The organism is Mucilaginibacter lutimaris (assembly GCF_042676625.1).
Lineage (GTDB): Bacteria > Bacteroidota > Bacteroidia > Sphingobacteriales > Sphingobacteriaceae > Mucilaginibacter > Mucilaginibacter lutimaris.
Window position 1 is genome coordinate 54,888 of sequence record NZ_JBHTIA010000005.1, and the last position, 55,311, is coordinate 110,198.

The 55,311-nt window shown below is 44.2% G+C and carries 60 protein-coding genes and 3 tRNA genes (2 of these 63 running past the window's edge); 30 read left to right on the forward strand and 33 right to left on the reverse strand.

What is annotated here, in order from left to right; all coding sequences use genetic code 11:
• From ACFQZI_RS09945 to ACFQZI_RS09985, 9 genes are all read left to right on the forward strand, one after another.
• Positions 1-132: the end of a PfkB family carbohydrate kinase gene (locus tag ACFQZI_RS09945; protein WP_377141940.1), read on the forward strand. 909 nt of this gene lie to the left of the window's left edge; only the last 132 of its 1,041 coding nucleotides appear in the window; the start codon falls outside the window, past its left edge; its stop codon occupies positions 130-132.
• Positions 122-772 carry a bifunctional 4-hydroxy-2-oxoglutarate aldolase/2-dehydro-3-deoxy-phosphogluconate aldolase gene (locus ACFQZI_RS09950; RefSeq protein ID WP_377141943.1) on the forward strand — a complete coding sequence of 217 codons (651 nt, stop codon included), beginning with the start codon at positions 122-124 and terminating at the stop codon, positions 770-772. The genes ACFQZI_RS09945 and ACFQZI_RS09950 overlap by 11 nt, the downstream gene beginning before the upstream one ends.
• A gap of 13 nt (positions 773-785) precedes the next feature.
• Entirely contained in the window at positions 786-2,078 is a 1,293-nt protein-coding gene (locus ACFQZI_RS09955) for an MFS transporter (RefSeq protein ID WP_377141946.1), read from the forward strand.
• 90 nt (positions 2,079-2,168) lie between these two features.
• Positions 2,169-3,206, forward strand: coding sequence for a LacI family DNA-binding transcriptional regulator (locus ACFQZI_RS09960; RefSeq protein ID WP_377141949.1), 1,038 nt, complete (start codon positions 2,169-2,171; stop codon positions 3,204-3,206).
• A 214-nt stretch (positions 3,207-3,420) separates the two neighbouring features.
• Positions 3,421-4,266 carry a hypothetical protein gene (locus ACFQZI_RS09965; protein ID WP_377141951.1) on the forward strand — a complete coding sequence of 282 codons (846 nt, stop codon included), beginning with the start codon at positions 3,421-3,423 and terminating at the stop codon, positions 4,264-4,266.
• Between the two features lie 143 nt (positions 4,267-4,409).
• Positions 4,410-7,655, forward strand: a complete 3,246-nt coding sequence (locus tag ACFQZI_RS09970; protein ID WP_377141953.1) for a SusC/RagA family TonB-linked outer membrane protein — start codon at positions 4,410-4,412, stop codon at positions 7,653-7,655.
• 20 nt (positions 7,656-7,675) lie between these two features.
• Complete coding sequence (locus tag ACFQZI_RS09975) at positions 7,676-9,547, forward strand: RagB/SusD family nutrient uptake outer membrane protein (protein WP_377141957.1); 1,872 nt, start codon at positions 7,676-7,678, stop codon at positions 9,545-9,547.
• 80 nt (positions 9,548-9,627) lie between these two features.
• Entirely contained in the window at positions 9,628-10,797 is a 1,170-nt protein-coding gene (locus tag ACFQZI_RS09980; RefSeq protein ID WP_377141963.1) for a polysaccharide lyase 6 family protein, read from the forward strand.
• A 71-nt stretch (positions 10,798-10,868) separates the two neighbouring features.
• Positions 10,869-13,367 (forward strand): hypothetical protein, encoded by a 2,499-nt coding sequence (locus ACFQZI_RS09985; RefSeq protein WP_377141965.1) that lies wholly within the window; start codon positions 10,869-10,871, stop codon positions 13,365-13,367.
• 3 nt (positions 13,368-13,370) lie between these two features.
• Here ACFQZI_RS09985 and ACFQZI_RS09990 read toward each other — a convergent pair whose 3' ends face one another.
• Positions 13,371-13,733, reverse strand: a complete 363-nt coding sequence (locus ACFQZI_RS09990; protein ID WP_377141967.1) for a hypothetical protein — start codon at positions 13,731-13,733, stop codon at positions 13,371-13,373.
• A gap of 83 nt (positions 13,734-13,816) precedes the next feature.
• Between ACFQZI_RS09990 and ACFQZI_RS09995 the strand changes: the two genes are divergently transcribed.
• A complete protein-coding gene (locus ACFQZI_RS09995; protein WP_377141970.1) occupies positions 13,817-13,993 on the forward strand; it encodes a hypothetical protein in 177 nt (58 codons plus the stop codon).
• 83 nt (positions 13,994-14,076) lie between these two features.
• Here ACFQZI_RS09995 and ACFQZI_RS10000 read toward each other — a convergent pair whose 3' ends face one another.
• Positions 14,077-15,321, reverse strand: a complete 1,245-nt coding sequence (locus ACFQZI_RS10000) for a cystathionine gamma-synthase family protein (RefSeq protein WP_377141972.1) — start codon at positions 15,319-15,321, stop codon at positions 14,077-14,079.
• Between the two features lie 90 nt (positions 15,322-15,411).
• Positions 15,412-17,775: a TonB-dependent receptor gene (locus tag ACFQZI_RS10005; protein WP_377141975.1), complete on the reverse strand. Its 2,364-nt coding sequence runs from the start codon at positions 17,773-17,775 to the stop codon at positions 15,412-15,414.
• Positions 17,776-17,919: 144 nt separating this feature from the next.
• On the opposite strand from ACFQZI_RS10005, the gene ACFQZI_RS10010 reads away from it, so the two are divergent.
• The gene (locus ACFQZI_RS10010) at positions 17,920-19,230 is read left to right on the forward strand and encodes a hypothetical protein (protein ID WP_377141978.1); all 1,311 of its coding nucleotides are present in this window, start codon (positions 17,920-17,922) and stop codon (positions 19,228-19,230) included.
• A gap of 6 nt (positions 19,231-19,236) precedes the next feature.
• Here ACFQZI_RS10010 and ACFQZI_RS10015 read toward each other — a convergent pair whose 3' ends face one another.
• The 3 genes from ACFQZI_RS10015 to ACFQZI_RS10025 all read right to left on the reverse strand — a co-directional run bounded on the left by ACFQZI_RS10015 (position 19,237) and on the right by ACFQZI_RS10025 (position 22,038).
• Positions 19,237-20,418, reverse strand: a complete 1,182-nt coding sequence (locus ACFQZI_RS10015) for a hypothetical protein (RefSeq protein WP_377141981.1) — start codon at positions 20,416-20,418, stop codon at positions 19,237-19,239.
• The gene (locus ACFQZI_RS10020) at positions 20,405-21,397 is read right to left on the reverse strand and encodes a DUF2157 domain-containing protein (RefSeq protein ID WP_377141984.1); all 993 of its coding nucleotides are present in this window, start codon (positions 21,395-21,397) and stop codon (positions 20,405-20,407) included. The genes ACFQZI_RS10015 and ACFQZI_RS10020 overlap by 14 nt, the downstream gene beginning before the upstream one ends.
• A gap of 116 nt (positions 21,398-21,513) precedes the next feature.
• Positions 21,514-22,038, reverse strand: coding sequence for an OmpA family protein (locus ACFQZI_RS10025; protein WP_377141987.1), 525 nt, complete (start codon positions 22,036-22,038; stop codon positions 21,514-21,516).
• Positions 22,039-22,312: 274 nt separating this feature from the next.
• On the opposite strand from ACFQZI_RS10025, the gene ACFQZI_RS10030 reads away from it, so the two are divergent.
• On the forward strand, positions 22,313-22,582 hold the full coding sequence (locus ACFQZI_RS10030; protein ID WP_377141990.1) for a hypothetical protein: 270 nt from the start codon (positions 22,313-22,315) through the stop codon (positions 22,580-22,582).
• Here ACFQZI_RS10030 and ACFQZI_RS10035 read toward each other — a convergent pair.
• On the reverse strand, positions 22,572-23,183 hold the full coding sequence (locus ACFQZI_RS10035; RefSeq protein ID WP_377141992.1) for a DUF2238 domain-containing protein: 612 nt from the start codon (positions 23,181-23,183) through the stop codon (positions 22,572-22,574). The two genes, ACFQZI_RS10030 and ACFQZI_RS10035, sit on opposite strands and share 11 nt — an antisense overlap.
• Positions 23,184-23,251: 68 nt before the next feature.
• On the opposite strand from ACFQZI_RS10035, the gene ACFQZI_RS10040 reads away from it, so the two are divergent.
• Positions 23,252-23,950, forward strand: a complete 699-nt coding sequence (locus ACFQZI_RS10040) for a hypothetical protein (protein ID WP_377141995.1) — start codon at positions 23,252-23,254, stop codon at positions 23,948-23,950.
• A gap of 65 nt (positions 23,951-24,015) precedes the next feature.
• Here the strand turns inward: ACFQZI_RS10040 and ACFQZI_RS10045 are convergent.
• Positions 24,016-24,099, reverse strand: a tRNA-Leu gene (locus ACFQZI_RS10045).
• A gap of 77 nt (positions 24,100-24,176) precedes the next feature.
• A tRNA-Leu gene (locus ACFQZI_RS10050) sits at positions 24,177-24,260 on the reverse strand.
• 135 nt (positions 24,261-24,395) lie between these two features.
• On the opposite strand from ACFQZI_RS10050, the gene ACFQZI_RS10055 reads away from it, so the two are divergent.
• Both ACFQZI_RS10055 and ACFQZI_RS10060 read left to right on the forward strand, forming a co-directional pair.
• On the forward strand, positions 24,396-25,403 hold the full coding sequence (locus ACFQZI_RS10055; RefSeq protein WP_377141998.1) for a WD40/YVTN/BNR-like repeat-containing protein: 1,008 nt from the start codon (positions 24,396-24,398) through the stop codon (positions 25,401-25,403).
• Positions 25,404-25,535: 132 nt separating this feature from the next.
• A tRNA-Lys gene (locus tag ACFQZI_RS10060) sits at positions 25,536-25,608 on the forward strand.
• Between the two features lie 79 nt (positions 25,609-25,687).
• On the opposite strand, the gene ACFQZI_RS10065 is transcribed toward ACFQZI_RS10060, so the two are convergent.
• The 4 genes from ACFQZI_RS10065 to ACFQZI_RS10080 are packed head-to-tail and all read right to left on the reverse strand — an operon-like array spanning position 25,688 to position 27,082.
• Positions 25,688-26,140 carry a hypothetical protein gene (locus ACFQZI_RS10065; protein ID WP_377142001.1) on the reverse strand — a complete coding sequence of 151 codons (453 nt, stop codon included), beginning with the start codon at positions 26,138-26,140 and terminating at the stop codon, positions 25,688-25,690.
• Positions 26,141-26,143: 3 nt separating this feature from the next.
• Positions 26,144-26,392: a hypothetical protein gene (locus ACFQZI_RS10070; protein WP_377142004.1), complete on the reverse strand. Its 249-nt coding sequence runs from the start codon at positions 26,390-26,392 to the stop codon at positions 26,144-26,146.
• Positions 26,389-26,856, reverse strand: a complete 468-nt coding sequence (locus tag ACFQZI_RS10075; protein ID WP_377142007.1) for a lysozyme — start codon at positions 26,854-26,856, stop codon at positions 26,389-26,391. The genes ACFQZI_RS10070 and ACFQZI_RS10075 overlap by 4 nt, the downstream gene beginning before the upstream one ends.
• A complete protein-coding gene (locus ACFQZI_RS10080) occupies positions 26,840-27,082 on the reverse strand; it encodes a hypothetical protein (RefSeq protein ID WP_377142010.1) in 243 nt (80 codons plus the stop codon). Before ACFQZI_RS10080 ends, ACFQZI_RS10075 begins: the two co-directional genes overlap by 17 nt.
• Positions 27,083-27,196: 114 nt before the next feature.
• Between ACFQZI_RS10080 and ACFQZI_RS10085 the strand changes: the two genes are divergently transcribed.
• Complete coding sequence (locus ACFQZI_RS10085) at positions 27,197-28,264, forward strand: acyltransferase family protein (protein ID WP_377142013.1); 1,068 nt, start codon at positions 27,197-27,199, stop codon at positions 28,262-28,264.
• Here ACFQZI_RS10085 and ACFQZI_RS10090 read toward each other — a convergent pair.
• From ACFQZI_RS10090 to ACFQZI_RS10125, 8 genes are all read right to left on the reverse strand, one after another.
• On the reverse strand, positions 28,261-29,028 hold the full coding sequence (locus ACFQZI_RS10090) for a hypothetical protein (protein ID WP_377142015.1): 768 nt from the start codon (positions 29,026-29,028) through the stop codon (positions 28,261-28,263). The two genes, ACFQZI_RS10085 and ACFQZI_RS10090, sit on opposite strands and share 4 nt — an antisense overlap.
• Position 29,029: 1 nt before the next feature.
• Complete coding sequence (locus tag ACFQZI_RS10095; RefSeq protein ID WP_377142018.1) at positions 29,030-29,464, reverse strand: hypothetical protein; 435 nt, start codon at positions 29,462-29,464, stop codon at positions 29,030-29,032.
• A 1-nt stretch (position 29,465) separates the two neighbouring features.
• Positions 29,466-30,620, reverse strand: a complete 1,155-nt coding sequence (locus tag ACFQZI_RS10100; protein ID WP_377142020.1) for a collagen-like triple helix repeat-containing protein — start codon at positions 30,618-30,620, stop codon at positions 29,466-29,468.
• Positions 30,621-30,845: 225 nt separating this feature from the next.
• Positions 30,846-31,034 (reverse strand): hypothetical protein, encoded by a 189-nt coding sequence (locus ACFQZI_RS10105; RefSeq protein ID WP_377142023.1) that lies wholly within the window; start codon positions 31,032-31,034, stop codon positions 30,846-30,848.
• Positions 30,977-31,678: a hypothetical protein gene (locus ACFQZI_RS10110; RefSeq protein WP_377142025.1), complete on the reverse strand. Its 702-nt coding sequence runs from the start codon at positions 31,676-31,678 to the stop codon at positions 30,977-30,979. Before ACFQZI_RS10110 ends, ACFQZI_RS10105 begins: the two co-directional genes overlap by 58 nt.
• Before the next feature lie 182 nt (positions 31,679-31,860).
• Positions 31,861-33,075 (reverse strand): PBSX family phage terminase large subunit, encoded by a 1,215-nt coding sequence (locus ACFQZI_RS10115; protein ID WP_377142028.1) that lies wholly within the window; start codon positions 33,073-33,075, stop codon positions 31,861-31,863.
• A gap of 43 nt (positions 33,076-33,118) precedes the next feature.
• Positions 33,119-33,580: a terminase small subunit gene (locus ACFQZI_RS10120; protein ID WP_377142031.1), complete on the reverse strand. Its 462-nt coding sequence runs from the start codon at positions 33,578-33,580 to the stop codon at positions 33,119-33,121.
• A 134-nt stretch (positions 33,581-33,714) separates the two neighbouring features.
• Entirely contained in the window at positions 33,715-34,881 is a 1,167-nt protein-coding gene (locus ACFQZI_RS10125) for a TlpA family protein disulfide reductase (RefSeq protein WP_377142035.1), read from the reverse strand.
• Between the two features lie 226 nt (positions 34,882-35,107).
• Between ACFQZI_RS10125 and ACFQZI_RS10130 the strand changes: the two genes are divergently transcribed.
• The 6 genes from ACFQZI_RS10130 (at position 35,108) to ACFQZI_RS10155 (ending at position 40,116) form a co-directional block, all read left to right on the forward strand.
• A complete protein-coding gene (locus ACFQZI_RS10130) occupies positions 35,108-36,352 on the forward strand; it encodes a BamA/TamA family outer membrane protein (RefSeq protein WP_377142038.1) in 1,245 nt (414 codons plus the stop codon).
• A gap of 195 nt (positions 36,353-36,547) precedes the next feature.
• Positions 36,548-37,138 carry a hypothetical protein gene (locus ACFQZI_RS10135; protein WP_377142041.1) on the forward strand — a complete coding sequence of 197 codons (591 nt, stop codon included), beginning with the start codon at positions 36,548-36,550 and terminating at the stop codon, positions 37,136-37,138.
• Positions 37,139-37,263: 125 nt separating this feature from the next.
• Complete coding sequence (locus ACFQZI_RS10140) at positions 37,264-37,557, forward strand: RNA recognition motif domain-containing protein (RefSeq protein WP_252758139.1); 294 nt, start codon at positions 37,264-37,266, stop codon at positions 37,555-37,557.
• Positions 37,558-37,715: 158 nt separating this feature from the next.
• Positions 37,716-39,047, forward strand: coding sequence for a sensor histidine kinase (locus ACFQZI_RS10145; protein ID WP_377142045.1), 1,332 nt, complete (start codon positions 37,716-37,718; stop codon positions 39,045-39,047).
• A gap of 146 nt (positions 39,048-39,193) precedes the next feature.
• Complete coding sequence (locus ACFQZI_RS10150; RefSeq protein ID WP_377142048.1) at positions 39,194-39,532, forward strand: hypothetical protein; 339 nt, start codon at positions 39,194-39,196, stop codon at positions 39,530-39,532.
• Between the two features lie 344 nt (positions 39,533-39,876).
• The gene (locus tag ACFQZI_RS10155; protein ID WP_377142051.1) at positions 39,877-40,116 is read left to right on the forward strand and encodes a hypothetical protein; all 240 of its coding nucleotides are present in this window, start codon (positions 39,877-39,879) and stop codon (positions 40,114-40,116) included.
• 48 nt (positions 40,117-40,164) lie between these two features.
• On the opposite strand, the gene ACFQZI_RS10160 is transcribed toward ACFQZI_RS10155, so the two are convergent.
• Entirely contained in the window at positions 40,165-40,581 is a 417-nt protein-coding gene (locus ACFQZI_RS10160) for a hypothetical protein (RefSeq protein ID WP_377142054.1), read from the reverse strand.
• Positions 40,582-40,646: 65 nt separating this feature from the next.
• The gene (locus ACFQZI_RS10165; protein WP_377142057.1) at positions 40,647-40,832 is read right to left on the reverse strand and encodes a hypothetical protein; all 186 of its coding nucleotides are present in this window, start codon (positions 40,830-40,832) and stop codon (positions 40,647-40,649) included.
• A 219-nt stretch (positions 40,833-41,051) separates the two neighbouring features.
• On the opposite strand from ACFQZI_RS10165, the gene ACFQZI_RS10170 reads away from it, so the two are divergent.
• The 4 genes from ACFQZI_RS10170 to ACFQZI_RS10185 are packed head-to-tail and all read left to right on the forward strand — an operon-like array spanning position 41,052 to position 42,957.
• Positions 41,052-41,750: a S24 family peptidase gene (locus ACFQZI_RS10170; RefSeq protein WP_377142060.1), complete on the forward strand. Its 699-nt coding sequence runs from the start codon at positions 41,052-41,054 to the stop codon at positions 41,748-41,750.
• On the forward strand, positions 41,750-42,052 hold the full coding sequence (locus tag ACFQZI_RS10175; protein WP_377142063.1) for a hypothetical protein: 303 nt from the start codon (positions 41,750-41,752) through the stop codon (positions 42,050-42,052). Before ACFQZI_RS10170 ends, ACFQZI_RS10175 begins: the two co-directional genes overlap by 1 nt.
• A gap of 28 nt (positions 42,053-42,080) precedes the next feature.
• Complete coding sequence (locus ACFQZI_RS10180) at positions 42,081-42,389, forward strand: hypothetical protein (RefSeq protein ID WP_377142066.1); 309 nt, start codon at positions 42,081-42,083, stop codon at positions 42,387-42,389.
• 43 nt (positions 42,390-42,432) lie between these two features.
• The gene (locus ACFQZI_RS10185; protein ID WP_377142067.1) at positions 42,433-42,957 is read left to right on the forward strand and encodes a GNAT family N-acetyltransferase; all 525 of its coding nucleotides are present in this window, start codon (positions 42,433-42,435) and stop codon (positions 42,955-42,957) included.
• On the opposite strand, the gene porT is transcribed toward ACFQZI_RS10185, so the two are convergent.
• The gene (porT, locus tag ACFQZI_RS10190) at positions 42,938-43,663 is read right to left on the reverse strand and encodes a type IX secretion/gliding motility protein PorT/SprT (protein WP_377142070.1); all 726 of its coding nucleotides are present in this window, start codon (positions 43,661-43,663) and stop codon (positions 42,938-42,940) included. The two genes, ACFQZI_RS10185 and porT, sit on opposite strands and share 20 nt — an antisense overlap.
• Positions 43,660-44,391: a bifunctional demethylmenaquinone methyltransferase/2-methoxy-6-polyprenyl-1,4-benzoquinol methylase UbiE gene (gene ubiE, locus ACFQZI_RS10195; protein ID WP_377142073.1), complete on the reverse strand. Its 732-nt coding sequence runs from the start codon at positions 44,389-44,391 to the stop codon at positions 43,660-43,662. The genes porT and ubiE overlap by 4 nt, the downstream gene beginning before the upstream one ends.
• 412 nt (positions 44,392-44,803) lie before the next feature.
• Between ubiE and ACFQZI_RS10200 the strand changes: the two genes are divergently transcribed.
• Together ACFQZI_RS10200 and ACFQZI_RS10205 are read left to right on the forward strand one after the other, a co-directional pair.
• Positions 44,804-46,171 (forward strand): Gfo/Idh/MocA family protein, encoded by a 1,368-nt coding sequence (locus ACFQZI_RS10200; RefSeq protein WP_377142076.1) that lies wholly within the window; start codon positions 44,804-44,806, stop codon positions 46,169-46,171.
• Positions 46,172-46,183: 12 nt separating this feature from the next.
• Entirely contained in the window at positions 46,184-46,888 is a 705-nt protein-coding gene (locus ACFQZI_RS10205; RefSeq protein ID WP_377142079.1) for a 3-keto-disaccharide hydrolase, read from the forward strand.
• Between the two features lie 106 nt (positions 46,889-46,994).
• Here the strand turns inward: ACFQZI_RS10205 and ACFQZI_RS10210 are convergent, their stop codons facing one another.
• Entirely contained in the window at positions 46,995-48,026 is a 1,032-nt protein-coding gene (locus ACFQZI_RS10210; RefSeq protein WP_377142081.1) for an aldo/keto reductase, read from the reverse strand.
• A gap of 128 nt (positions 48,027-48,154) precedes the next feature.
• Positions 48,155-49,042, reverse strand: coding sequence for a 1-aminocyclopropane-1-carboxylate deaminase/D-cysteine desulfhydrase (locus ACFQZI_RS10215; protein WP_377142084.1), 888 nt, complete (start codon positions 49,040-49,042; stop codon positions 48,155-48,157).
• A 356-nt stretch (positions 49,043-49,398) separates the two neighbouring features.
• On the opposite strand from ACFQZI_RS10215, the gene ACFQZI_RS10220 reads away from it, so the two are divergent.
• Positions 49,399-50,445 carry an RluA family pseudouridine synthase gene (locus ACFQZI_RS10220; RefSeq protein ID WP_377142087.1) on the forward strand — a complete coding sequence of 349 codons (1,047 nt, stop codon included), beginning with the start codon at positions 49,399-49,401 and terminating at the stop codon, positions 50,443-50,445.
• A gap of 94 nt (positions 50,446-50,539) precedes the next feature.
• Positions 50,540-51,376: an aminotransferase class IV gene (locus ACFQZI_RS10225; RefSeq protein ID WP_377142090.1), complete on the forward strand. Its 837-nt coding sequence runs from the start codon at positions 50,540-50,542 to the stop codon at positions 51,374-51,376.
• Between the two features lie 690 nt (positions 51,377-52,066).
• On the opposite strand, the gene tnpA is transcribed toward ACFQZI_RS10225, so the two are convergent.
• The 6 genes in view from tnpA to ACFQZI_RS10255 are tightly spaced (at most 49 nt apart) and all read right to left on the reverse strand, a layout consistent with a single transcriptional unit that may run on beyond the window.
• A complete protein-coding gene (tnpA, locus tag ACFQZI_RS10230; RefSeq protein ID WP_377142093.1) occupies positions 52,067-52,528 on the reverse strand; it encodes an IS200/IS605 family transposase in 462 nt (153 codons plus the stop codon).
• Between the two features lie 6 nt (positions 52,529-52,534).
• Complete coding sequence (locus ACFQZI_RS10235; protein WP_377142096.1) at positions 52,535-53,326, reverse strand: DUF3050 domain-containing protein; 792 nt, start codon at positions 53,324-53,326, stop codon at positions 52,535-52,537.
• Positions 53,327-53,336: 10 nt separating this feature from the next.
• Complete coding sequence (locus tag ACFQZI_RS10240; protein WP_377142099.1) at positions 53,337-53,639, reverse strand: type II toxin-antitoxin system RelE/ParE family toxin; 303 nt, start codon at positions 53,637-53,639, stop codon at positions 53,337-53,339.
• Positions 53,623-53,862 (reverse strand): hypothetical protein, encoded by a 240-nt coding sequence (locus tag ACFQZI_RS10245; protein ID WP_377142102.1) that lies wholly within the window; start codon positions 53,860-53,862, stop codon positions 53,623-53,625. Before ACFQZI_RS10245 ends, ACFQZI_RS10240 begins: the two co-directional genes overlap by 17 nt.
• 49 nt (positions 53,863-53,911) lie before the next feature.
• The gene (fmt, locus tag ACFQZI_RS10250) at positions 53,912-54,829 is read right to left on the reverse strand and encodes a methionyl-tRNA formyltransferase (protein ID WP_377142104.1); all 918 of its coding nucleotides are present in this window, start codon (positions 54,827-54,829) and stop codon (positions 53,912-53,914) included.
• Between the two features lie 35 nt (positions 54,830-54,864).
• Positions 54,865-55,311, reverse strand: partial view of an exo-beta-N-acetylmuramidase NamZ family protein gene (locus ACFQZI_RS10255; protein WP_377142107.1) — the end only. 798 nt of this gene lie beyond the right edge of the window; the window shows 447 of its 1,245 coding nt (coding positions 799-1,245); the start codon falls outside the window, past its right edge — the gene reads right to left on this strand; it ends in the stop codon at positions 54,865-54,867.

Genomic DNA, 55,311 nt, shown 5'->3' on the forward strand with positions numbered 1-55,311 from the left:
TATAAACAAATGCAACCACAAAACACACTCGATTTTGCCACGGCGGCGGCCTTCGAAAAGCTTTTTATTCATGGTGATGCCACAAAAAGCACTGTTGCGCAAATAAATAAAGCCATTAAGCATGACAGATAAAAAGTTTATTCAGGATAGCATTGTTAAGCAGGGGATACTACCGTTGTTTTATAACCAAAGTACAGAGGTAAGTATCGCCATAACCCAAAAACTTTACGAGGCGGGCATCCGCGTTATAGAATATACTAATCGGGGCGAAGCAGCTATCGCGAATTTTAGGGCTTTAAAAAAGCTGGACTTGCCGGGCTTAATGTTGGGGATAGGTACTATCAAATCCGCCGATGAGGCGGAGGCCTTTATAGATGCCGGGGCCGATTTCCTGATCTCGCCTTTGGTGAGCCATAAAGTTGCCGCCGTAGTACATAAACACAACCTGCTTTGGATACCCGGGTGTATGACACCGACCGAAATTCATGAGGCACAAGAACTTGGTGCAACATTTGTAAAGCTGTTCCCGGCTAATGTGCTGGGTCAGGGGTTTGTATCGGCAGTTAAAGAATTATTCCCCGGGCTTTTAATGATGCCTACCGGCGGGGTAGAGATGGACCAGGAAAACATTAGCGGTTGGTTCAAAGCCGGCGTATCATCTGTAGGAATGGGTAGCAAGTTGATCACGAAAGAGATCATTGACAATAAAGCATACGACCAATTATATACCGAAACCCTGCGAGCGCTGCAAATGGTAGCATCAGCAAGGTAAATGATAACCAATTATGAGCGATACCCAAAGAACCAACTACCGGTGGGTGGTAGTAGCCCTGCTGTTTTTTGCCACCACTATTAACTACCTCGACAGGCAGGTAATAGGCTTTTTAAAACCAACGCTGGAGAAAGAATTTAGCTGGACAGAAACCGATTACAGCCACATAGTTATGGCTTTTTCTGCCGCGTATGCGCTTGGGTTGCTTGCTTTTGGTGGTATAATAGATAAGATTGGGACAAAGCTGGGCTATACTATATCGCTTGTGGTTTGGAGTTTGGCGGCCATGCTGCATGCCATTGTAAAATCTACCATGGGTTTTGGGGCGGTTAGGGCCGCTTTGGGTTTGGGCGAGGCAGGAAATTTTCCCGCGGCGATAAAGGTTGTAGCCGAATGGTTCCCCAAAAAGGAGCGTGCTCTGGCTACGGGTATTTTTAATTCGGGCGCTAATATTGGCGCTGTGCTGGCGCCTGCTATGGTGCCGTGGATATTGGGTATTTACGGCTGGCAAATGGCGTTTATTATAACAGGCGCAATAGGTTTTGTATGGCTTTTTTTTTGGGTGATACTTTACGAGGTGCCATCAAGACATAAAAAAATAAACGCAGCAGAGTTTGAACACATCCATAGCGATATGGAAGAACCTGTAACACCAAACGCGCCCGAAGAAAAAGTAAAATGGGGCAGGCTTTTCGGCATCAGGCAAACATGGGTATTTGTGGTAGGCAAGTTACTTACCGACCCCATGTGGTATTTCTTCCTTTTCTGGCTGCCATCCTATTTTTCAAGCGCATTCAATCTCGATCTTAAAAAGCCAACGCTGCCGCTGATATTGATATATACAGCCACTACCATTGGCAGCATAGGTGGGGGGTATTTATCATCGTGGTTCATTAAAAGGGGCATGCCCATCTTTAAGGCGCGTAAAACCGCCATGTTTATTTTCGCGCTGTGCGTTGTGCCCATATTTACGGCAAGGTTTGCAACCAATATATGGCAGGCGGTTGGTTTAATTAGTTTAGCGGCAGCGGCACACCAGGCCTGGAGCGCCAATATCTTTACAACCGCTTCAGACATTTTTCCGAAACGCGCGGTAAGTTCGGTAGTAGGTATAGGTGGTATGGCAGGTTCTGTTGGTGGTATTGCCTTCCCGTTCTTTATCGGTTGGATCCTGGATTCGGCCAAAGCATCCGGCGATATTACCAAGGGGTATAACATCCTGTTCATTATTTGCGCATGCGCGTATTTGCTGGCCTGGCTTATCATGCACTTATTGGCGCCCAAACCCAAAGTTATAAAATTGTAATAGCCTAAATTTAGGCAAACAGGTAAAGATTTTCTATATTGGTACAATGTTAAGCCGGTGCAGTGATGTTTGCTTAACGTGTAACCTAATATGAATTTCAGCTCAATTACAATTAAGGATATTGCTTCGGCGCTAAACCTATCAGTCTCTACGGTTTCAAAGGCTTTGCGCGATAGCTATGAGATAAGCGAGAATACCAAAAAACTTGTAAACGAGTACGCCCGGGAACACAACTATCGCCCTAACCCTATAGCGCAAAGTTTAAAACAGGGGCGCAGCAAATCAATAGGGATTGTGGTATCTACCATCGAGAACCAGTTTTTCTCACAGGTAATAAACGGTATCGAGTCGGTTGCCTATGAGGCGGGTTTTAACGTCATTATTACCCAAACACATGAGTCGTTTGACCTGGAGGTAAAGAACGTAGGGCACTTAACCCACCGTTCTATAGATGGTTTACTGATCTCGCTATCTACCGAAACCTATAATTTTGAGCACCTGAAAACCCTGCACAGCCAGGGCCTGCCCATTGTGTTTTTCGACAGGATAACGGATGAGATAGACACCCATAAGGTAATTGCAGATAATTTTAAAGGTGGGTATGATGCAACCCGCCACCTGCTGGATGCCGGTTATAAACGCATAGCCCATATTACCAGCCCGCCAAATATTTCTATTACCAAAGAGCGTTTTGCCGGGTACGAGAAGGCGCTTGAAGAAGCCGGCATAGCAATAGATGAAAACATTATCAAATATTGCCCGCACGGCGGCCGTGATACCGGCGAAATAGAGAATGCCCTTGCCGAACTGCTTACGCTTGAAGATAAGCCCGATGCCATCTTTACCACATCAGACAGGATCACCACTACAACCTTATTTTTGATGAATAAGCTAAAGATCAGGATCCCGCAGGAAATTGCCCTGATAGGCTACACCAACACCACCCTGGCCGATGTGCTTAACCCTTCGCTAAGCTCGGTTTACCAGCCCGGTTTTGAGATGGGGCAAAAGGCTACCCAAAAGCTTTTAGAACTTATTTTGGCCAAGCGCCCCGTTTACGAATTTGAAACCCTTGTGCTGCCAACCCAACTGGTAACACGCGACTCTACCGCGCCAAAAAAACAGTAACCCTTAGTGTTTTTAATTGTATTTATGACAGCGCCTGCTTTTAAAAGTTTATAGCCTGCAAATATGTTGTAACTACCACGTAGCGAAAACGATGTAGTAAATAAATATGGTTAAATTATAGTAACCGTAAGCTAACAAAGGTATTTTTGGTAAGTATAGTTATGCCTATACCAATTATAAACGCTGTAAACATATTTATTACTTTTTAAATAAAATGAAACGCTGGTTCGTTGTTGTAATACTCTTCGTGTATTCAAATGTCGCCCGCACGGTTATGGCGCAAACCGTTACGCTCGATTATTACTACAATAGGGAAACGCGTGTTGACAAGGCGGGGCAGCCCATGCGTTTTCATTATTTATGGACAGATACCACCAATACCGGTTTCTCTAAATGGGGGGCTATATTTACATCTAAGGGTGCAACATTGGGGGCTTTAGAGGAAGCACCAACGCTTTCCAACCTTAGAAGCACCGCGGTATATATTATTGTTGACCCCGATAATAAAAAGGAAAACCCGGCACCAAATTACATAAGCGATACCGATGCAGATAACATTTCCCAATGGGTAAAGGCAGGCGGTAAACTGGTGCTAATGGCTAATGATAGCGCTAATGTAGAGTTGCCGAAATTTAATATCCTTGCCCATAAATTTGGCCTCCATTTTAATAACGACGTGCAAAACCATGTTGTTGACGACACGCATTTTGATGATGGAACGGTATTCATCAGCAACAACCCGGTTTTTAAAACAGCTAAGAAAGCGTTCATGAAAGATGTGTGCAGTATTGCACTAACCGGTAATGCAAAGCCTGTATTAAAGGCAGATAATGGCGCCACTATTGCCGCAATTGTAAGGTACGGCAGGGGCTTGGTTTTTGCCGTTGGCGACCCCTGGTTGTACAACGAATACGTAAACGGACGGCTGCCCGCGGGCTTTGATAATGATAAGGCCGCTGCAGACCTTACAACATACATTTTATCTCACAAACAAACCAATAAACCAGTGTTAACTAAACCCCAAAAAACAATGATAAAGAAAAGCCAAAAAAGCCGGTGACATAAGTCGCTGTTGATGCCATACCCCGGCAGCCTGTAAAAAAATCAGATAATATCTTATTGCGAGCAAAAATTTGCGGTGAAATACCCGCAGGGGAATCCTTTTGCCAAAATTTTTGAAAACTTAATTCTTAGCATATAAATATGAAGAATAGACCTCTACAAAACACACTAAAAAAGTGCGCTGTTTTCACCACCATGTCCTTATTGGCAGTGGCCGGGAATACTTACGCGTACAGTAGCAAGGCCGGACCCACCTGGAAAGACCGGATGGCAAAGACAGCTGTAAAAAGCACACGCTTAGCCCAGGCGAAAATAACAGGTGCCGTTACCGACGAGCGTAACCTGCCATTGCCGGGCGTAAGCGTACGTATAAAAGGCACAACCATAGGCATTACAACAGATGCTAATGGTAAATATACCATTGAGGCAAATGAGGGTGCGGTGCTGGTATTTACGTTTATTGGTTACAACCCTAAAGAAGTAACAGTAGGCGCCGCTACCGAATATAACGTACAATTGTTACCAAACTCACGCGATTTAAGCGAGGTGGTTGTGATTGGCTACGGTACACGCGCTCAAAAAGATGTAACCGGGGCTATTACGAGTGTAAAGGCCGATAAATTTGAGAACGATAACCCAACCAGTGTTAACGATGTGTTGCGCGGCGCGGTCCCCGGCATCTCTGTAGGGCTAAATACATCTGCCAAAGGCGGCGGCGCGGGCGACCTGCAAATAAGGGGTAAGGCCAGCCTGTCGGGTAACGTATCGCCTTTAATTGTATTGGACGGGGTGATATTTTTTGGCGACCTTGCCGACATCAACCCAAATGATATTGACAGGGTAGATGTACTGCGCGACCCAAGCGCATTGGCCGTTTACGGTGCCCAGTCTGCAGGTGGTGTAGTTGCCATTACAACCAAAAAAGGTAAAACAGGCGGCCCTGTGGTTAGCTTAAACGCTAATACAGGTATTGCCCAGCTATTGCAAAACCAAAAATTTTACCAGGGCGAAGATTTTCTTCACTGGCGTTCTGATGTGCAGCGCAGCGCCAACTCAAGCAAGCCAGCCTATTTCTACAGCGATCCGCGTAACCTGCCCGCAGGTGTAACGTTAGACCAGTTTTTATCTGGCGCTACCGGCGACCCGGTTGATATTTACCTGCAACGCCTTGGCTTGTTCCCTAACGAGATAGCCAACTACAAGGCCGGTAAAGTTACCGATTGGTCTAAACTCATCTTCAGGAATGGCGTGCGCCAGGATTACACCGCCAGTTTATCAGGCAAAACGGATAGGGTTAGCTATTACTTTTCGGGTAACTTCACTAAAAACCAAAACCTTATACAAGGCGGCGACTACAATAACACGCGTTTCCGTGTAAACCTTGAAGGCAAGGCAGCCAAATTTTTAACCGTGGGCGTTAACGCCAACTATGCGGTGCGCGATGAAAGCCACTCCAGCAACCCGTTCAACCTGTCCGGCTTTGATTTAAACGAGGCCGACTGGGGGCAGATCATCAACTCATCGCCTTATGGTGATGTTTACAAACCCGATGGAACCCTAACCCGCATTGCTACAGATGATAGTGGTTTGAACCAGCGTAACCCATTTCTTGGTAACCGGTACAACAGTAACCTTTATACACAAAACGTGTTGTTTACAACGCTGTTTACCAGGGTCGATCTTCCGTTTGGGTTTAAATATACCTTGAACTTCTCGCCCCAATTCGAGTCGTACAAAAACTTCTTTGCCAGGCCGGGGGCAAACCCCAACGAGATACCTGTGAACGGACTTACAGGTACTGCCTACCGCTCTATGGAACAGCGTTACCGCTACAACCTGGATAACATATTAACCTGGAACAAAACCTTCGGTATCCACACATTCGACGCAACATTCCTGCTGAATAAAGAGAAATATCAAACATGGTATACCCGTACCAACAATTCGCAGTTTAGCCCAAGCGATGCCCTGGGTTACCATAACATTGGCGCGGGTACACTGCCCATTGTAAGCAGCGATGACCGCGTTTACAATGCCGACGCGTTAATGGGCCGTATCAATTACAACCTGTTGGGTAAGTATAACTTTACATTTACAGCCCGCAGGGATGGTTTCTCGCCGTTCGGTTTACAAAGGCCCCGCCAGAGCTATCAGGATGCCGCAGTAGCCTGGACATTCAGTGAGGAAAGTTTCTTTAAAACGGATTTCTTTAAATGGTTAAACTATGGTAAACTACGCTTTGGCTACGGCACCAACGGTAACCGCCTGGCGAGCGGCACGGCCGATCCAAGCCTTGCACTTGCTGTTATCAACGCCAACAAATACCCAACCGTTGGTCCGGATGGTACAGTGGTAAATAACAACACCATTTTCATAACATCGTTACAAAACAACGACCTTACCTGGGAGCGCACTACAGGCCCTAACTTAGGTTTAGATTTCGCTTTCCTTAATAACCGTATTAACGGTTCGATAGATGTTTACAACCGTAAAACAACCGGCCTTATTGTAAAACGCGAACTGCTGCAATTACAGGGCCTTGCAACATCAAACCTTTACACCAACATTGGCGAGGTTAATAACAAAGGTATTGAGGTTTTAATTGAAGGGAAGATCATCCAGAACCGTAACTTCAACTGGAGCGCTACGGGTACCTTTTACCTGAACCGTAACAAGATTAAACACCTTTACGGCGAGTACCAGACCAAAGATGCCAATGGTAACACAATCACCAGAGAGAATGACGACCGCGGTAACGGCTGGTTTGTAGGCCATGATATTGACGCCGTTTGGGATTACAAGATTCTGGGTGTATGGCAAACGCCGGAAGTTGACGAAGCCAAAAAGTATGGCGCAGTACCGGGCGATTTTAAATTGCAGGACATGAATGGCGACTTTAAGTTTACTAACGACGACAAAGTTTTCCTTGGCTCTACGGCGCCGCGCTTCAACTGGTCGTTACGTAACGATTTTAACTTCTTTAAGCATTTCGATTTTTCGTTCATGCTGGTATCAAGCATAGGCCAGTTAAAACAGTTTAACCAGGCAACCAATAACGCGGGCAGCGTGGGCTACGGCCGCATGAACTCGTACGTGTTGCCTTACTGGACTGCTGATAACCCCATAAATGATTATGCCCGATTAAATTCAGGCTCATCGGGTACTACCATTAACGTTTGGCGTAAAGCATCATTTTTAAGGTTGCAAACCGTATCGTTAGGTTACACGTTTGCCCCTGCTTTGATCAAACGTGTGGGAATGAGCAGTGCTAAAATATTTGTGAACGCCACCAACGCTGCCGTAATATCTGACTGGCCACTGTGGGACCCGCAAAACAACGGCCCAACCCCAAGATTTTTGGCCGCTGGTGTTAACGTCACTTTTTAAAGTATAAAGGAAAACAGAACATGAAAAAGATAAGTAGAAATATAATTACCGTATTTGCCGCTACTGCCATGCTTGCAGCCGGTGGATGTACCAAACGGAGCGACCTGTTCCCCGAGGCGCCGTCTAAATTTACACCGGGTAATACATTAACTAACCCGGGGGCATTCCGCGCCGCGCTGCTAAATTTAAACCTGAGTGTAAGGTTCGAATACTTTGGCGATTCGGCACCGATGCTTACCGAATCCATATTTACAGATGCTGCCGTAGAGGGTACAACAGATAAAACTACCCCCGCGCAGGACCTTAACATCCGCATAACCCCAACTGCTAACCTTAACAGCGACGACTTTAACAAGATTGGCCGCTACTGGCAGGTTTGGTGGCAGGGTGTGCACGATGCAAACGTTATCATCAGCAGGATAAATGATGTTACCTGGGCATCTGAGGATGACAAGAACAAAGTTTTGGCCGGGGCATACTTTCACCGTGCCTACAGGTATTACCGCCTTGTGCACGAGTTTGGTGATGTGCCTTTGATCCTGAAAGAAGAAACAACGGTAAACACCGCTTTTCAAAGTACACAGCGCATGGTTATCCTTAAAAAGATGAAGGCCGACCTCGATTTCGCGGTAACAAAGCTGGTTGATAACGGTAATAAAGGAGAACCATCAAAAGGTGCCGCTGCCCACTTGTTAACTAAAATTAACCTGGCCTTAGGTTTATTTGATGATGCCATTGCCTCGGCAAACATCGCCATAAACGGGCCGTATGCGTTAATGACTAACCGCTTTGGTATTGTAGCAAGCGATGCCAGCAAAAACGTGGTTTGGGATTTGCACCGCCCCGAGAATAAATCTATTGCCTCAAACACCGAGGCATTATACGTAGTGATAGACCGTGAGGCTTTGGAAGGTGCTACAAACCTTGGGTCGCAGGTTATGCGTAATTGTGTACCTATGTGGCATAATGGTACCATCTTAACCCCGGGCACGTTAAAGCCTGGCATATCAGATAAAATTACCGAGGAGTTCCCGCTTACCTTATGGTATGGCCGTGGTATTGGCCGCCTGCGTGGTACGCCTTATGCTACTAAATACATTTGGACAGATAATACCGATCTGCGACACGCCAAAGGTATGTGGGCCGATATGACCGACCTTGTTTATAACCAACCCGGCCTAAAAACAAGCGACCCTGCCTGGTACGGTAAAAACCTGCAACAATACACCGATGCAAACGTAAACCAGCGCTTCCTGAATGGCGCTAAGGATACCATACGCGCGTGGTTTGGCTGGCCGCATTACAAAGTGTTTATTGGCTCGGGCAAAACTGCCGTTGATAAATGGTGGAGCCCACCGCGCGGTACTAATACCGATTGGTACATTTTTCGCCTGGCCGAAACCTACTTATTACGTGCCGAAGCCTATTGGTGGAAAGGGCAAACAGCCTTGGCTATGGCCGATATTAATAAAGTACGTGCCCGTGCCAAAGCAGAGTTGCTTACAGATGACAGCAAGGTAAACATAGGCACTATACTTGACGAGCGCCAGCGTGAGCTTTATTGGGAAGAGCCACGTAAAACAGAGCTTACCCGTATCGCGTTCATCTTCGCGCAAACCGGCAAAGCGGCTTATAACGGTAAAACATACCAGGTGGGTACATTCTCTACAAATAACTTTTTTTACGACAGGATAATGGAGAAGAACGATTTCTACAAAAACCCGAACGTGGTAACCAACTCGGGCAACCATTACACTATTTCGCCTTACCACGTGTTGTGGCCTATACCGCAGTCGGAGATTGATTTGAATATCAACGGCCACATAAACCAAAACAAAGGTTACGCCGGGTCCGAAAATAACATACCGCCTTTAGATAAAATAGTTGAGTAAATAGTTAGTGTATTAATTTGAGTGGAACCGGGCCTGTAGTTATAGGCCCGGTTTAATTTTAACATCATATTGCCTGGGTTATGAATAAGATACTGATTGCTTTGCTAAGCCTGCTTGCAGTTCAATTAAGTTACGGTAAGGTTTATAAAGTAAAGTCGCCGGAAGAATTTAAAAGTGCCGCCGCTGCCGTTGCCCCTGGCGACGAGATAGTGATAGCGAACGGCAATTACAGTAATTGGGCGGTAACCATCAACTCCAATGGTACGGCAGACAAACCTATAATGATCCGGGCGGAGCGTAAGGACAAAGTAGTGTTTTCGGGCGAGGTACGCCAATCAGTATTTCATGTATCAGGAAGTTACATCCAACTCAAGGATCTGAAATTTGAGGACTGCCGGTTATTTAAGGGCCAGGGTAAAGATGTAGTGCTGATACAGCTGAACGCCAGTAAAAACTGCCGCGTTACCAATTGCTTTTTTACCAAAATTAGCGTTAACAGCCAGTTTATGCCAATAGTTGTTATCTCCGGCGATGGGGATAATAACAGGGTAGATCATAGCCGGTTCATCAGTAATAAAAACAATATGGATGTGCAGGTAAGGGTGGCAAAGGAAACTGTGCCGTTACACTCACTTGTAGACCATAATACCTTTATGGATAAGGACAGTGTTACCTGGAACGGCAACAATGGCGGCGAGTGCGTGCAAATAGGGCAGGATCCTATTTTGCTGGGCAACCGTTATGCTTATGCTACAGTGCGAGACAACCGTTTCATCCGCTGCAACGGCGAGCCGGAGGTGATCAGCAACAAGGCATCAGGTAATAAGTACACCAATAACTATTTTGAGGATTGCCACGGCGAACTGGTTATGCGCGGCGGCCACGAATGTATGGTTGATAGCAATCGGTTTAAAGGTGGTACGGGCGGCATCAGGGTAAACGGAACAGGGCATACCATTAGCAATAATAACTTTAAAAACCTGCCCATCGCCATCCGGCTGATGTATGGCATGGCTAAGGGTAAAACAGATACGGGTTTTTACATAGCAGCAAGTGATTGTGTTGTTAAAAACAACCACATAAACCATTGCGAAACCGGGATACTGTTGGGTGGAGCTAAAAATGCCGATTGGACAGGTAAATTTGATACTAAGCGTTACCCATCGCGCACGGTGCAGGATATTGCCCCACATAACAACGAGTTAATTAATAATGCCATAACCCATACTAAAAGCCCTGTTGTGCAGTAAATACCTGCAACAAATTGGCGTATATAATTTATTCAATAGCTGCTTTTTAAATAGAATAGCTATTTTTAACTATGGATAAATTTTGCCTGCGCTTATTCATTTGTATTTTATTTCTTTCTGTTTCGTCTTGTCCATCATGGGCACAAAGGCAGGCAGATCCATCCGAAAATATTATTAATAAAATTGACCTTTACGCGCTTAAAATGCAGGCGCCTGTATTATTTGTGCATTTTGACAAAGGCATTTACACCAATAACGAGGAGGCCTGGTTTACAGGCTACCTCATTAGCCAGGACACCGCGGAGGTAAGGAAGCACCGCATCATGTCGGTATCGCTTATCAATAACGATGATAGTAAGATAGCCGCGCAAGCCAATTTTATAATGGATGGCGGTGTAAGCTTCGGTAACATGTACATACCCGATACCGTTGCCGCGGGCAACTACCATTTTGTAGTTTATACCGACAGGCTTGCCAATGGCAAACCCGGGGCAATGTTTAAGCAATCTGTCACCATTAAAACTCTGCGCGAGCCGGCTTTCAACCTGTCGTTAAAATTGGTAGATAGCTCTCAAACCCCGCCGGGCAAGATCAATACTCTGCTTACGGCTAAGGCAAAGGATATTCCGCTGTTAGAGGCGCCTGTACGTTACAAAATTGGCAGGGCTAAAAAAGAAGTTGCCCTTTCAACAGGCAAAACGGGTGTAACCGGCGAACATCTGCTTTCTATAGACAAGCAGCTTGTGTCGCCCCAAAACAATGTATTAAGCGCCGAGGTTGGCTTGGGGAAGCAAAAGGAAACCATTAGCCTGGTGCTGCCTTCGCGTAAAGGCCGGTTATCGGTTAAGTTTTATCCCGAAGGCGGTAGCTTAATTGCGGGTAAACCCTCTAAAATTGGGTGGGAAGTTAAAGGCCCGGGTAACGAACCATTAAAGATGCGGGGCGTAGTATTGCGAAACGGAATGCCCGTTGATACCATTGAGACCGATAGCTATGGGATGGGTATATTTACATTAACACCCAAAAAAGATGCCTTGTACCAGGTTAAAATAAGCAGCAAAGGTTTAATTGATACGATGTGTGCTTTACCAAAAGCTTTGGCCAAAGGTGTTACTATTAACGTAGCAGATGGCATAACCACCGGTGAGGTAAATATAAAATTACAAAGTAACGGCATCCGTACGGTGAGGATACTGGTACACAATTACCGCGAGATACTGTCATCTCTGGAAGCCGAGATCCCGGCCAAAGGTTTGTCGGCCCAAATCCCAACCTTAGATATGCCCCGCGGTTTAACTACTATAACGGTATTAGACAGCCTGGATAATCCGCTTGCCGAACGGGTGTTTTTTGCGCATTATGATAAAAGGCCGGATTTTGAGGTTACGGTTGATCAAAAAGAATTTGCTACCCGCCAAAAAGTAAAGCTAAACCTTAAGCTTGGGAATAACGCAGGCAACCTTGTTAACGGTTATGTATCTGTTGCCTGTGTGCAGGATAACCGTTTAAGTTATAAGCATGTTAATAACATCGAGAGCTATTATTACCTCACCAGCCAGCTGCAACCCATGCCGTTAAAAAACAATTTGCTTGGAAACGATGCCGGGGATAAAGATTATTTGAATAAGGTGTTGCTGATAAAAGGCTGGAGCCGCTATACCTGGCCCGATATGATAAAAACTGAGGCCGGGGATACCTTAAAAACCTACAGTAATGTTGCCTATTATGGTGATGTTACCTTCTCGAACAACCCGCTCAAGAAGCCAATTCAATTAAGCGCTATAGCAGATACCGTAGCGCAGATAATAAATACAGATAATACCGGGCATTTTGTGATGAACCCATACAGCATGGTTACCCCGGCCGATAAAAAAATGACCATGTTCATTAATGCCAAGGCTAAAACCGACCCATATGTGATCCATTTTAATAATCCGTTCGAAGGCATGAGCCAGCGCATGGCAGATACCATGAGCTTTTATACAGCGGCTGTAGGTTTGCATAGCAACGACGAACTTGTACTGAAAGATAATGGTAAACCAAGGCAATTAAAGGAGGTTAAAATTAAGGCGACAAAAGATAACCAGCTATTTGCAAGTTTACCACAGTATAAAAGCGAGACCGACTTTACCAGAAACGAATGCGGCGATTGGAAATGCCATAATAATATACTTAACTGTGGTAACCATCCCGGCGATAACGGCCTATACCCTTTAAAAAAGGGCGATAATGTATTAGCTTTTAGGAACGGAAAGTATGTTTCAATAATATACCGTGGGTGTGTAATATTTAAGCCAAAAGAATATACCAGCATGTTGCAGATGAAAGGCATTTATGCCCACAAAGAGTTTTATGTGGTAGATTTTGACGCTAATAAAAATAACCCGCCCGAATATCAGTCTACTATTTTTTGGAAACACAATGTGCCCGTAAGTTCTAACGGTGAAACCAATCTGTCGTTCTTTACCGATGATGTTACCGGTCCGTTCAGGGTAATTGTACAAGGGGTAACAGATAATGATGTAATTTATGGCGAGCAAACATTTAGTGTAAAAAAAGCCCAGCCTTAAATATCAGGCCTCATCAGGGATAAAGGGTATGGGTTGCGACCTGTCAAATGGCACATACACGCGTCGCCAGGGTTCTTCATCAATCAGTTTCCATTTATGGGCTGTACCGGTAGTATCCATAGCTATCAGGATCTCGCCGGGTTTAAGGATAAATGTTTCGCCGGGGGCGGTCTCAAATTCTAATGTGCCCGATAAGGTTATCACATACTGGTCGGCAGGGGCGTTATGCCAGTCGTAAAAAGAGTGCGGGGGCGACTCCTGGAACCTGATGGCCGACGCCTGGTTAAAAACACCTTCGGCTAAAGTACCGGTTTGGATATGCGAGTGGCCATCGTTGCCGGTGTAAAGTTTATAAGCTTTTATCATGATGATTTGGCGGCTAAGCTAAAAATTTGTACGAAATGGCGTGTAATAGCAAAACCATCTTTCTCTAAACATGTTAAACTAACATGAACAATTTTTTTAGAGGAATTATAGCGGCCTGGGGTGCCAAGAAACTGGGCGGTGGCTGCCTTTCAACCATTGTGATATTTATTGTTATTTACACATTGCTGGGCAAATGTAATAACGAGCCGGCGCGTGCAGCTACTATAAACAAACCTGTTAAAGTTGCCGTTTGCCGGTAATTTTAACGCAAAGGGCGATATTTAATACTATTTATGTTAACATGCTCCGTCAATAGTTAGATGTGGCATAGTTTACATGTTGCTTATAAAGCAGCGTCTAAAGCCTGCTTAAAATCTTCTAACAAATCTTCGCGGTCTTCTATCCCTACCGAAAGGCGGATCATTCCTTCGGGGATGCCCATTTCGGCACGTTTTTCGCGCCCAAGTTCAAAAAATATAGTTTGCGCTACTGGTATGGCAAGTGTGCGGGTATCACCCAAGTTACTGCTTTTTATGACCACCTGCAGGCGGTTTAAAAACGCGAAAATATCTACACCGTCTTTTAAAGCGAAACTCATTAAACCACCATGGTATCTGAATAACTGTTTGGATAATTGATGCTGCGGATGGTCCTTCAAGCCGGGGTAATACACCTTATCAACCAATGGGTGGTTTTGTAGGTATTCGGCAAGGGCGCCGGCGTTTCCGCAGGCACGCTCCAGCCTTAAGGCCAGTGTTTCCGCACCAACAGATATGCTGTGCGCCGCTTCAGGGGCAAGGGTACCGCCGCCATCGCGCAGGCCGCGTTTACGGATCTGCGTAATGCCCTGCATATCGGGCTTTATCTGCTCGCGAATAATAGGGGCAATGCCGGGGTAATTAGCCCAGTTGTAAAGCCCGGTATCGGTAACACTGCCGCCAAGCGCGTTGCCATGGCCGCCAATGTATTTGGTTAATGAATTGATGACCAAAGATGCCTTAACCGTAACCGGTTGAAAGATGTATGGCGAGGTCATGGTGTTATCCACTACATAAATGTAGCCCTTTTCGGCGCACAATTCGCCAATGTTGGCCAGGTCGGCAATTTGTGTGGCCGGGTTAGCAATGGTTTCTACCATCACCATGCAGGTATTAGCCTTGCACGCGGCTTTCACCTCATCTACCGACGTGGCATCCACAAAAGAAATATCTAAACCAACCTCAGTAAACGTTTGCAGCACGCTGCGGGTATTGCCAAACAGATAGCTGCTTGCCACAATGTGGCTGCCCTTTTTCACCAAGGCAAAAACCGTAGCCATTATAGCCGCCATACCGGTAGAAAAACTTACCGATGCTATACCACCTTCCATCATGGTGATCTTGCTTTCTAATGCGGCTGTAGTAGGGTTGCCTTGGCGTGAGTAAGCAAAACCTTTGGCCTTATTCTGAAACACATCCACAAGGCCCTGTACATCATCAAAACCCCAGGTTACCGCGGTATGTATTGGCTGGTGCAATGCGCCAAACTCCGGTTTGCGAAGGCGATCGGCATGTAACAGGGTGGTTGTAAATCCTTTTTGTTTTGTCATGATGGGCGTAAAAAGATAATATTTCGCAATTATAGCCATCTGAGCTATAAAAACCAAAGCTAACTCGTTCTATCTAAGTAGCAGGGGGGGCTAAAATTCAAATATCACCCCAAGGGTAGGTAAAACGTTGCCACCCCTGTTGTCTAAAATTTTTGATTTAAAGCGTGATGGGTCGCCGGTTGCATCCTGTATGTTGCCGTTCACGTCGCGGTCTGGTACCAGGTATCCCTGCAACTGGTATTGGTTATAAGTTAGGTTTTGTATATCCAGGTAAACATTTAGTGTAAACTTGCGGAAGGGATACTTTTTATCAACCCGGACATCCAGTTGGTAAAAATCTTTCAGGCGCTGAGTATTTAGCTGTTGCCAGTTAGGGATGCCTTGCGGAAAGATAGCATAGTTACTTTTAAGGGTTGATGAGCTTATGTCATACGGTGTGTAAGGGCCGCCGCCGGTGTACCTTAATTTTGCGCCAACCTCCCAGTTGCGCTTAAACACTTTACCGCCGGTAACACTTAATATATAACGGTTATTCCACGACGATTGAACGTATTCGCCCTTCTTGTCCTGGAACTCGCTACGGAATAGGGTAAGCGAAATTATGCCGTAAAAACCTTTGTTAAGGCGCTGTTGCGCAAAAAACTCCACGCCATAACTACGGCCTTTTGTAGAGCCAACCACCTGCTGATTGCCAACCACACCAAAATCGGCGCCTAAATTAGCCAGGGGGATGCTATCGCCCAGCACGCGTACAAGTGGGTAGTCTTTATAAAATTTATAAAAGCCCTCAATGGTAAAGCGTGTATTTTTCAAGGTGTTGTATTCCAGGCCAAGCACCAGTTGTTTGTTAGAAATATAGCTTACATTTTTATTTGCGGCTATACCATTTACATCCCTATAGCCCAAAACCGTATAGGCAGGCAGCTGGTAGTAAATACCGGTATTAAAGTTAACGCTAAGCTTATCGGTTAAGTTATAAGATGCCGAAAAGCGCGGCGAAAGCGTTTTCGACAGATCGTTCATCCTGTCCGAAAATGTGTTAGCGTCGACGCGGATGCCAAAAGAAAGGTTTAATTTATCTTCCAGGTAGGCACGGCTTAGCTGCCCAAACAGGCTGTATTTAAAAAAGCTGATGTTTGATGTATAAATGTTGCTGCCAAACGGCAGCAAATTATAAGTGTTTGTTTTATACTGTGCCGATTCGGCGCCTGCGCCGAAGTTTATACGATAGCCATTGGTGCTGCTTACATTCTCAAACCTAAACTTATTCTCAGTTTCCTGCGATGTATAATCGAGCGTTTTGGTGCCGGCTTCGTTATTGTCCTGGTATTTAATAGCATTATTATCTAAAAAATCGCGGCTTAGTACCAAAAGGCTGTACCCGTTATTGCGGAAGTGTTTATAAGTGGCCCCAACCGTATAGTTGTTTTGGCTATTGACCGGGATGTTGGCAAGGGTGTACTGATTTAATTCGGTTTTTTTTGCGTCAAAATTAAGTTTGAAGCGGTCTATCGCGCCTAAACCTAAAATAGTTAATTCGTTTTTCTGGTTGAATTTTGTTTTTAGTTTAAACTGAAAATCCTGGTACGAGGGCAGGAAAGGCAACCCTATAAGCTTAAACAAACCCTGCAAATACGAGTAACGGTACGATGATATAAATGTGGTTTTTTTACCAAGCGGCCCGGCAAGCGAAGCGGCAAGGTCGCTGGAGCCCAGTGTTACAGTAGCATTGGTACGGTCGGTAGGTCCGTCCTTTTGCTTAAACTCAAACACCGAACCTAGCGCGTTGCCACGGTTAGCGGGGAAAGCGCCCGAATAAAAGTCAACCTCGTTGATAAAATCTACATTTATTAAACCGACAGGCCCGCCCGATGAGCCTTGTGTTGCAAAGTGATTGATGTTGGGGATCTCTACACCATCTATGTAAAAGCGGTTTTCGTTAGGGGCGCCACCGCGAATGATGATATCGTTACGGAAGCTTACAGGTGATGACACGCCCGGCAACGATTGTATAACCTTACTAATATCGCGGTTGCCGCCGGGGTTGCGCTTAATTTCGGTAGAACCAATGGTACGCAGCGATAGGGGGCTTTCCAGTGTTTTATAAAATCTTGCCGCCGATATTTTTACCTCGCCAAGGGTTTGGGCATCGTCATCTAATGATACGTCTGCGATAGATATTTTCGCGTTGGTTACCTGTATATCATATAATGTTTTTGGGCGATAACCAATTAAGGATACTTGTAAAGTATAATAGCCCGGCTTGAGGTTATTTAACTGGTAAATTCCCGTGCTGTCTGTAACGGTACCTTTATCGGTACCAACTATAACAATACTTGCAGCGCCAAGCGGGCTGTTACTAAGCATTGCTGTTATTTTGCCACGTACTGTACCCGTTTGGCAAAATGCCGTGTACGGGCTAATTAATAATAAAATAAACAGGATCTTTTTCATTCAGGTTACTCAAAGGTGACATTTTTTGATTAAAATATGGCATCCTCAAACTCGTTTTTATAACGTAGTTTGGTGGGCTTTAAAGGCAGCCTTACAGGCTTATGAAAGGAATTATTAACTTTGCGGCAAACTATACCTGCCTCTATGAAAAAGTTGTTGCTGCTTATACCTGTGTTATTTATGCTTGCCTGTAAGCAAAACCCTGCCGATACGGTTGAAGGTAAAAAACTGAATAAACTTGCGCAGCAATATGTAACACTTGGCCTTACTATAGGCCAGTACGATAGCGATTTTGTAGACGCATACTACGGCCCCGATTCGCTTAAACCAAAAGAAATTACTGATAAAACATTCCCACGGGATAGCATCCTGGCCAATATTAACGAGTTGATGAACAATATCAAGCTGGTTGCAGATGCTTCCAAGGTCGACTCAAATAAGATCCGTGCTAACTGGATGTATAACCAGTTGATCGCCTTTGGCCGTAGAGTTAGGATATATGGTGGAGAATACCGCTCCTTCGACGAAGAATCGCGCGAGTTGTTTGGTGTTGCCGCACCTGCCTACGCCGAAGAGTTTTTTAAGGCCGATATTGATAAGCTTGACAACATGTTGCCCGGTAAAGGTAACGTTAACGACAGGTTTCAGAAACTGGCTAACAAATTTATCATCCCTAAAGATAAACTGGACGCGGTGATGAAAGCCGCCATTGCCGAAGCCCGCAAACGCACTCTTGCACATTATAAACTGCCTGCGGGCGAAAATTTTGCACTTGAGTTTGTTACCGATAAACCCTGGAATGGCTATAACTGGTACAAAGGAAAATACCAAAGCGTGGTGCAGATAAACACCGACCTGAAGATCTTTATAGATCGTGCCATTGACGTGGGCAGCCACGAAAGCTACCCCGGCCACCATGTTTATAATATGCTGCTGGAAAAAAACCTGTACCATGACAGGGGATGGGTGGAGATCTCGCTTTATCCGCTGTTTAGTCCGCAATCTCTTATTGCTGAGGGCAGCGCCAACTTTGGGATAGAAATGGCTTTCCCGGGGGATGAGAAGGTAAAATTCGCCAAAAACGTATTGCTGCCATTGGCCGGTTTAGACACAACCGGTATCGATATGTACTTTAAAGCCCTTGCCATAAAAGGCCGTTTAAATTACGCCCGTAACGAGGCCGCACGCGGATTGATAAACGATACCATGAGCGAAAGCAAAGCACGCAGCTACTTGAGAAAATACTGTTTGATGAATGATGAGACTGCCGATAAATCTATCAGCTTTATTAAAAAGTACCGCAGCTACGTTATCAACTACAATTATGGCCAGGATCTGGTTAAAGGCTACATGGAACGCAACGGCGGCAATACTAAAGACCCCGCTAAGCGTTGGGAATTGTTTGGCCATTTGCTGAGTAATCCGGTTAACCCGGCGGATCTGGTGAAGAAATAGTATACGCTAAAAATCGCCGCTTGAACCACCGCCACCACCCGAGCCACCGCCAAAACGTTCGGTAGGGTGGTTTTGTGCATTTGGTAAATGCGAGGTTGCCTGGCCTACTATTAAACCTTCGATATTTAGCTTATCGAAATTACTGTGAACTTCGGGCTCAGCATAAGTAATTCCGTTGGGGCGCTTTTTCAAGTATTGGATCACGGTGTATGATGCCGCCAATAATATCGCCCCGGCGAGGGTAAGCGCCACTTCGATAGGCATAAGGTGGTAATAATTGCGGAATGTTGCTACCGCTGCCACGGCCGCTAATAATCCCAACCGCAAAAACATACTGCTTTTTTTACGGATGCCGATTAACACATACAGCACCGGCACCAGCATGGTCCAAATCCAAAAGATAAATCCCAGCGGTATAGTGGTGTGCGAATCGTCAAGGTTGTTGAGCATATTGTTAAGGCGGTTCACTACAAAATAATTGCCGGCGGCGTAAAGCGTTATCAGGCTGATGATCTTCGCGAAATCGATACAATTTTCGTAGTTGATATTGCGGATGTCTTTCCCTAACCTGTTCATCAAATAAAACAAGCCACCTGCGGCTACCATTATCATAAAGGGCATTGTTGCTAAACCTACCGAACCCACTTTGCCATAGGTAAAATACACAAACGCGAAGAAAGAGATACAGGCAGCCAGGGCCGTAATAACATCTGCGAAACGAACGGTAAGGTACACACACATCATGCAGATGAAGGCCGCGCAGATGGATGCCTCAGCAAATGTGAGGTTCATTTTCGAAATCGTCCAAATAAACCCGCCGCCAAACAAAGTAGCCGAAACATAAAGTAAAGCATTGTCGGGCCCGGAGTGGAGGTAGCGGTTGTTTTTTACAAGGTGTTCCAGCACCACGTAGCATATTACGCCCAGTACCATCGGGTAAGCAGGGGTATCAATAATACGTGCCTCAGCGGCAAAAAGGCTTAATAGCCCTCCGGAAAATAAAAGTATGATGAGTGTTAGAATAAAAAGTCCGACACGTATCACCAATCTTGGCAGGTAAAAATAAAAGGCATACGCGGCGCGGATCTTCGCGAACTCTTCGGGTGTAATGCTGCCTTCGCGCATATCGGTTTGTACCTGCTCTGCCACCTGCTTATTGTGCAGCCATTCTTTGTTATAAATGATCATCGGCTTTTATTTGGCGGTTAGCATGAATTATTAAATATACCAGGGCTACAGCTGAAAAGATGAAGAGTAAAAGAAGCAACTCGAAAACGCCTTCGTTACTATCAAAACCCGTGACAAATTTTACCATCAGGCAACAAAAGGCAAAATAACCGTACAGGATGCTCAGTAATACAAAATAGAAAGAGTGTTCTTTAAAGCCATCAAAGTAAACGTAAACGGCCAGGCCAAGCGCGGCTAACAACCATAGATATGCATAACCGGTATTATTATATTCAAAAAATCCCGCTAGCAGGGCTATAAAAGTTACGTGTACGCCATAGTGGTGATAACTAAATTTAAAATGCTTTTTAATTTTAAGAAGCCCGCTTAAATAACCGGCTGCAAGCAGTAATAGCCCGAACAGAACATAAGTAAAAATGATATCTTTATTGTTAAACGTGTCGTAAGCCAGCAGCGTTTTTGGTGTTACTGATACGCCCATCCACAAGCCTAAACTCGCTATGGCCATGCTTAGGATACCCAGATGGTCGAAATAATAAGCAATAAAGAACAGCGCCACAGTTGGGATGAAGGTAGCCATGCCATAATTGGTGCCAAACACATTGTATTTAAATTGCAGGTAACCCAAAAACGTAACCATGCTAATGCTGCCCAGCAGCAAAATATAATCGAACCCGGTATTGGGTGCTTTAACCTTACCGGTGCTGAATAGGGGCCTGTTTTTAAAACAGTAAGTAAAACAACCTATGGATATCAGCGCTATAAAAGCCAGTATTACCTGATGACCAATGGTATCGATGTTTTTATACACCAGCGTACCCAACCCGCCGGAGAGCAGCATAACACCGAGGTAAAGCAATGTCTTCAATTCCCAATGAACCGAAAAAAGACGATTAGTATGAGCCTGTTTTACCTTCTCAAACGATTCGTCGCTGATAAGGCCATCAGCGTGCAGTTTATTATAGATATTTTGTTCCAATATGTAATTTGTGAGGCTTATGGCTTATAAAGGTAGCAAACTAAACTGTGCAGGCAACAAAAAAGGGGCCTGACAAATTAATTTGCCAGGCCCCTCACACTCACTTAAACAAAAAGTTATTGCAGCTTTATTTCTACGCGGCGGTTTAGCGCGCGGCCCGCTTCAGTCGCGTTAGATTCTATTGGTTTGCTTTCGCCCCAGCCTTTTACAACAAGGTTATCGCCGCTTACGCCGGTGTTAACCAGGTAAGTTTTTACCGCGTTGGCACGCTCAACAGATAGCGCCATGTTATGCTCATCGGTACCCTCGGCAGATGAATTTCCGTTTAATACAAACTTTTTAGACGGGTCTTTCTTCATTTCAGAAGCAGCCTTATCCAGTGCAGGGTATGCATCAGTTTTTAGGATGCCCGAGTTAAATTCAAACTGGATATTTTTAAAATTATAGTCGGGTTTTTCAACCGGTGCAGGTGGCGGTGTTGGTGCCGGAGGCGCAGGTGCCGGTGGTGGCGGAGGCGCGGGTTTTGTTTCTGCTACAGGTTCCGGTGCTTTAACAATTGGCTTTTTTGCCTTACATGCCGGTAACACGGCTATGGCAGTTACAATTAAAATGGGTAAAGAAAATGTCCTTAAAAACTTCATGTTTTGTTGGTTTGATAAGTATAAAAAACGTTTTCGGCAGGCCGATATTGTAAATGTAGAATTTATGGTCACAGTACCGAACGAAAATTTAGCATTAAAAATTTGCAGTTTATTTATTTAGTGTGCAAAGAAAGCAGCACATCGTACAAGGAAAATCATATAGCCATTTATTGTTGCGATGGCCAATAATACCCTTAATAAAGGGCGGTTTTCCCCTGTTATACATTGCGGACTTTACGTTCTTTTACATTTAATATTAACCGCATCTTTTAAAATGAACTTACGCGAAAACAGGCATATCACAATAACTAACAGCAAGGGTGGCTTTTTAATCCCTACGCGCAGCCTGATAGAAAAAAACGACAATGCCCTTAAGGTTAAATTTATTTTTGACAGAACTTTAAGGGTGCCCGATTTTGAATACGTTATTGCCGATAACGAAAAGGGCTATATACGGATGGTGACCTCAAAGGGGATCGAATTTAACACAGGCGCTTTGTTTGATCAGTTGTTTGATTGGTACGATGACATTATTAAAAATTAGGTAAGCGTAAATTTGCTATAGCCCTATCCTGGAGTTTAGCCATAATTACTACCATACATATGGCGCCGATCATGGCATATAACATATCAGACTGGGTATCCCAAATATATCCCTGTGTGCCGAGGAACGAATCGCCGGATTGGCCGGATAAGATAGACACAAGCCACTCTAAAAACTCGTAAAGAACGCTTATGGTAGTACAAACGCAGACAGTTAAAAACGCCATCCAGTTTCTTTTTTGGATTACTCCAAAGCGGATAAATAATTCGCGCGTTATCATTGCCGGTACAAAGCCTTGTGTAAAATGGCCCACTTTGTCGTAATTATTACGAGCCTGATGAAAAAAGTCGCGGACCCAGTTAAAGACCGGTACTTCTGCGTATGTGTAATGCCCGCCAATGAACAGCACATAACAATGCAACAATATAAACACATACGTTAGGTAGCTAAATTGAAAACGCTTAAAGGTTAATGCCAGTATCATAAAACCGAGTATGGCCGGGAATACTTCCAGCGCCCAGGTAAAATAATCGTGGGGATTTATGGCAGAAACGATAAGGCCTGTAAAGAAGAGTGTTATTAGCAGTACATGTTTATTCATACACTAATTTGCCGTTAATTTTATATAATAATACATAGTAGCATGATATTGATTATATTAGGGGTTAAATGAAGATGTTAAAATTATTGGTTTTCGTATTGCTATTAACATGGCTGTTTTCGGCTTGTAAAAAAGATAGTGTTAATTATGACGGTTTTACCCCTAATTTGCCTACTGCCGGCAATGGTGGGACCGAATCTGGAAGTGGGAACGGGAACGTAGGGTCGGCAGAGTATTATTTTAAGGCCAAAATCAATAATATCCAGGTAACCTGGGCAGTTGATGATCAGCGCAGCCATTGGGCCGAAGGCATTAGCAACGCTACTTCAATTGACAATGATATTATTACAGGTTCATACGGAGGGTCGATATCCAGCGCCGAGGTTTTTATGGTAAATGAGCCGCGTATCACATTTTTTTTTAAAACTTTTCACTTTGTAGGTTTTGACGATAGGGTACTGGCTTTTGAAAACTTTGTAAAAACCGGGCCGCAGGTTTTTGCAGCAAACGGCAACCTTGATATTGGGAAAAAAGAGGTTTTTGTACAATACATTGATAAAAACAAGGTGGAATATAGCACAGCGGGTTTCCAAACAAACAGCTTTTTTAATGTAGAATCTGTAACAATTGTGCCTGCGCAACCCGGTTTACCCGAGAAGTTAAAAATAAAGCTTAAAATACAATGTACCTTATACCCTACAAGCGGAACGGGCAACACAATGCAATTAACCGATGGGGAAGCGGTAATTTACATCAAGCTGGATTAAATTTCAGGTGTCTTTCGGTGGAAATAAGTTAATGATTGCCAGACCGGCTCTTTTGTTGACTTGTGTGCCCGGAACGAGATTCGAACTCGTACATCCTTACGAATGCCACCCCCTCAAGATGGTGCGTCTACCAATTTCGCCACCCGGGCATTTATCAAATACAAAGTCTTAAGTTAAAAGTTATGACCTGGCGGCTTTAACTTCAAACTTAAGACTTAAATGGATGTGCCCGAAGAGAGACTCGAACTCTCAAGAGACAATTCTCAACGGCTTCTGAGACCGCAACGTTTACCAATTTCGCCATCCGGGCATTTACAAGGTTGCAAATATAATTGTTTTACGTAACGGGGCTAAAATAAATGAAAAAATATACTATGTATTTGTAATGACGGGGGCAAAGGGTAACTTCGGTTGCCATACATGTGGTAATACAATAAAAGCGATAATGAAGATAAACACCATTCTTATATCAGTTTTCACACTTTTTTGTTCGGCCTTGAATGCCCAAACAATAACACCTATTACCTCCAATATTAATGCCGGGTTCCGCGGGCTTTCTGTATTGGATGACCGGGTTGCCTGGGTTAGTGGTACCAAAGGCACAGTTGGTATTACAACCGATGGCGGGCTTAATTGGAAATGGCAGCAGGTGAAAGGTTTTGAGAAGGCTGATTTTAGAGATATAGAAGCCTTTTCTGATAAAGAAGCTGTAATAATTGCATCCGGCTCGCCGGCCTATATCTTGAAAACATCCGATGGTGGGTTGCACTGGGAAACCAAATTTGAAAAGACTGACACTGCCTATTTTTTAGATGCTATGGACTTTGCCGATGCAAAGCACGGGTTTGTTTTGGGCGATCCTATAAACGGTAAATTTTTGCTATTAGAAACCTTAGATGGTGGAGACAGTTGGAACCCGGTTAAAAACGCCCCGCCCGCGCTAAAAGATGAAGCCGCATTCGCGGCAAGCGGCACCTGCCTCCGCAGCGAGGGCTTCCTGGCTATTGTTACGGGTGGCAGTAACAGCCGGATGTTAATGTCGCCAATGGAAGATATGGTTTGGGTTGATAAAGGCCTTCCACTTACTAATGGAACGCCCAGTCGTGGGGCTTTTTCTATAGCATTTGGCAAACACCAAACTATAATAGTAGGAGGAAATTATGCAAAAGATAAACTCCCCGATTCTGTAGCTTATGTGATACCCGGAGCCAAAGCGAAGTTTAAAAGCAACACCCCCGTTATTGGCCCTGCAGGTTACCAATCATGCGTGGAGTATATCAAAGGCAATAAATTCCTGTCAACAGGTACACCGGGCACTAACCTTACTATCGATGGCGGCAAAACATGGGTTAAGGTTGATAATACAAGTTATAACGTTTGCCGCAAGGCAAAACGCGGAAACCTCATTTTATTGGCAGGTGATCATGGTAAACTCGGAATTTTTAAATTTTAAAATTTTGTGTTTTAGGCACTTATTGCAAACTTTACAATTTATTAAAATTAGGCTTGCACGGTATATCTAATAATCCTATATTTGCACCACTTTAAACGGAAACGGTAACACTACTGAAAAAGTTAAAAGGATGATTCCGTAGCTCAGCTGGTAGAGCATAACACTTTTAATGTTGGGGTCCTGGGTTCGAGTCCCAGCGGGATCACAAAGCCTTCGCGAAAAGCGAAGGCTTTTTTCGTTTATACAATTCTGGTAATGTAGTTCATAGTTATAACATCAGTAGGCTAACTCGCTGGCTTAAATTTATACTTATAGTACCATTCTACCACCGTTACGCCATCACTCCAGGTTAATTTGCCGTCTGCTGCAATTTGAGCGATCAATACAGATAAATTATGAAGAAATACACTTCTTATATCCTTATCCATCTTTTGCAGGGTATTTATAGCGCATTTGGTAATTTCTTCGGGATCGGAAAGGTTACCGCACTCATTAGCGAGTTTTAAATTGATTAAGATACCCGGTAGCTCTGATCTTAGCATTTTTTTAATTTTATCATCGGTATCACCGGGGATTATAGCGGTTAGTACATCGGCTAATGGTGAGTCTATAAATTTTTTTACACTTTCCGTCACCATAACGGCTACCTGCACAGCCATTTTAATTTCAGAGGGAAATTTACTGAACAGCGATTGTATGGCGCCCCATATGTTTTTGAGGAATGATTTGATACTCATGTTTTAATGTTTAGCAGGTTTAATTTGTTCCATTTCGCGCTGCAGTACCGCAACTTGGCTTTCAAGAACTTTAAGGCGGATCTCGTTTACGCGGTTCTGAGATTGCTGGTCGAGCTTTACTTCGTTGATGTCACCCTTGAGTTGAAAGTAGGAAGTCATTACCGAGGTTACAATGCTGGCAGTACTAATAATAGTGACTACGATATTTTTGATTGTTATGCCTTTTAACTGGCGGTGTTCTATAGATGTCATTGGGTTAGGAATAATACGCGCTCCTGCTCGCGCCGTTGGGTAAGGGTTTTAGAAACTACCTTTTTACCTGTTAATGGATCGGTTATTTTGTTCCAAACAAGAAACTGTTCGGCGGCGGCGGTGTAATTGCCCGCGTTGAGTTTCTTAAACAGGGTGGACGATTTAACAGCACCGGTACCCACATTATAAATAAAGGACACCAATGCATCGAATTGATTTTGTGATAAGTGTACGGTAATGCCTTTATTAACCGCATTTATGTAAATGGTTAAAGTGCTTTTTAACAAAGCTTCGGCTTCGGATTCATTAGTTAATTTATCACCTTTTTTAACTGCCCTGCCATCAGCATATTTTGTTGAGCCATAGCCGATGGTCCACACGCCGGCTATATCTTTATAGGCGTAAAGCCTTAGGCCTTCAAAATTTTTGATAAGGGCAATACCGCGTTTACTTAGTGTCATCATGAGCTTGTATGTTTAAAGGTTGGTATTGTTTAACCGCGAATTGAGATATAATGGTGATGGTACTGCCTACTGATATTAGAACAGTGGTTATTTTAGGTGGTATACCATTAACCTGGGTTAGCGAAGTGCCCAAGCCGGCCAGGCTTATGCCGAAAATTTGCGCGCGTATAAAAAACATTGGCGTAGCACTGCGCAAGCGCTGCCATAGCGAGTAGTTGGGTTGCATAGGAAAATTATTAGTAATGAAAGAAGACTATATAAGTGAAGTAGTTTAACTTTTATTATAAGGCTATAAGAAAATAAATCATCTTTGTTGATAGTTGTATATTATGATAATTGGATGGGATTAATCAGATTCTTGTTGGCTTGTTTTGTCGTAATATTCCACGCCTCGCCATATTGGCGCTTCCTGCCGATGCCTGGTGATTTGTCTGTACAGTGCTTCTATATAATCTCTGGCTTTTATATGGCTCTTATACTTAATGAAAAATATACTGGTCGTAAGTCAACCTGGACTTTTTATTCCAACAGAGTGCTAAAAATTTATCCTATATACTTTGTATTACTCCTTGTCCTCGTTGCATGGGCAGCACTTGTACGTTACAAAAGTTATCCAGGGACATTTGATTTTTATTCGGAATATTGGCCACTACCGCTTACAACATTACTTTACCTGCTTTTTGTAAACTTGTTTTTAATGGGAATTGATACGGTGTTCTACTTAGGTATAAATCCAAATGGCACATTATACTTTACTAAGAACATTAACTTAAACCAACCTTATGTAGTTCAGTTCGCTTTCAACCCATACGCGTGGACAATCGGCGTAGAATTGCTGTTTTATCTGATTGCTCCACTAATTGTTCGGAAAAAAATTTGGGTACCGCTACTACTAATTGCACTAAGCCTTTTCACCCGTATATACCTCGCATCAATAGGCTTAAACTTTTCGCCTTGGAACTATATGTTCTTCCCAAACCAACTAATGTTTTTCATGGGGGGTGTCATATCATACCATCTTTACAGAGCTTTTAAGCAAAATCCTCCGTCTAAGTGGCGATCTGTAATGGTTTTTCTACTGTTTATAATGATTATAACTTTTTATAGCCAAATACCTGGGAATGCTTATTATAAACAAGCCCTGCTATTTTGCTTTGAAGTAGCGGCGATACCATACGCATTTATTTTAACAAAGGGCGTAAAAGCCGATAGGTATATTGGAAACCTATCGTTTCCTATTTACCTATCGCAGGCGTTGGTTTTAAAAATTGTGGTAGCAAAATCCTTTCCTAAAATAATCAGCCATGGTTTTACTACACTTGCTATAACAATCGGTTTAAGCATACTCTTACACCATTTCATCGCCCAGCCTATAGAAAGGTACCGACAAAGGCGCATTGCCTCTTAAAAAGGCTTTAAACTATAGGTTGGTGATACTGGATTGGTATCGGCATCAGTTGCTATAGCGTGGCGATTTTTATTACTGTAGTCTCTAATGCCAACCTGCATGTTCGAGCCATCTTGTTCAGATGAAAAATCTAAACTTTCAAACTTTTCGAACGTATACCAAGACTCTAAACTTTCAGTAACACAAGGATTATTCCCTAATCCACTATTGAAATTGGCTTCTACTTGATCTTTCCTTAATGCTGAGGAATAGTACCTAAATTCATCAATGGCCTGAATGTCATTTCTAAAATTTAAATGCACATCAGTTGGATAATATGGAGTTAATTGACCCGGCGCCACAGACCGAAACACACCATTAAAATAGGTGCTACAATTTCCTTCAGCATCAACAGCCCAAACGCAATGCTGCTTGCTACCATCAAACGTAATGTCAACACCTCCACGATAAGAACTTTCTGTTGTACGTAAACCCAGCCCCGAATTAATCGAAAGCTCATGGTCATAAATGGGCGCAGTACCTTTTCTCATAGAAAACCAAACCCAATAAAGCCCGTTGGTCGGGCCTACATTACACCTTACCCAAAACTCAACTGAAAAAGGTATTTTTTGAATAAAAGTGCCGTCGCTCATTCTCGGAATTGAGAGCGTTCCACTATTTAGAAATATCCCATTTCCAAACCCAAACGGGGCTGGCAATGCCCTGTTAAAGCCTATTCCTTTTTGCCCTCTTATTTTGGGGTTTAATCCATTTCTTGATGCCATATTATGCTGCGTATGAGCCGCCGCTTGTTGTTACGGTGATTGTTTCGCCGGCTGATAGGGCGCTTAGTAATCTCATCTCCAGGTTCATGTTGTAGTTGAGGTCGATAAACGGGTTGCCATCGCTGTCAATTTGTAGCCAGGGCAGGTTGCCCCTGTTTAACCCCGATACTATGGCCACCGAACCATTTGTACCTGCATTTGCCGGTACAGTGATAGTGCCCAAAGGGGCAACATCGCCCGATACGGAATTATGAAGCTGCAGCAGCATGTATTTTTGTGTTACCGAGGTAGATGATATAGCCAAAAAGTTGATCCTGCTGGCAGGATCGGCCGGTGCATAGGTTTGTTTTGCAGTAGTGCCATCGCTGTTTGTAAAAGTTATAGGGCGCACGCCCACTCCTTTGGTAAAGGCTACTATTTCGTTATATGATGCCATGTTATTTATAATTTGATTTTTTGAATATTTTAAGGATCACGTTTTCCTGGTTGATGCTGCCTATGCTTGTATTAACCTCGTTAATTGCTTCAACCAAATTGTTCTTTGCACCGGTAGATAGCTGTGCCTTGCTGCCAATTTCATCGGTAAACTGTGATTGTGTTACATAGTTGGCGCCCGGGGCAGGTGTTGCCTGGCTGCCCGAGGGTGTAACTAAGGCAAAACCTACTTCAACGCAGTTGACAGGTAATGATGGCTTTACCGGGTTTGATGCCGCGCTGCCCGCGATTAAAGCGATGTTGTTTGTTGCATTCGCGTAAATAAGATCGATACGGTTGTTTACACTATCTGCAGCTTCTAAAAGCAAATGGGTGTCAGTTAAGGTTTGGTAAGTGTTATCATCTATCCTCCATGAGCCGGCCGCGACCACTACCTCCCCTGCAGATACGGATAATCCTAACCCGCTGATAATACCATCCGGAGCATGTATATCAACCGCTCCTGTAACATCTATCCATTGCGTGTCAAAATCAGCATTGCTAAGTTTGCTAAGCACCTGGCCGGTTGTACCACCCGCGGCAACACCCGGGCCGGTATCACCCGGCTCTCCGGCTGCGCCTGTTTCCCCTTGTAGCCCGGCTTCCCCCTGCTCGCCCTGCAACCCAATGATGGTTACTCCGGTGCCCCATACACCTGCTGTTTTAGGGCCAAATAACTGGTAGGTATTGGTGTTTAGGTAAAAATCGCCGTCGGTGCCAGTGAGTAAGTTGGAGGGGTTGGAGGTGCCGCTTAAAATAGTTTTACCATTAGCGCCGGTTGCCCCGGTATCACCCTTGTCGCCCTTTGCACCTGGCGGCCCTGTTTGCATCGAGAATACCTGTGTCCACACACCCGCGCTTTTGTTATAAAAAATGCCGGTGTTGGTGTTGATATAGGTATCTTGATTATTACCGATACCCGGGCCCGGGATACCCTGGCCGTATAAAACCGTCCCGTCTTTTAGGCCGTCTATAGATGGTAATGTATATTTTACCAACCAGGTGCCTGATACCTTTTGTGCAAATGATCCGGCCAGGGTGTGCTCTTTTTCGGTACCGTATAAAAATGAAGGCGACGTGGTTAAGGTTTGGGTGATGGTTTCTATTTGGTTGCGCATGGGGGGCAGAGATTAGAGATTGGTGATCAAGATTAGTTGTTTGATTAAGGTATTTATTGCGGGCTATTTACTCACCCCGCGGCGCTTCGCGTGCGACCCTCTCTCCGCAAGCGGAAAGAGGGTGAGCTTCATTTTTCCTCCCCCTCTTTGCAACGCAGAGAGGGTCGACCAGCGCAGCGTAGTCGGGGTGAGTAAACTATTCAAGCGATAAGTAGCATGTTTCTCCTACATCATCTCACTATACCTCTTCTGGTATTCGGCTTCGGTTTTATTAAGCAGCAGTTTAGTGAGGATGCGTTCGTAGGGCATAGCCAGTATTTGGTTCCATTTGGTAATGTCGCCGCCGGCAAGGGAGTTTACGGTGTTGATGTATTTAAATTTCTCGAACGAATGGATGCCTGCACGCTTCTCCATAGCTGTTGCAGCAGATGCCAAAAGCCTGTTCTCTGTTTCGATAAGTTTGGATAGCTCGTAAAAAAATGTTTGGCTATGGGCAGCGCCTCCGTTACCCTTAGTTTTTTTATGGTTTCAGTAAAAGCGGCAGCGGCATATTCATCATAAACATTACCGGTTGCTGTGCAATAAAAATAGTAGGCCAGTACTTTGCAGCAGGCGGTGAGCGATGGGTTAAAATAATCCTTCCAGTTATCTTCGCCGTATATCTTTACGTGCTCGGCTATCTCATCGGCAATAACATCCCTGGCGGCCATAAAAGCGCCGGCGGGCTCTACCGACAGGTTGCTGATCACGTTAACTGTTACGTTTTTATCGCCAATTTCAAAGCTTACTTTCTTCGGGATCTCGTCGCTGTTGTATAAGTATTTGATCTGGTGCGATAACGAGAGCACGGCATCTGCAAAGGCCATAAAGTCGTTAGCATCGCGCACCGTTTTCAATTCCGCTACCGGTACACCCGACAATATACTGATGGCATCCAGATCGCCCAGTTCCTTGTTATCCTGCAAGGCAATCATTTGCCTCAGGGTAACCTCATTCAACTGTGAGGGGATGGCTACCCTCAGTTTGCCGTGTGTGGTTATAAATGTTTTTTGTATCATAATATTATTGATTGCACTGATTTGAATTTGGGTTGATTGCACCGATTGAAAGATTAAGTTGATTACACCGATTTTTTTGCGTTTCGCACTTGTTGGTGTTGTCACCAACGAGCACCTTGCAAGTACATAGCGTACAATTTTCCTAAACGTTGTTGGTGACAACATCAACAACGGCATGATGATCAATCGATCAACTCACCCCATATCCCTCTGTTCGTCAGCGGTTTTTGGGCTGCCGGCAACCTGCTTTTTAAGTTGCCGCCTGCTTTCGTGTTCAATTTGTTTAGCGCCACGTAGCGCAGCGGGTCTACAAGGTGGTTACAGGCATCTATAGGCTGGTTAAGGGTGCGGCCGTCCTTATCTGTTCGCCATTTGTATTTTTCCAGTTCCTTACGCAGGTTTACGCTGTTGCGGGTTACGTTCAACTTATAGCGTTTTAAAATATCTATGGAGTTTTTAATGCTATCGGCACCCTTTTTTGCGCCCGTAACAAACCAGCCCATCCGTTTTAGTTCTTCTATAGATTTTGGTTCGGAGCTATCGGCTATTATCTCGGTGGTTTTGCTGATGTACTGTTCCTGCAATTTGCGGGATATATCTACATTGGTGAGTTTGGTTTCATAAAATAGTTCATCTATCCAAAGCTCGCCGTTTTGCTTGTATACCAGCAGGCAGCCGGTTTGGTCGTTACTGAAACCAAAATCCAGCCCGGCTGCAATTAGTTTTGCATCCTGCGGAATAGCCTCGCATACATGCCAGTTATCAAACACCAACCCCGTTATTTTACCCGTAAGGCCGCGGGCGTAAACCTTCCAAAGTTCAAGGTCCTCGGTTTTTAGTATCTCTATTTTTGCCCTTTGCGGCTCATCAATAAAAGGGTTGTGCCGATGGTCTGATATAAATAACTGTACGCCGGGTTTGCCTATTAGCTTATCGTGCACCCAAAAACCGGTATTGGGGTTATAATCGATGTAGATTCGTTTTTTAGTACGCAGGGCAAGCTCGCTATAAACCTCCCATGTTATGCCATTGGCTTCGTTAACAAACAGGTAGTCGCGCTTGCCGCTCTTGGCATCCTGGGCGTTACCGTAGCTTTTAAACTCTATAAGGCTGCCGTTGTGGAACTCAAAGATCCTGTCGGTTTTGTTATAGTTTTTAATAAGGCGTTTTAACGTGTCAGACCCATCGTAGATCTCCTGGGCATCGCGTATCGCCCCTGATTTTAGGTTGGGTATATCCTGCCCAACCACGGTGATGATCTGCTTCCCGGCCGAAACCGCGAGGCAAAAAAGTACTTGTTCTATGGCGTAAGTTTTCCCCGAGCTTGTACCGCCCTGGTTGACCACCACATGCGCCGTAGTTTCGTAATTATGTTTAAATAGGGTAGAGGTTCTCATTATCGGTTTTTAGATGGTTTTATTGATGGAGCAAAGGCATTGTTCAATTTAGCAATACCTCTTTCTCGCTCGACGCCAGTTTGAGGCCCGGATTTACAATCTCTATCCGGATAGATTTCGGAACCTCGTTCAGCAAGGTGCCGTCTGGTTTTTCAGCCCAGCCTAAGCTTTTAAGCATAAATATGGCACCGGTTGACGATTGGTAGTGCAGTTTCTTTTCGTACTCGGCTTCAACCCTTAAGCGTGCCCGTTTAACATGGTTGGCAAACTCACCGTTGCGCTCATAGGTTTCAAACTCGTTGCGGCTGTTAAATCCAAGGAACAGCGCCAAGCCCGACAGGGTAGGTGGCTCGGGCTCAACATCCCACACTTTTTGATAGATGAGTTTCTCTTTTCCTTTAGTGGAAGGATCAGGCAGCAATTCCATGTGGAACTTGCCTTTAATAGACTCAAAATATCTGTTAATGCGAATGGTGTAACCCCGTGCAGATGTTAAGCGTTTCATAAATAATTAGGTTATGCTAATAATGCCGGTTGGCATTTGATATATACAAAGATAAGACAATTTCTTTAATATTGCAAATTATGTAAAGAAATTTCTTTACAAATTGGTTCTTGTAAATGATAAAGTCGGTGCCCTTATTTAGCTACTAATAATTTACTAATTATTGTGTTTAACTTGTTTTCAAAATCAGGCGTGTAGCCTACAAAAACGTTTGCTATTTTACCTGCTTTATCTATAAAGTAAAAAGTTGGAAACGCCGTAACGTTATACGATCTAACTACATCAGCAGCACCGATATATCCAGAATAGCTGATTTTATAGCGTTTCTCAAAATCCAGAACCGCTTTTTTACTATCTCTCGCAGTAAGGCTTGCAATAACCAACCCTTTGTTTTTATATTTTTCGTAAATAGCCTTTAGCGGATTTATTGATGCCATACAGCCCGAGCACCCGATGTAATAAAAATCCATCATCACTACTTTACCCTTTAGATCATTTAGTGATGTTTGTTTACCATTTGCATCAAATAACGTCCAGTCGGGAGCGGAGGTCCCTACAGCTAACAACGCGTTTGCGGCTTTATCCTGGCGTGGCGTAAAACCTTTTGGTATTAAGAAAAGCGAATCGTTAATATCTGTATTGTCCATTTTGTAATCAGAATACCTGGTCTCATCATAATATCCGCTCACCAATCCATTATATTTATATCTGCCTATAATGGTTACCAAACTTGGCAGGTCTGTTTGCTTATTCAGGTAGTAGTCTCTGTTTGAATATAGGTGCTCGTTATTCTCGATCGTATCATACACGTTTGCAATAATATGCGAATTGGTAACGCCATTTATAACCGTATCCCGCAACTGAGTAACTTTAAACGTTTTTTTATTGTAGCGATTCCTTAAGAATTTAAGCGTACCAATAAGCGACTGATCAAAGTTGCCTGTACCTTCGTGTGAGGGGAAAAAAGTACTATCACTAAGAGATAGAATTGTTTGATCCTTTCCATCATATAAGAGTATTCTGTTAAACGCTTCGGTTGTGTGGTTGGTTTCTAAACGGTAATGGTAACCAAAAAGCTTGTCGTTAGGCGCTTTTAGAAACGCCTCATTATTGAGTGCTATAGTAGTGTCGGCACTCATATCCCTGCGTTTGTTCACAGATTTGTAACTGAGGCTTTTATAATTCTCGATCTTGTTGATAAGGTTGTCAAAAAGAGAAATTTGCGCGTAAACTTTGCTGGTACACAACATTGTTAATATTAAAAGCGCTGGTTTAAAAATTTGTTTAACAAAGCTGGTCATTGTGGTGATAGTATGGATGTAATTGATAACCTAAGCTACAATTAATAATTAAGCCACTAAGTAGATACAAAGCGCTTTAACAAATTTTAACGCTTTATTTAAATGATAAGCCTAAATTAGTCTGATACCGCAAAGCTTCGGTCTTTTGTGTATTCATAAAACAGCCTATCCATTCAAAAAATATATCTTTGGGCAGATTTTATTCCGCAATACCCCTGATCTGCAAATGAAATTAACCTTATTACTGGTAGCCATTGTTCTTTCGCCAATGCTTATTAAAGCACAGGATAAAAGCAGCACCGTAAAACTTACCCGCACCCGCATTAATGATACCTTGGTAGTTGCCAGGCAAGATACTTCGGCTCAAAAAGATCTTTATGATGTTATCCGCTCCATTTTTAATAAAAAAGATTCGGTAGCCAACAAGGGTATTAACGTTATTGGCACAAAGCCCGTTTTTTCTGTGTTACCGGCAGTGGGCTATACGCTGCAAACAAAGCTGGCTGTAACCTTATCGGGTAATATCGCCTTCCGTATCGCGGGCAATTCGCGCATTTCTACCATATCGTCTAATTCGGCATACACGCAAAATAAGCAGATCATCATCCCGGTGCAATCCAACATCTGGACTGCGGGCGACAGGTTCAATTTTATTGGCGATTTTAAATATTACAAGTATCCGCAAAGCACCTTTGGCCTGGGCACCAATTCCAGCGCGGCAAACGAAAACCCAATGGATTACACGCTGGTGCGTTTTTACGAAACCATCCTGACCAGGATTGTAGGCAACCTGTATGCCGGGGCGGGTTTTATTTACGACAGGCATTACAACGTATCTGAACAGGGCAACCCGGATGGAAGCCCGTCCGACTATTCAAAGTACGACCCTATGCCAAGCACCACATCTGCCGGGATAACGCTTAACGCCCTGATAGATATGCGCGATAACTCCATAAACCCATCCCGCGGTTTTTACGCCGGGGTACAGTACCGGGATAATAAAGGTTTTTTGGGCAGCACCCGCCCCTGGACATCCCTTGTAATTGATGTGCGTAAGTATTACCGTTTCCCCGCATCATCCCGTAATGTTATTGCCTTTTGGAGTTATAACTGGCTGGTGCTAAACGGCAAGCCCCCATACCTAGACCTGCCCGCAAACACCTGGGACCAATACAACGGTACAGGCAGGGGCTATATACAAGGCCGCTTTAGGGGCGCCCAGATGGTTTATGCCGAAAGCGAGTACCGTTACCGCATAACAAAAAACGGTTTGCTGGGCGGCGTAGCCTTTATTAATGCCGAATCGTTTTCGGGTGCGCCGGGCACCGCTTTGCAAAAAATACAGCCTGGTTATGGCGCCGGTTTGCGCATAAAACTCAACAAGGTATCAAAAACAAATATCGCCGTTGACTATGGCTTTGGTAACCAGGGGTCTAAAGGTGTATTTGTTACCGTTGGCGAGATCTTTTAAACCTTTAACAGGGTTTAATATCCAATAATATATCATCAAAAATAAAAGATGAAATTTTAATGAAATTAGCCAACGTTTGGCATATTTAATGCGTATAATTGATAAAGTTAAAAAGTGTTAAATAAACACCATCAAAAAGATTTAAAGCGTATAATTGAAATAATTTTTATTTAACTTTAAAGCATCTATTTACCTATGGGCTTAAAACGGTTTACTAACTGGTACTTTACACTTATGCTGGCGATGTCGTCGCTGTTAGTGTCGTGCCAAAAGGATACCGGTGACCAGCAGGTAGATCAGAAAAAAATGGCACTTGGCGCCGATAGCGTTATTAAGGCAACCTCGCCAGATAATTTCCTGGCCACCGAAGGCACGCTTACCATTACCATGCAAGATTCTGTTTACACGTTTGATGCCGCGAAAGATTCGGTAGCATTTGTAAATATGAGCGTTGGCGATAACCGTTATTTTGGTATAACTGCCATTAACAAAGCGCATACGCTTAGCTTTGGGGTAAGCTCTAAAGGCGCAGCTGCCGATAGCCTTACAAAACCTGTTGCCGGCGGCCAGTTACTCATGATAGCTGATGTGATGCACACCAAACAATTTACCCTTACCCAATATGCCGAACCCGGCGACTCGGGTAAGATAAAGCTGGACAAATACCGCCAGAACGATGTGCTTGCAAAGGGCACTTTCTTTACGTTCTTATCAAAAGATGATGAGCCCAATTCTTCTCTTTACAGGGTAGAGGGCACCTTTGACCTGAAGCTTAAAAAGCAGTAATTATCATCAGTGTGTTGTAATGACACCTTATTGTAAAAAACACCTTACAAGCCTGCCATTTTGCCCCGCAACATCAAAAAATAGCCCTTTTTTGCGTATCTTTACAGAAAAACAAAAGGAGATTAATGAAAGTATTTATTGGAGGCCTTCCCTTAGAAGTAAGCGAGGCCGAACTAAATGCGGTTTTTGGAGACTTTGGGCCGGTTAAGAGCTTAAGGATCGTTAAAGACCGTGAAACAAAAGAAAGCAGGGGCTTTGGATTTGTGGAGATGGTAAACGAGGATGAGGCTAAGGAAGCTATCCGCTGCATGAATGGACAAAGCTATTATGGTAAACGTATAACAGTTAATATCGCCGAGGATAAAGGTCCTGGTTTTGGCGGTGCTGGTGGTAACAGGGGTGGCTTTAGCCGCAACTAATCCATAATATTTCTTTTAAATAAGATGAGCCCCGGACGGGGCTTTTTTTATGCTTTATAATTTGCGTGGCAGGTGCAGTATTTTGAATAAACCTGTCCTTTAGGTTATGCCGTAAATTTTATTTTTAGTAAAATTGTGTAATCCTAAATTATAATAAATTGCGCCCTTTTGGAAAAATACACCAGCTCTGGATCGGGCTCACAGGCTCGGCTCCCGAGTTCCCGTTAGAGTTTAGGATCTTCCACTCCATTTGCCTCATTGCAATTATTGCCCTCGCTTACAACGTTCCCTTCAATTACCTTATTGGCCTGCCATACATAGCGCTGCTTAGCCTGGTAACCATGGTTATTTTTTCGTTATTGTATTACTATTCGCGTTACAAAAGAAAAGTTACATCTACCATTATCATTTTTACCGTTATAGGTAACCTCTTTTTTGGTGCCAACTACATTATTAACTCGGGTACCCGGGGGCCTACAGACCTGCTGATGGGCCTTTGTATCTTTCTGGTGCTTTGTGTGGTGCCAAAAAACCAGCAAAAATTTTGGATAGCGGTTAACGTGCTTATCATAATAGGGTTGCACTTGTTAGAGTACTATCACCCGGAATGCGTGCCGAATAGCTACAACAACAGGGCCAGCCGCTTTTGGGACCTGTCGTCGGCCTATGTAGTAGTGGTTATAGTGATGTATTATACCATAACTTACTTCAGGCGCAATTACGATTACGAAAGGGGCTCGGCATCAGATAAGGCAAATGCCATAGCCGTGCAAAACAAACAGATAATAGAGCAAAACCACGAACTGGAGCGTATAAACTCCGAAAAGAACAAACTGATATCCATTATAGCGCATGACCTGCGATCGCCGCTGAGCAATATACAGAACTACCTGGAACTAATTACCGAGTATGAACTGGAAACCGCCGAGCGACGTATGGTAGAGGGCGACCTGCTTAAAGTTACCAGCCGCACCATTGATATGCTGGGGAAGCTGCTCATATGGTCTAAAGCGCAAATGGATGGCGTAAACGTTAAGCTGGGGTACGTTAGCCTGCGCGACGCCTTGTTTAATACCCTGGAGCTGGAAAAAGCGATAGCGCTTAAGAAAAACATCACACTAACATCCGAACTCGACTGGGACATACGCATTGTAGCCGATAGCGACATGCTGCAGCTGGTTATACGCAACCTGATCAGTAATTCCATTAAATTTACACAACCGGGCGGGCATATAAGCTTTAAGGCAAAACAGGTTGGCAGCGAGTGCTGGCTTATCATCCGCGATAACGGTATTGGTATAAGCAGCGAAAAACAAGCCGACCTGTTCTCGCTCCAGGCACAATCTACCTCGGGTACCTACAATGAAAAGGGAGTAGGCCTTGGCCTGCCGCTTTGTAAAGAGTTTACCGAGTTACAGGGAGGGCGTATATGGGCCGAAAGCGTGCCAGGCGAAGGTACAGCGTTCTTTGTATCTATGCCGGCGGGTTAGTAAGTCAAAAGTCAAGAGTCAAGAGTCAAGAGTCAAGAGTCAAGAGTCAAGAGTCAAACAGGATTATGTTAAGTTGGTTTACTTATTGTAATAAATGTGTGCTACAGGCAGGTATTCTTACTTTTACTTTTTAATTTTGACTTACTATGAGAGTTGGCGATAAAGTGATTTGTATTAACGATAAGATAGACCCGGATAAAAGCGAAGAGATCCGCCGCGATTTCGAGATCTGGATAACCCGGGATAAGGAATACACCATTCGCGAGATCCTCGATAATAACAATATCGTAACCGGTGTGCTGCTCGAAGAAGTGCATAACTTCCCTAAATTCTTCACGCTTATCAATCGTTACCAGGAGCCTGCCTTTGCCATATGGCGTTTCCGTAAGCTTAACTATGCCGCCGCCCCTTCCGAAGAGGTAAGCCAGGTTGAGGAGTTAGTTGAGGCTGATGAAAAACAGGAGCAATTTGTAAAGACCAAGTAAACAGACATTATATCTTAATTGCTAACCATGTCATTATGAGCGATAGCGTGGCAATCTCTTTAGTACAGTCGGCTATTAGTGCTCTGTTAGTAATGGGTTTGCTTTATTATCGTTAGTGGATGTACTTTTCTTTTTTGTCGCAAAAAAGAAAAGTACCAAAAGAAAAAACACGCGGCTTAACCGCGTCGCTGTTAAAGGGTGTAGTAAGGCACTGCCTGTGCTATCCGCAACGCGCTAAGGCCGCTTTTAGGAAGGCTAATGTTAAATTCAACGGGCTCTTTGTTTAAACAAATTTTTTCAGAATTTAATCGTAGTGATGGGTTTAAAACCCATCACTACCTTTTATGAGTGGTGGCCCAAACGTCAAAGCGGGCGGGCAGGGAGTTGGCGGGAATGCCGGTTTAGCTTTCGAACTCGCAATAGCGGGAGATAGCGTTAAGAACCGGCAGGGCGGGCGGAAGCTTCGCTTTGACTTGGCCTTTTCTTTTGGTTACTTTTCTTTGCGGCTAAGGCAAAGAAAAGTAACATCCACAGGCTCATCAATACCTACTACCTTACCTAACGAAGAAGTAGTTCGCCAATGAAATACAAGCATAAATTAATTATGTTAATAATGCTATTTGGCATAATATCTACCAGCTTTTATCCATCGCTGCCTCTGTTTCTACTAACTGCGTTAAAACAGCTTTTAACATGGCCTCGCGTGCCCATTGCTGTTCTACCAGGGTAGCGTCCTGTTTGTACCAGGTAATGGCCTCATTTATTTGCACCCGGGTTTTGTAAACAAATTGCTTGTTGGGGTGCAGGCGCTGCCCTTCGTAACTGTTCAGATTTTCGGTTGTAATTACCCTGGCGAAATTCTTAAGCGAAATATCCAGCTGCAGGCATTCGTCGAGCGAGTTTTTAAAATCCTGCTTGTCTTCCAGCCATAGGGTTAAGCATTCGTCGGTAAGGTCATGGTCCGCTATGCTGATGCGGCTGTAGTTGTAATCTACTGTGATGATTAACCACCACAGCTGGTCTTTAATTTTTTGAGCGATCTTAATCATTTTATTTAGTTATTTATAGATTGGTGATTTTAGCGTGGTTCATTCTTCAGCTTTAGCCTTTTATCTTAAAAAGCTTTCCGCTCAAACGGCGGCAGCCACCCCGGGATGTATTGTTGAATGGCGGCTATTTCCGCTCGGTATTTATTGCAGGCGGTTTGATAACCCAGGTAACGCTCGGCCAGTTCGTTGTTTTTGAGCAAGGGCTTTTTGGTTTTGTTGTTGGTGCGCAGGGCGCTGTGGGCTATGTACATATTCTATTTATTTAATTGTTCTGGAGATAAACAAATCTTTAATTCTCACTTATTAAGAAGATAGCTTATGGCTACTTTATAAAGTATATTCTTTAAATTCTGTAAGTGCTTTATTTGCTATGTTAATTTTAAGTTTTATATTAGCAATTATCAGACGAACAAATATAAAGAAATTTCTTTAATTAAATAAAGAAAAATCTGTAATTATTTTTTATTGACATGGATGAGCTTTCGAAACCGAATAAAATAAAAACAGTACGCCCTGAAACACTGGAGTTTATTATACTGTACAACCAATTGCGTGGCCGCGCTTTCAACAACAACAGCGAGCTGGCCGAGGCGCTCAACTTTAATTCGGCGAGTTCTATAACCGAGATCATTAAAAGCCGCCAGAACATCGACCCCGAGAAACTGAAGATATTTAAAGAGAAGTACGCCGAACACCTTGGCAACGGCGCGAAAAAGAATTTGGATAAACCTGTAAATGCGCAACGCGAAGAGGGGATACCCATGTATGATATAATTGCTACCGCATCGGGCGTGGAAGTATATAACGATATTAACGACTCGCAGCCTGTAGGCCGCATGAATTTCCCCGGAATAGAGGAGTGTGATTTTGCCCTGCCGGTTTGGGGGCATTCCATGTACCCATACCTGGAGAACGGCTGCTGGGTAGCCCTCAAGATCATCAACGATAAAAAGATCCTCCCCGGCGAGGTTTATTACATTGAATGGGGCGATTACCGCATGTACAAGCGCCTGCTGGCCAGCGATAACTCCGAAGAGGTAATAGCCCATTCAGACAACGTAACAGAACTGGTGGCCGGCCGTCTAAAATATGCTCCTTTTCCTATCCGCATAGATGAGATAAAAAAACTATGCCTGGTAAAGGATATACATAAAAAGCATAATCATTAATGACATCACAAGCAGCCTACATTTCGCATAACCCTTTAAAATCAGTTTACCGCACCTTAATTTATTACTCGGTTACATTAACAGCAGTTGTTCTATTTAATATCCTGCCGGGATTTAAAAGTGGACCCTGTACACCAGGATTAGATATTTTGTCGGGCTTTGTTCTGTTTCTTGGATCGATTATATTGTTAGGTGTAAATCTTATCAGGCTTAAGCTTAAAGGGCGTGCTTATTTGCCTTCGGTAATTATTCACTTTGTTGTTTTTACAGGCTGTTTGATATTTAGTTTAATTTGGGGATAGAGAACCAAAAAAATAAATCCGAGAACAAATGATGCAATCAGAAAAAATACAAGAGTTTCCTATCCAGATAAAGCCAGTGTATTTTACTATAGTTTATTATCTGATACTAATACCAGGTGTTATTTGGGTAAATACACATCGAGGTTACGGTGGAGGGCCATGCAACTTGGGTTGGGATCTTGTCTTTGGGCTGCTTCTGTTTTTTGGTTCTATCGTGCTAATGCTAATTAATTTTTTGATGGTAAAACTCAGGGGTAAACAACATCTGCCATCGGCACTTATACACCTGGTAGTTTTTGTTGGCACACTACTTTTTAGTTTAATTGCAGGTTATTAAAGGTATTAATCACTAATTCAATCAATCACTAAATCACTAACTAATGAGCATCCGTCTCGCCACTCTACAAGATATCCCTGCCATAATGGAAGTTATCCGCGAAGTTGTACCTATTATGCGCGCTGCAGGTAATTTGCAATGGGATGATACCTACCCCAATCCGCAGGTTTTTGAGCAGGACATTGCCGACGGCCAGCTTTGGGTTGCCGACGAGGACGGCACTATTGCAGGTGTTACCGCTATAACTACCGAGCAGTACCCCGAGTACGCGCAGGTAGGCCTGGATATTAATGAAGAAGCCATTGTTACGCACCGTCTGGCTGTTAGTCCGCATTTTAGGGGCAGGGGCCTGGCTGCCGATCTGCTTTACCAGGCCGAGGTAGTGGCCATAGAGCGGGGAATAGGCATCCTGCGGATAGATACCAACTCGCAGAACCATGCTACACAGCAGCTGTTCCCCAAATTGGGTTATTGTTTAAAAGGCGAAATAACATTGGAGTTTAGGCCCGGCTTAAGCTTTGTTTGTTTCGAAAAACGGCTGGAGTTGCCTACTCAAAAAACAAACTGAACGTAAACGTATGCAGCGATAATTTGCTGATAGGCGTGGCGAATGGCGTGTTATCGGCAACCAATATATTGCCAATGCTGTTAGTGAGTTTTATCTCGGGCGAGAGCTTAAAATATTCAAAGTAAATATCAAACCCAAAGCCGGCCTCGTACGATGGATAGCCGCGTACGTTGCGCAGCAGGCGCTCGGTAGGGGCGGTGTTTGGCTGATCTTTTTTAGAACCAATAGCGCCTGAGTATTTTAAGCCGCCAATAAGGTAAGCGCGGGCATTACCAAGCCTGTCTGATTTTAGTTTTAGCTGCAACGGGAAATCAACCGTGGTGGTTTGTACCGGCTTATCTACATCCTGCGTTGCATCTACATAGCCGTAAGTAACAGCCCGGTCTGCAAATACCAGCGATGGGGTTATGCGGGCTTCTAAATGCTCTGTTAAGCGGTAGCGCGTCAAAAAACCCACTGCGAAGCCCGGTTTGCTTTTAGAACTAATGCTGTTTAGCGGTGTGCTTACATTCTCACCCGTTTCGGGGTCAACAAAGGGCGTTTGCCAGTTAGGTTGCTTAATTATTTTAAAACTGTTTGATACGTATGAGAATGAAAATCCAAAACTAAGGTCGTTTTGGTCGGCCCCGCCACCCCATGCCTGCGCGCGCAGCAAATTGCTACAGGCCAAAAGCAAAATAGTGATGAAGAGGCGGCTTTTTATCATTTAACACCGGTATAAATGGAACAGATACCAAACGCTAAAGGCCGAGCTTTGGTATTTTTAAAACCCGCTTTTTGCATCAGCGCGGTAAAAGCGTCGCCATCGGGGAATGCAGCTACCGACTCGGGCAGGTAGGTGTAAGCCCTGGCGTCTTTAGAAAAAAGCTTGCCAATGCCTGGTGTTATGTAGTTAAAATAAAAGTTATAAAGCTGTTTAATAGGGAAGCCTTTGGGTTTAGAAAACTCCAGCACCACGGCCTTGCCACCCGGTTTCAGCACCCGGTGGATATCAGCCAGGCCGGTCTCTAAATTTTCGAAATTACGCACACCATACGCCACTGTAACGGCGTCAAACTCACCGGCCTCAAAAGGTAACTTTTCCGAATCGCCAAGCTTAACTTCAAACTTATCGGTAAGGCCGCGTTTGGCAATCTTTTGGTCGGCAATGTCCAGCATCCCACGGGAAATATCCACCCCAATAATTTTCTTCGGCTTCAATATCTTCAGGGCTTCAAAGGCAAAATCGCCGGTGCCGGTAGCCACATCCAGTATCAGCTGGGGCTTATCGGCCTTTAACTCGTTTATAGCCTTTTTACGCCAGATAATATCAATACCCAGCGACATAAAATGATTTAAAAAATCGTAAGTTTTAGAGATGTTGTTAAACATATCGGCCACCTGCTCTTTTTTGGTGCCCTGGTTGTCCTGGTATGGTGTTACAGTTTTGCTCATGTGTGTAGCGGCAAAGATAAGTATTGAAGTTCATACTTGACAGGAAGTTTATGGCTGATGGTTCATAGATCATAGTAGTGCAGGTTACCCACTATTGTGTATTAACCACCGACCATTAAACAATGGTTTTCAGCGCCAGCCCTACCGCGAAGGCCAAAATAAACTAAGCAGGGTGCCTACCAGTAGGTATTCGGTTTTTACTTCCGCGTTGTTGCTGTTGTAACGGAGTATGCTTTTGCTAATTAATAAGTTAGTATAAATAATCTAACTACTATAAAATTAGTATAAATAACCTAACCGATGCATTGCATCAATGCACATTATTTATATCAACAACAAATCAATCCTTTCCAATTCTTAAACAAAAATTATATCTTCACTTTTCTACAAACACTAACTAAGATACCTAATCATGAAAGAAAATCCCGAAGCATCCCGCAGGGGCTTTATCAAAAAATTGGCTACAACCGCGGCAGCGGTAACCGCCGGCAGCAGCTTACTGGCTGCCGATAAAAACAGTTTTTATTATCTTAAACAAAAGTACAACCAGTTTGGCCCTAACGACCAGGTAAACATTGCCCTTATTGGCGCGGGTGGCATGGGTACGCAAGATGCTATTGTTGCCCTGCAGGTTCCGGGTGTAAAGCTGGTTGCCGTTTGCGACTTGTACGACGGCCGCCTTAAAGAAGCTAAAACTCGTTGGGGTGCCGATATTTTTACGACTAAAATTTATAAAGAGATACTAAACCGCAAGGATATTGACGCGGTTATTATAGCCACGCCCGACCACTGGCACCAGCAAATTTCTGTTGATGCCATGCACGCGGGCAAGCATGTATATTGCGAGAAACCAATGGTACACTCGGTTGCCGAGGGCCCGGCGGTTATAAAAGCGCAGAAAGAAACCGGCAAAATCTTCCAGGTAGGTAGCCAGGGTGTATCATCCCTTGGGAACGAAAAAGCGCACGAGCTGTTAAAAAGCGGTGCTATAGGCGAATTAAACTATGCCGAAGGCTTTTGGGCGCGCCGCGCACCGGTAGAAGTATGGCAATACCCCATCCCGGATGATGCATCTACCCAAACCGTTGATTGGGAAACCTATGTAAGCAACACCCAAAAGCGCCCTTACGATTCTAAAAGGTTTTTCCGCTGGAGAAACTATACCGATTACGGTACAGGTATGGCGGGCGATCTGTTTGTGCACCTGTTTAGCAGCCTGCACTTTATTACCGACTCGATGGGGCCGAACAAAATTTACGCATCCGGCGGGTTACGTTACTGGAACGATGGCCGCGAAGTGCCCGATGTTTTATTAGGTACGTTTGATTATGGCAAAACCGCCGCGCACCCGGCATTCAACCTGTCGTTGCGCTGTAACTTTGTGGATGGCACCAGCGGCACCACGTATCTTAAACTGGTAGGCAGCGAAGGCTCTATGGATATTACCTGGGATAGCGTTACGCTGAAAAGGAACAAAGTTATACAGTCTGATGATCCTTTTTATATTGAAAAACTGCGCAAGGCCGGGCAAACTGATGCAGGCCGTAAGCACATCCTTCCTCCCGAAGAAATTACTTACAGTGCCGAAAAAGGTTATCGCGGTGGCCCTTACGATCACATGAACAACTGGATCACCGCCATACGCAACAACGGAAAGGTTACCGAAGACGCTATTTTTGGTTACCGCGCGGCAGCCCCGGCCCTGCTATGTAACGATAGTTACTACAAAAACAGCCCAATGTTTTGGGACCCTGAAAAAATGAAGATGGTTAGTAAATAAGTATCGCGCAACATGAATAAAAACTTTAAAATATTAACGCTTGCTGCCGCAATGGCTTTTGCGGGAACGCAAGGTTTTGCACAGGCAAAAAAGAAGGCGTGGGTAAACCTTTTTAACGGTAAGAATTTGAATGGCTGGCACGGCTTTAATAAAAAAGGCCGGGTACAGAACTGGGAGGTAGAAAATGGCGCGCTGGTTTGCCTGGGCGCTGTAAAAGGTACTGATACCGGCGGCGACATTGTTACCGATAAACAGTATGCCAACTTCGAGCTTACCTGGGAATGGAAAATTGACCAGGGCAGTAATAGCGGCGTATTATACCACGTTTTAGAAGGGTCAAATTACCCGGCCACTTACCTTACCGGGCCCGAGTACCAAATTATAGATGATATAGGATGGGTGCCCGATAAACTGGAGGACTGGCAAAAAACAGGCGCCGATTATGCCATGTATATCCCCAACGATCAAAAAAAGATAATGCCCGTTGGCGAATGGAATACCAGTAAAATTGTATTTAACAAAGGCCATGTAGAGCATTGGCTGAACGGTAAAAAGATAGTGGAGTTTACCGCCTGGGATGCCGACTGGCAAAAACGCAAAGCCGAAGGCAAATGGAAGGAACATCCCGAGTATGGCATGGCAAAAACAGGCCATATAGCCCTGCAGGACCACGGGCATAAGGCTTATTATAAGAACATTAAGATAAGGCAGTTGTAGGGATTGTCAGTCTTGTCGAAGACTTTTCATAGTGACGATGGTTCGACAGGCTCACCAATACAACAGAGAAACGATAAAGGCCCCGGATGTTCGGGGCCTTTATCGTTTAATAAAACTTTGGCAGCGGGTTTAACCTCGTATCCTGGCGTTGATGCCAGTAGGGGTAAATAGGGTCGCGGTCGCTGGCGGCATCCAGTTTTTTTACCTGGTCGGTGGTAAGGTTCCAGCCCACGGCGGCAAGGTTCTGTTTTAGCTGTTCCTCGTTACGGGCGCCAATAACAATGTTGGCAACGGTTGGCCTTTGCAATAGCCAGTTAATGGCTATCTGCGGTACCGATTTTCCGGTTTCTTCGGCAACCTCGTCTAATGCATCTACAATGGTATAAAGGCGTTCAAAATCTGTTACGGGGCCGTGGCTGCCACCCTGGCTGCGGCGGTTATCCTGCGGTATAGGCTGCCCGCGGCGGAACTTGCCGCCTAACTGCCCTGATGCCAGCGGGCTCCAAACAATGGTGCTCACTTTTTGATCGATACCCAGCGGCATCAGTTCCCATTCAAATTCGCGGTCTAATAGCGAGTAGTAGGCCTGGTGCCCAACATATTTGGCCCAGCCGTAACGTTCAGATACCGAAAGCGATTTCATTAAGTGCCACCCTGAAAAGTTGGATGCTGCTACATAGCGCACCTTGCCGCTGCTGATCAGGTCGTCGAGCGCGCGCAGGGTTTCTTCAACCGGGGTGTTGCCGTCAAAGCCATGCATGTGGTAAATATCAATATGGTCGGTTTTTAAGCGGCGCAGGCTATCCTCTGCCGATTTAATGAGGTGATACCTTGATGAACCAAAATCATTTGGGCCGTCGCCCATTTTAAAGGTGGCTTTGGTAGATATTAAAACTTTATCGCGCAGGCCTTCCAGCGCCTGGCCCAAAATCTCTTCAGAGATACCGCCCGAGTATACGTCGGCAGTATCAAACAGGTTTACACCCGCGTCAAGGCAAAGGTGAATCAGCTTTTTCGCGTCATCCAGCTGTGTATTGCCCCAGGCCTTAAAAAACTCGCCCGAGCCCCCAAAGGTGGCCGTTCCGAAACTTAGTACCGGCACGTGTAAGCCCGATCCACCTAATTGTCTGTATTCCATAGTATAATGTTTTTGCAGTGTTATATAATGTTAATATCCAAATTTCACGGATAGTTTTAAAGAATGTATCATGTTAATAACATAATTTCCCTGAAAGTGGCTATCGTATAATTTGTGGGTCTATGGACTTAAAATTTGTGCTTCATCCCTAACAGTCCCCATATACCGCCGCTATGGATGGCCAGGATCTTACTGCCCGGTGTAAAGTGATCCTTCGCGGCAAGGTCATAAATGGCGTAAAGCATTTTGCCGGTGTAGATGGGCTCTATTAGGATGCCGGTTTGCGCTACAAATTGTTTAATAAAAGTTATAAGTTCGGTTGTGGTTTTGCCATAGCCGCCAAAATCATAATTGGTGTATAAATTATAACTGGCAGGCGCTGTTAAAAACCTGTTGATCTCTTGGCGCATGAAATCGCCGTTTTTAAGAACGGGTATGGCGTTAAATTGGGTAGGTAGTTGATGTTTGGTTAGCCCGTTAATGATGCCTGCCGCGGTGGTGCCTGTTCCGCAGGCGCAAAAAATATGGTTGTACGTTTGGGGGAGTTCATCAACCAGTTCGCTTACCCCTTTGGCGCCTTCGGCAGATGCCCCGCCCTCGTCTATAAAAAAGGCTTGCCCGTCATCGCCAAAAAACTTTTGAAACAGGGACTCCTTATCACGGTAGCTTTCGCGGTCGGTAAATATTAGTTGCATGCCGTGCAGCTTGCAAAGAAAAAGGGTATCGTTCTCCACTTCCTCGCCGCGCACAATACCGCTTGCCTTAAAACCAAATTTTGCTGCCGCGGCCGCCGTTGCCAGCAAATGGTTAGAGTATGCCCCGCCAAAAGTTATAAGATGTGTTTTTTTTTGCGCTTGTGCCTGTTGTAATACGTACTTAAGCTTTCGCCACTTGTTACCCGATATGATGGGGTGGATAAGATCATCGCGCTTGATAAAAACCTGCAGGCCTTTTGCCGCAAAAAGCTCGTTTTGTATAGGCTGTACAGGGCTGTATATGTCGAGGTTGATGTCCACGGGGTGAAGTTAGGAAAAATATCAGGCAGATAATTACTCACCCCGAAAAGCCTCACCCGTGCCCTCGCAAAGGAGAGGAGGTGAAAAGATTTCATCGGGTAAGGTCGGTGGCAGAAGTGTGTCGCTCGTGTAGTTTACTCACCCCGACGCCGCTTCGCTGGTCGACCCTCTCTGCTTCGCAAAGAGGGTGGGGAGCCTCAACCCGGTCCTCTCCAAAGGAGAGGGAGGAAAAGTTACCCTCTTTCCGCTTGCGGAGAGAGGGGTGGTCGAGCGAAGCAATGACCGGGTGAGTAGACTATACACCCAGAACCAAATTTCCCCTTATAGCCTAAACGCTTTTTTGTTATTTTTGCCGCATGATTGATGAAACGGCCATAATTGACAGCGACGAGCAGGATCTGTTTGAACACCTGCGGGTGGTTGTTGATAAGGGGCAATCGTTACTGCGGATAGATAAGTTTTTGATGCACCGGGTAGAGAATGCATCGCGCAACCGCATTCAGAATGCTATTGATGCCGGCAACGTTTTAGTTAACGATAAAGTGATTAAAGCCAGCTACCGTGTTAAACCGCAGGATGTTATTTCGGTAGTATTGCCACACCCGCCGCGCGATACCGAGGTTTACCCCGAAGACCTGCCCATAGAGATTGTTTATGAGGATAACGATGTGCTTGTTGTTAACAAGGCTGCCGGCATGGTGGTGCATCCGGGTTATAACAATTACACAGGTACTTTGGTTAACGCGCTGGTTTATCATTTTAACCAGCTGCCAACCCTGCCGGGCAATGATGGCCGCCCGGGATTGGTACACCGCATTGATAAAGATACTTCGGGCTTGTTGCTTATCAGCAAGAACGAGCGCAGCATGAATTACCTGGCCAAGCAGTTTTACGACCATACCATCAACCGTAAATATATAGCGCTTGCCTGGGGGGATATTGCCGAGGATGGCACCGTTACCGGTTACATAGGCCGCAGCGTTAACGACCGCAGGGTAATGTCAATATACGACGACCCAGAGAAGGGAAAATGGTCGGTAACGCATTATAAGGTGCTCGAGCGTATGGGCTACGTTACGCTTATTGAGTGTAAGCTGGAAACAGGCAAAACCCACCAGATACGCGCGCATATGAAACATATTGGCCACCCGCTTTTTAGCGACGCGATGTACGGCGGCGATAAAATTTTAAAAGGGACCGTGTTTAGCAAATACCGCCAGTTTGTAGATAATTGTTTCGAACTCATGCCACGGCAGGCACTGCACGCGGCTTCGCTTGGCTTTGTGCATCCCTCGCTAAAAAAGGATATTTACTTTGAAGCCCCGCTTCCGGCTGATTTTGAAGCCGTTTTGGAGAGGTGGCGAAAATATACCAGCGCCAACGCACCTGGGCAACAGGATTAAATAAAATTTGCGCAATCTAAATTGGTAATAAGCCGTTAATAGCACTAATATCATAAGTTTAAAATCTGCAAATTTGCACAGCCAAAAACTACTAATGCCGCCTGTTTATATAAATTTTAACGGAGAGATAATACCTGCAGATAGTACATTGCTTACCATCGCCAACAGGGCGTTCAGGTATGGCGATGGCTTGTTTGAAAGTATGCGGGTAATGAAGGGCAAACTCAAATTCCCCGAGCTGCATGCCGAGCGCCTGCAAAAGGGGATGAAGGCGTTAAAGATAGACGGCTACTCGCAGGCTGATAGCTGGTTTTTAAAAGAAAAAGTTGAGGAGCTTGCCCGCCGTAATAAAATAAAACATGGCCGTTTGCGCCTTACCGTATTTCGCGACGCGGAGGGTTTGTACACGCCAACTCAAAATAAAATGGCTTATTGTCTGGAGATCCAACCCGTTGAGGAACCACGCTATTTTTTGAACGAGCGCGGCCTGATCATGGATGTATATACCGAACTGCCCAAGCCGCTTAACTGGTTATCGAACATTAAAACCTGTAATTCGCTTATTTATGTAATGGCAGGTATATACAAACAGCAAAACAAGCTGGATGATGTTTTTCTGATCAACCAGAACCGTTACCTGTGCGAGGCCAACAGCTCTAACATATTTGTTTGGTATCAAAACCATTTATATACACCTGCCCTAAGCGAGGGCTGTGTGGAGGGCGTAATGCGCCGGGTGGTGATACAACTGGCATTAGATAATAACATCCCGGTTACCGAGGCCCAGATTAACCCCGAAATATTAAACGAGGCCGACGAGGTTTTTTTAACCAATGCTACCAAAGGCATCCAATGGGTTATGGGCTACGGTGTAAAACGTTACTTTAACCGCATTAGCAAAGCGCTAATGGATGAGTTGAATAAGCTTTAAAATTGGTGAAGGGTAGCTCCTACGGAGCAAAGAAATCTCTGATTTTATTTTCTACAAAGCGTTAGTTCCTACGGAACCGATTTGCGCTGTTCAATAGTTGTAAAGAGAAAGTGCCTCATAGAAGTTACAGCTTTATGGAAAGCTTTAACCGCATTAGCAAAGCGCTGATGGATGAGTTGAATAAGTTGTAAACTTTTCCGGTGAAGGGTAGCTCCTACGGAGCAAAGAAATCTCTCATTTTATTTTCTACAAAGCGTTAGTTCCTACGGAACCGATTTGCGCTGTTCAATAGTTGTAAAGAGAAAGTGCCTCATAGAAGTTACAGCTTTATGGAAAGCTTTAACCGCATTAGCAAAGCGCTGATGGATGAGTTGAATAAGTTGTAAACTTTTCCGGTGAAGGGTAGCTCCTATGGAGCAAAGATGTTATTGCAAACTTTCTACAAAGCGGTTGTTCCTACGGAACATACTTGCATATGATAACAAGCATTTTGTGTGAACGCTGCCTAAATGCCCCATCGGGGCTGCCGCTGTTTAGAAAGCCCCAAAAGGGTCTATTTGCTCCGTAAGCGCTACCCAATATTTTTCAGTAAATTTAAATACGTTGCCTAATTGCCCCATTGGGGCTACCGCTTTGTAGAAGGCCAATGAAAAATCCTTTGCTCCGTAGGAGCTACCCTTTTACTGTAAATTATTCAGGGTCTTTAAATATATAACGTTCATCAAAAGCTATATCAAAGCTTTTAAGTAAATGGCGGTATTCATCTAAAAATGAGATTTTTTTATGATGCTCTTGTTGGTTGTTAATATACTTGACAACGTTATCAATTTGCGATTTGCTGTAGGTGAAAGCGCCGTACCCTTCCTGCCAATGAAATTTAAATGGTGTTAATTTTTCTTTATTGATCCATTCCGAGGAATCTCCTTTTACCAAACGCATCAGATCTGAAAGGGATCGTATAGGATTCAATCCAACAAACATATGTATATGGTCGGGCATGTTATTTATGGCCAACACTTTATGACCGTTGTTTTGCACTATTGCTGTAATGTATAATCGTAAGCGCTTATCCCAATTTATACTCAATAAAGCATCGCGATTTTTAACCGCGAAAACAATATGTACATAAAGCTGAGTGTAAGTATTAGGCATTGCAAATTAATTTACAAGTTGTTCTGCCTCTATCTCCGCCAAGATCCCATCCCATAACGCAACCCTCGCCCGCAGCGCTTGTTTAACAGCAGTAATTGCTTGTGCCCATTTGTTATCATCATCGCCGCAAAGTTCGGCCGTCATTTGGTAGGCTAACTGGGAGTGGTGGTCGCCGTCGACTTCTATGTGGCGCTCCAGGTAGTAAAGCAATATCTCCACTTTGCCGGGCAACTGCCCGTTTAACTTTTTAACCATTTCTATAAACATACCGGGAATCAAATCCTCCCGACCAAACGTAAATACAGCCGCCTGCAAAAAGCTTTGGTTAGTGGCAATTACATTAAAGGTATGTTTAACAAACTCCCGGGCGGCTTGCGGCATCTCTGCCTTTACTAAAGCAACGTTTAAATCCTTTTGTATGCTAAGCTGCTTAAACAACGATACAATAGCTGAGGTATTGGCACCGGCTTGCTCCATAGCTTTCAGGTACAGTTCGAAGTGGCTGGTGCGGTTGCCTTTATGGTCTACGTCGCTTTCTTCGCCGGTAACTATTTCATTAATAAGGTAGCGGGTATTGGCATTGCCTACGGGCATCCAGGGTAGGGTGGTGCAGGTAAGGTTTTGCTGCAACGCTTTCAACAGCGACATGAAATCCCAAACGGCGAATATGTGGTGCTGCATAAAGGTATGCAGGCTTTCAATGGTATTAATATTGCGGTATAGTTTGTGTGCTATCAGTTGTTCGCGTAATGGCTCAATTTCTTGTTTTAGCTGAGCTATTCTTTCAGTAATATTCATTTATAATAATTTATACTATATGCTTATCGGGGTGCTGCCTTGTATCAAATAATCTCAAAATTATTACACGGTCTTTATCTATCCGATAAAATATTTTTAATCGTTTATGTGCTACAAAGGCCCGAATTTGTTTTTCCGTTACTTCATGGCTTCCAATCTCGGGGAAAGATTGCAATAAGCTGAGGAAGTTGATGATCAGATTTTTGAATTTTATAGCAGGTTGGCTGCCAAACTCTTCTTTTATGTAATTAATGATATTGTCAAAGTCCTTATCAGCCCTTTTTGATAAAACAATCTTAAGACCAGTTGGCATACTTCGATCTTAGTTCATCAAGTGTTGTAAGGTTGTCCTCATCTTTACTTTCCTCGTAGGCATCTAAAACACTTTGTTGCTGTGCAAGCGATAAGGTACGCCAAACCGAACCGTCAGAATTTATGGATTGGCTCATGGCCCCCAAAAATTGTGCTATTATTTCAGGATCGTCTGTTTTATCGATAAGACCATGAAACTCCGATTTTAATTCCGCCAATGTCATATTTATAAAATTACCTGTTTATGCCCTTAAATCAAAATGTCTTCAGATGTTACAATTTATTACCTCTTAAAAACTCCTCTATCCCCATTCGCTTTTTGCCTTCCAGTTGCACATCAGTTACGCTGATGAAACCATCGGCAGTGGCAAATTTTAGTTTGGTTTTATTATCTGTTATAAAGCCGCCGGGATAAATACCGGGTTCGCCGGGTTCGTGGGTAGCGGCGTATATCTTCAGGATCTTATCATTTAGCATGGTATAGGCCGTTGGTACGGGGCTTAACCCGCGAATGAGGTTGTACACCCGTTCGGCAGGTTGGCCAAAATCTATCAGGCAGTCGGCTTTAAAGATCTTTGGCGCGTGCTTTAATTCAATGCCCTCGGCCAGTTCTTCCTGCGGGTGCTCATGGTAGCGGCCGCTTTCTATCCCCTTAACGGTTTTTACCAGCAGGCCCGCGCCTTTGTTCATGAGTCGGTCGTGCAGGTCGCCGGCAGTTTCATTGCCGGTTAAGGTTACCTTTTCGGTAAACAGTATGTCGCCGGTATCAATATCGTGCTTCAAAAAGAAAGTAGTAACGCCGCTTTCCTTTTCGCCGTTTATGATGGCCCAGTTAATAGGGGCAGCGCCACGGTATTGCGGAAGTAACGACGCATGCAAATTTATGGTGCCTTTTGGCGGCATATTCCATACCACTTCGGGCAGCATCCTAAAGGCTACAACCACCTGTAGGTCGGCCTTAAGCGCTTCCAGTTCGGCTATAAATTCGGGAGCTTTCAGTTTTTCGGGCTGCAGCACTTTTATGCCGTTGGCATCCGCATATTGCTTTACTGCCGATTGATTTAACTTTTGCCCGCGGCCGGCCGGTTTATCGGGAGCGGTTACCACGGCAACAATATCGCAACCGGCCTTTATCAAAGCATCAAGCGATGCAACAGCAAACTGCGGGGTGCCCATAAATATAATTCTCATTCGCGCGCTATGGTGTTTAATGTTTATTGATAATATTAATTGTAAAGCAGGTATTTAGCCCTTATTGCCTTAAATTTTGTTAAACCGGGTTCCCAGCTCTTACGAATTTCGGCCTCGGTTTTTCCGGCAATTATTTGTTTGCGTAATTCATCGGTCCCGGCCAGCCTTTTAAAATAAGGTATAAAAAATTGAGCCTTATCCGGGTATATCTTATACATGTCAATTACCCAGGCTAAATTAAGTTTTCCGCTGCTGCGGATGGTTTGCATATTGTAATTTTTAAGATCAATGCCATAGCAAACGGTATCCTGCAATGGTGGCTTATCGCTCATGCCCGGTATGCTTACCGGTTTAAAATTAAAATCGTATTTATCTTTAAATAAGGGGCTACCCACCACCTGGAAGGGGAATAAAGTACCGCGGCCAAGGCTAAGTTTAGTGCCTTCGAAAAAGCAAATGTGCGGGTACAGCAATATAGATTG

Excerpts from the sequence above, each read along its gene's own strand:
- ACFQZI_RS09950 (WP_377141943.1), top strand. The coding sequence starts at position 122 with ATGACAGATAAAAAGTTTATTCAGGATAGCATTGTTAAGCAGGGGATA.
- ACFQZI_RS09955 (WP_377141946.1), top strand. The coding sequence starts at position 786 with ATGAGCGATACCCAAAGAACCAACTACCGGTGGGTGGTAGTAGCCCTG.
- ACFQZI_RS09960 (WP_377141949.1), top strand. The coding sequence starts at position 2,169 with ATGAATTTCAGCTCAATTACAATTAAGGATATTGCTTCGGCGCTAAAC.
- ACFQZI_RS09965 (WP_377141951.1), top strand. The coding sequence starts at position 3,421 with ATGAAACGCTGGTTCGTTGTTGTAATACTCTTCGTGTATTCAAATGTC.
- ACFQZI_RS09970 (WP_377141953.1), top strand. The coding sequence starts at position 4,410 with ATGAAGAATAGACCTCTACAAAACACACTAAAAAAGTGCGCTGTTTTC.
- ACFQZI_RS09975 (WP_377141957.1), top strand. The coding sequence starts at position 7,676 with ATGAAAAAGATAAGTAGAAATATAATTACCGTATTTGCCGCTACTGCC.
- ACFQZI_RS09980 (WP_377141963.1), top strand. The coding sequence starts at position 9,628 with ATGAATAAGATACTGATTGCTTTGCTAAGCCTGCTTGCAGTTCAATTA.
- ACFQZI_RS09985 (WP_377141965.1), top strand. The coding sequence starts at position 10,869 with ATGGATAAATTTTGCCTGCGCTTATTCATTTGTATTTTATTTCTTTCT.
- ACFQZI_RS09990 (WP_377141967.1), bottom strand. The coding sequence starts at position 13,733 with ATGATAAAAGCTTATAAACTTTACACCGGCAACGATGGCCACTCGCAT.
- ACFQZI_RS09995 (WP_377141970.1), top strand. The coding sequence starts at position 13,817 with ATGAACAATTTTTTTAGAGGAATTATAGCGGCCTGGGGTGCCAAGAAA.
- ACFQZI_RS10000 (WP_377141972.1), bottom strand. The coding sequence starts at position 15,321 with ATGACAAAACAAAAAGGATTTACAACCACCCTGTTACATGCCGATCGC.
- ACFQZI_RS10005 (WP_377141975.1), bottom strand. The coding sequence starts at position 17,775 with ATGAAAAAGATCCTGTTTATTTTATTATTAATTAGCCCGTACACGGCA.
- ACFQZI_RS10010 (WP_377141978.1), top strand. The coding sequence starts at position 17,920 with ATGAAAAAGTTGTTGCTGCTTATACCTGTGTTATTTATGCTTGCCTGT.
- ACFQZI_RS10015 (WP_377141981.1), bottom strand. The coding sequence starts at position 20,418 with ATGATCATTTATAACAAAGAATGGCTGCACAATAAGCAGGTGGCAGAG.
- ACFQZI_RS10025 (WP_377141987.1), bottom strand. The coding sequence starts at position 22,038 with ATGAAGTTTTTAAGGACATTTTCTTTACCCATTTTAATTGTAACTGCC.
- ACFQZI_RS10030 (WP_377141990.1), top strand. The coding sequence starts at position 22,313 with ATGAACTTACGCGAAAACAGGCATATCACAATAACTAACAGCAAGGGT.
- ACFQZI_RS10035 (WP_377141992.1), bottom strand. The coding sequence starts at position 23,183 with ATGAATAAACATGTACTGCTAATAACACTCTTCTTTACAGGCCTTATC.
- ACFQZI_RS10040 (WP_377141995.1), top strand. The coding sequence starts at position 23,252 with ATGAAGATGTTAAAATTATTGGTTTTCGTATTGCTATTAACATGGCTG.
- ACFQZI_RS10055 (WP_377141998.1), top strand. The coding sequence starts at position 24,396 with ATGAAGATAAACACCATTCTTATATCAGTTTTCACACTTTTTTGTTCG.
- ACFQZI_RS10065 (WP_377142001.1), bottom strand. The coding sequence starts at position 26,140 with ATGAGTATCAAATCATTCCTCAAAAACATATGGGGCGCCATACAATCG.
- ACFQZI_RS10070 (WP_377142004.1), bottom strand. The coding sequence starts at position 26,392 with ATGACATCTATAGAACACCGCCAGTTAAAAGGCATAACAATCAAAAAT.
- ACFQZI_RS10075 (WP_377142007.1), bottom strand. The coding sequence starts at position 26,856 with ATGATGACACTAAGTAAACGCGGTATTGCCCTTATCAAAAATTTTGAA.
- ACFQZI_RS10080 (WP_377142010.1), bottom strand. The coding sequence starts at position 27,082 with ATGCAACCCAACTACTCGCTATGGCAGCGCTTGCGCAGTGCTACGCCA.
- ACFQZI_RS10085 (WP_377142013.1), top strand. The coding sequence starts at position 27,197 with ATGGGATTAATCAGATTCTTGTTGGCTTGTTTTGTCGTAATATTCCAC.
- ACFQZI_RS10090 (WP_377142015.1), bottom strand. The coding sequence starts at position 29,028 with ATGGCATCAAGAAATGGATTAAACCCCAAAATAAGAGGGCAAAAAGGA.
- ACFQZI_RS10095 (WP_377142018.1), bottom strand. The coding sequence starts at position 29,464 with ATGGCATCATATAACGAAATAGTAGCCTTTACCAAAGGAGTGGGCGTG.
- ACFQZI_RS10100 (WP_377142020.1), bottom strand. The coding sequence starts at position 30,620 with ATGCGCAACCAAATAGAAACCATCACCCAAACCTTAACCACGTCGCCT.
- ACFQZI_RS10105 (WP_377142023.1), bottom strand. The coding sequence starts at position 31,034 with ATGGAGAAGCGTGCAGGCATCCATTCGTTCGAGAAATTTAAATACATC.
- ACFQZI_RS10110 (WP_377142025.1), bottom strand. The coding sequence starts at position 31,678 with ATGATACAAAAAACATTTATAACCACACACGGCAAACTGAGGGTAGCC.
- ACFQZI_RS10115 (WP_377142028.1), bottom strand. The coding sequence starts at position 33,075 with ATGAGAACCTCTACCCTATTTAAACATAATTACGAAACTACGGCGCAT.
- ACFQZI_RS10120 (WP_377142031.1), bottom strand. The coding sequence starts at position 33,580 with ATGAAACGCTTAACATCTGCACGGGGTTACACCATTCGCATTAACAGA.
- ACFQZI_RS10125 (WP_377142035.1), bottom strand. The coding sequence starts at position 34,881 with ATGACCAGCTTTGTTAAACAAATTTTTAAACCAGCGCTTTTAATATTA.
- ACFQZI_RS10130 (WP_377142038.1), top strand. The coding sequence starts at position 35,108 with ATGAAATTAACCTTATTACTGGTAGCCATTGTTCTTTCGCCAATGCTT.
- ACFQZI_RS10135 (WP_377142041.1), top strand. The coding sequence starts at position 36,548 with ATGGGCTTAAAACGGTTTACTAACTGGTACTTTACACTTATGCTGGCG.
- ACFQZI_RS10140 (WP_252758139.1), top strand. The coding sequence starts at position 37,264 with ATGAAAGTATTTATTGGAGGCCTTCCCTTAGAAGTAAGCGAGGCCGAA.
- ACFQZI_RS10150 (WP_377142048.1), top strand. The coding sequence starts at position 39,194 with ATGAGAGTTGGCGATAAAGTGATTTGTATTAACGATAAGATAGACCCG.
- ACFQZI_RS10155 (WP_377142051.1), top strand. The coding sequence starts at position 39,877 with ATGAGTGGTGGCCCAAACGTCAAAGCGGGCGGGCAGGGAGTTGGCGGG.
- ACFQZI_RS10160 (WP_377142054.1), bottom strand. The coding sequence starts at position 40,581 with ATGATTAAGATCGCTCAAAAAATTAAAGACCAGCTGTGGTGGTTAATC.
- ACFQZI_RS10165 (WP_377142057.1), bottom strand. The coding sequence starts at position 40,832 with ATGTACATAGCCCACAGCGCCCTGCGCACCAACAACAAAACCAAAAAG.
- ACFQZI_RS10170 (WP_377142060.1), top strand. The coding sequence starts at position 41,052 with ATGGATGAGCTTTCGAAACCGAATAAAATAAAAACAGTACGCCCTGAA.
- ACFQZI_RS10175 (WP_377142063.1), top strand. The coding sequence starts at position 41,750 with ATGACATCACAAGCAGCCTACATTTCGCATAACCCTTTAAAATCAGTT.
- ACFQZI_RS10180 (WP_377142066.1), top strand. The coding sequence starts at position 42,081 with ATGATGCAATCAGAAAAAATACAAGAGTTTCCTATCCAGATAAAGCCA.
- ACFQZI_RS10185 (WP_377142067.1), top strand. The coding sequence starts at position 42,433 with ATGAGCATCCGTCTCGCCACTCTACAAGATATCCCTGCCATAATGGAA.
- porT (WP_377142070.1), bottom strand. The coding sequence starts at position 43,663 with ATGATAAAAAGCCGCCTCTTCATCACTATTTTGCTTTTGGCCTGTAGC.
- ubiE (WP_377142073.1), bottom strand. The coding sequence starts at position 44,391 with ATGAGCAAAACTGTAACACCATACCAGGACAACCAGGGCACCAAAAAA.
- ACFQZI_RS10200 (WP_377142076.1), top strand. The coding sequence starts at position 44,804 with ATGAAAGAAAATCCCGAAGCATCCCGCAGGGGCTTTATCAAAAAATTG.
- ACFQZI_RS10205 (WP_377142079.1), top strand. The coding sequence starts at position 46,184 with ATGAATAAAAACTTTAAAATATTAACGCTTGCTGCCGCAATGGCTTTT.
- ACFQZI_RS10210 (WP_377142081.1), bottom strand. The coding sequence starts at position 48,026 with ATGGAATACAGACAATTAGGTGGATCGGGCTTACACGTGCCGGTACTA.
- ACFQZI_RS10220 (WP_377142087.1), top strand. The coding sequence starts at position 49,399 with ATGATTGATGAAACGGCCATAATTGACAGCGACGAGCAGGATCTGTTT.
- ACFQZI_RS10225 (WP_377142090.1), top strand. The coding sequence starts at position 50,540 with ATGCCGCCTGTTTATATAAATTTTAACGGAGAGATAATACCTGCAGAT.
- tnpA (WP_377142093.1), bottom strand. The coding sequence starts at position 52,528 with ATGCCTAATACTTACACTCAGCTTTATGTACATATTGTTTTCGCGGTT.
- ACFQZI_RS10235 (WP_377142096.1), bottom strand. The coding sequence starts at position 53,326 with ATGAATATTACTGAAAGAATAGCTCAGCTAAAACAAGAAATTGAGCCA.
- ACFQZI_RS10240 (WP_377142099.1), bottom strand. The coding sequence starts at position 53,639 with ATGCCAACTGGTCTTAAGATTGTTTTATCAAAAAGGGCTGATAAGGAC.
- ACFQZI_RS10245 (WP_377142102.1), bottom strand. The coding sequence starts at position 53,862 with ATGACATTGGCGGAATTAAAATCGGAGTTTCATGGTCTTATCGATAAA.
- fmt (WP_377142104.1), bottom strand. The coding sequence starts at position 54,829 with ATGAGAATTATATTTATGGGCACCCCGCAGTTTGCTGTTGCATCGCTT.